Here is a 56036-nt window from a genome sequence, read left to right as displayed (position 1 = left end):
CCCCGTAACACAGAGCTGCCGTAACGGCAGCTTTTTTTTGCGATGTCGCAAAACGAATATGCGGATGGATTGTCCTACATATGCCGGATCAAGATGATAAGTACGTGGATGGAGTGAATAGGATGCTACCGGAAAATAATTTCAACAGTAATTGCAACATATACTTCTTATAACAACATTATGGAATTCCAGACTTTGGTAGACGACCCATATCGCGGTCTACGTTTTCGTATACACCTAGAGAATAACGATTTTATCGTCAGGCTCCTAAAGACCGAAATAACGAAAGAAACAAAGGAGATCAAGATCCTGTTAGACGGCATGCCGAAAACACTACGCAAAGACGATCTGGGAACCTGGCAGGTGGAGGGCATTGCAACGGAACAACATTTCGCAAGAGCCATTTGGAATTGTATTAGCTTACGCTACCGGATATAAGTACCCTGATACCCGGTAGTACTTTTATCAAAGCTTCTCCTACCCCACATGTAAGCTATCCTGCTCATTCTTTTCTTTCCGATCTTGCTTTTTGATGTAGAGATTTTCAACCATCACCATAACAATAACTAATATCGGCGTTGCCAAAACAACACCCCAACCGCCTAACCATACACCCATAAATACTTGTGTGATGATTAGCAATGCTGGAGGTGTCTCAATGAGCTTTTGCTGCACGAGAGGCATAACGAAACTACTTTCTATAAGTTGCACCAAGCAATAAAGTAGAATCACCCATAGTGCGGTTTCTGGCGATTGCGAGAGGGCGACTAGCGCTGCAGGAATGATTGCGATAACGGGGCCGAAATTAGGAATGAAGCTTAGAAGTCCTGCTATAATAGCCAATATTAACCAGAGATTGACACCAAGGCATACCAGTCCAATAGCCGTTAACACGAAAACTACCAACATAGAGAACAGCATCCCCTTTAACCAGGCTTTTAAATTCCCACTGATCAGCTCGATGATCTCGCTTCCCTCCCTCCTAGCGCCGGCAGGCAATAGCTTAACCATTCCTTTTTTATACTGTACAGGACTTGCGGTAAAGAAGACTCCAATAAAGATAACGACGTAAATATCACCCAGAAATCCAAAGGAGCTGTTAAAGAATTTTGTCAGGTAGGGTGTGACTTTTTCCATGGTTTGGCTAGACTTGACTTCCTCGAAAATCGATTTCACCTCTTTATTCTGCTGCACATAAGCGGATGCATCATCTATAAACTTCGGAAGCTGTTCGGCAAATGAGGTTGCTTCCTCAGCAATTCTCGCGCCTACCAAAGCAAACAGCCCTCCTAAAAATAGTACAGTGATTCCTACAGATAGTGATAGGGAAAACTTTTTGGGAACTGATAAGCGTCTTCTAAGCAACCCGGCCAATCCGTGGAAATAAACAGATAGTATCGCGCCTGCTAGAATCAAGAATAGCACGTTTACCGCCTTCCAAAGAAGAAGCAGTACAACAATGACGGATGCCGCAATGGCGACAGCAGTCCAAACTTTGGTCGTGAAACCATTTTTCGGGGAATCTGGGTTTTCGTATGTGTTCAAATTAAATAGTGTTAATTGAGCGTTTAATGTGTGTCTACCATTAACAATGATCCACTAAAAAAGTTTATATAGCGAAATAATCGAAAAAAACAACCCTTTTGGCACGCATATTGCACGGGTGTGGATAGGTTAATAATTGGTTTGGTAACCCTTCACGCCGCCCGGTTGTGGAGGGTTCCGTTTTTTATATCGTTTCGTGATTCCTGATTATGACATCGCTGACGACATAGGTCATAACTCGAATCGCTCCACTTCCACGCGTTTCCAGAGCGTCCGCGCTTTAGCATATCATCATGAGATGGAACTGTTCAATTGCTATACACAATAACGTATTGAAGTCGATAGCTAAGCTTAAAAGAAATCCCCACTTCAGCGGTTGAAGCAGGGATTATCTATCATTTTTACTAAGAGTCAATATTCCTGTAAAACATATCACTGGTTTTTTTGTAATTGACTCAACAATTTCCTCCGCAATCTTTTCTTTACGAATAGATAAAACTGGATTACATTGATGCCTACAATAAGGCCATATAGTATATGCAAAACGATCATGTCTCTAATTTAAGTAAAAAGAATATCAAAATGAATTCCTTTGCAGCTGAAGCATTTTGGAATTTATTCTAGTTGATCAACCATACAAAGTTAATTCTCCCCGCTCTACAAAAACAGTAGTGAGCGTTTTTTTTATTTATAAAGAGTGCAGCGAAATTTAAGTCGAATGACGGATTTGCCTAGCTAGAAAAAACCTGAAAATAAAAAAAACGGAATGTTCCTACAAGTTGTTCAATAGATAGAAGTACTAATAACACATTAAAATTCAAGACTATGAACAATCAAGGAAAGAACATAGACGACAAAACCATCTATTCTGACAAAGAGAAGGACAAGTCTAACGAACAAAAGAAGGAAGATCAAAAGCACGATAAAGACGAAAAAGGAATTGATTATATTCCACCTACGCCAGAACCTGCTACAGATTCTTCAAGACGGCATGATGATCCAATCCGTGATCACAACCCAAGTGTACTATAATAGGTACCAGTAGATAAACAAAAGGTAGCAGCGCCAGCGCGTGCTGCCTTTTTTCATAATTGACCAAAAAGGAATAGCAGCATTCCATATTGTATCGGCTGATTGTATTCCTGTAATGAAAAAACATATGAACGCTTCAAGACGAGATTTCATTCAAAAGTTTGCCCTATCGGCAACGGTACTGCCTATGTTATCCAGTGTTTCTGCTGCACCCGCGCTACAATATTTGGAACAAAAAGACGGGCCTGTGCTCCGCGTAGCATTGATGGGTTTAGGTGGTTACGCCCAACGGGTAGCTGAGGCAATGCAGTCTTGTAAGCGCGCTAAAATAACAGGCTTAATAAGTGGAACCCCTTCTAAACTCAAGGAGTGGGGAGATAAATATAAGGTGCCTGAAACATCTCGATATAACTACGACAACTTCGACAAGATCAAAGATAATCCGGAGATAGATGCCGTGTACGTAATCACGCCCAATGCCTTGCACCATGACCAAGTAATTCGCGTAGCAGCAGCCGGGAAGCATGCTATCTGTGAAAAGCCATTAGCCATCTCGGCTAAGGAAGGACAGGAAATGGTTGATGCCTGTGCAAAAGCTAATGTGAAGCTTTTGATTGGCTATAGAATGCGGTTTGAGCCTAATACGCTGGAAGTCGTTCGGTTACGTGAAACGGGTGAAATGGGGAAAATAAAATTCTTTCAGGGACAGACGGGCTTTGTCGCGGGCGACCCATCACAATGGCGATTGAACAAAGCGCTGGCTGGCGGTGGATCGATGATGGATATAGGCATCTATGCTATTAATGGAGCACGCTACATGATAGGCGAAGACCCGATCTGGGTGTCTGCGCAGGAAACCAAAACAGATCCCGTGAAATTTAAAGAAGGTGTAGATGAAACGATTCAATTCGAAATGGGCTTCCCAAGTGGCGCGGTAGCATCATGCCTTTCCTCCTACAACATCAACCATTTAGATCGATTTTTTCTGAGCGGTGATAAGGGTTTTGCTGAAATGTGGCCCTCGACAGGATACGGCCCCATCAAAGGGCGCACGCACAAAGGAGATATTGGAAAGCCGCACACCATTCATCAAACTACGCAAATGGATGCGATGGCATCGATCATCTTGGATGGCACGAAGCCGCATTTACCGGTAGACGGCATAGTGGGTGTGCAGGATCTGAAAATTATTGAAGCTATTTACGCGTCGTGCAAAACAGGTAAACGTCAAACATTAGATCTGGGCTAAAGGGCAACACAATCAGTCTTCAGGCTTGGTTTATTAACTTTCAGGCGACTACCGATAGAAGAATTGATCGATCAAGGACATAAACGCGTCTTCGTCGGTTTCATATCGTCGCGTTAGCGTGCGCCAGGTCTTTTCATTAAATTGCAACTCATTGCCGAAACTATCGCTATACAGATATTTATCAAAGATATCTTTCTTCAACGATGCTTTATCTTTTCCAGAGCTGTATTCCAATGTACCATTAATGGTTTTATTGAAGCTGGTTTTAACGCCATCCATTTGCTCTGCGATCTGCTCATGACCAAAGATGTCTTTCCCCTTTTCAAGCTTATACCCTTCATTATCCTCGATAATTAATTTGTTAAAAATATCGATGCTGTATTTAGCGACGTAACCTTCCCCGCGCCGATTTTCCTGTATTAACTGATAAAAAAGCTCTCGCTTCCTTTTCTCATTTCCCAGTATGCCTGGATAAGTGGCATTGAGGTATTTTTTCTCTAACGTTACTTTGTTGTTTCTACTGTCGGTAAAAGTGAGATCGTCGAACACATTCTTTTTGAAGCTCGATTGATAGTTGCCGTCTCTAGATTGATAATCTAAATCGCCAAAAATATCGCGTTGTATGGCTGCCAACTGAGCAAACATGCTGAAGGCATGCAGAAGAAAGATACTGAGGAGAATGATCTTTTTCATAATGATCGATGAGTTTGTGTTCGTGTAAACTGGGATATTACCTATTTTCTTTACGAGATTTGATAGACAATATACCTCAAAGGTTTAAAAAAATCATAAAAAATGCACCATTCAATTTCTCGAATGGTGCATATTGAACTTCATTTCACTTTGTTCATCAAAAACAAACACAGTAAAATATTACTTTTAAAGCGTCCCTAGTTTCATGATGTAATCTACCGTTTCTTTATTTAACCAACTTTTCAAGGTGCTCGAAAACTGATCAATCATTTGTTGTCTGGTCATCACCTTCACCTTTTTGGAGTCAAACACTTTCTTATCTAGTGGCACGTTGGCACTTAACTCTACCTTACTTGCGAAATACGAAACGTGTTGGCTAGGCACAACTAATCCTAAAATAATGCCTGGCAAACCGCTAATGGATTCTGGGCCGCCACTTACGGGCATCTCGGTGTTGTAATACGCCACAACGTAAACTGAATCTGGCGTTATCCCGTTGGCACGCCTGCAGGAATAGCCTGCTATTTCTCTATATTCATTGGTAATCCGCCACTTCACCTTCTTTACGGTGTCTTGGATAATTACCTTTTCGCCCATCAAGTCGTTATACCGCTTGTATTCTTTCGTTTTCAAATTGGATAGCGTTACCGCGTCAAAATCCAACGCAAACATCATGATCAGCTGCTGCGTCATTTGATCGAGGTCTACTTTCTGGGGCTCGAAAAGGGTCTCCGTATCATTAAATTTAAGCGTCTTTTTAAGGACAACTTGTTGGGGAATCCTAGGCAGCATGTTTTGAAATTGACTGCGCGAACGGTCATCTGCCTTATCGATGAATTGCTTCGTTACAATGTTTTTCATGTACATGGTCTTGTCGTAGGTAATGGTCCCCGACTTCGAAAACATGCTGTATTGCGCCTGTGCAGTATGCATGGCAAACACGGCAATACAAAAGGAAATATATAGTTTAATTTTCATAATAGATCTAGTTAACAAACATTTTTGCGAAATCCCAAGATACCTTGAGCATGTAGTAGCGGCGGATGGTATCAAATCTTCGTTGTGTAAATACCGAATTTACGGCCGACCGGCTGAAGCCGCGGTTTTGGTTAAGCACATCGTTGATCATAAAGTCCACGACTAACGATTCGTTTTTCAAAAACTTCTTGCTTACGCCCGGGTGAATAAGAAACTGTTCAAATTTCTGATCGAAAGCCTGTGTAGGGGCTTCATATGTGTAATTATAATTAGCGTATACTTTCAACGTTTTAGTGAAAAAATATTCCACACTACCATCAGACCCGAAGACGAAACCATTACTATTAATATCCGTTTGCAGGCTCGACTTCATCAATCGGTATTGCGGACTTAAGCTCACATTGAAATTTAAACCTGTTTTTGTATCCCGAATAATGTTGTAAGTAAAATTAAAATTCGTTGTGTTCACCTGATTTAAATCGCCATTGAAAAAGTTGTAATTTTTGTTCCAATTGAACGAAAGTTGCGGTGAGTTTCCTAATCCTAAATCTTTATCGATCTTAAAATAGTGTCCGGCCCAGGCGTTAGCATTGACGTTAGTCTCGCCCTCGATATTGTTCCATTCGTAGAAATTGACACCTCTATCGATATTAATGTTTTGTGAAATCGGGTCTTTTTGTAACACAACGTTACCACCAAGGTAAATATAACTTCCTGTGAGGAGTTTGAAGGAATTGTAACCAGCATTGAACGAGTTGCTGAACGACGGCTTCAACGCCTCATTACCAATATATTGATTTAAAGGATCGCTGTTGTCCAAAATCGGTTGAATCTGGCTTAATGAAGGCAACTGATTTCGTCCATTGTAATTAAACCATAATACTTTGCTCTTCGTAAAGGAATAGCTTCCGTTTAACGACGGATTATAGGTGAAAAACGTTCTCGACAGTTCATCCTGGGTGTTATTATTAAATTGGTTTAGCTTGTCGTTGTTCAAGCTGTTGCTCAAGTTAGCACGAAATTTATCAGTCGTGTAATTTAATGCTACTTTATAATTGCTACTCAAACGGTCAAATTCGTAATCGTTACTGAAGCGTTCATCGAGCTCGTTATACTCCCCGCTGGCCGATTTATTGAAAGACTGTACTAAAGAAGAATTTTTATTACGTTCGATACCGCCGCCAAGGGACAAGTTCAATACTTTTGAAAGAGGCTCTGTATACGTTAAGGACGCGCGCTGATTTTGCGATGTTTGTAATCTGTTTTTCACTTGATCTGTTATAGAATCCGTATTGGTGAAACTATTTTCCACACGGCTAAACAGTGTACCGCCCCCGTCATTTTCATCACGGCTCACTTGCCCGTTAAACGTAAAGGACCGCCCCTTCTTCATAAATTTATGCGTATATAAGGCGTTGATTCGGAATGAGCTCACATCTGCCTCAGTCATTTCCCTACTGTTATTGGTAATAACGGGTTGCATATTCGCATCCAGCTGTTGGGATTGCAGATCGTTAACCGTCCATAGATTTTTCTTTGTTGCATTTCCGGCTATCGTTAAGCTATTTAGGGAATCCAAGTTCAGATCATATTTCAAATTTACTCGGTGCTGGTCGTTCTCCGTATCAACATTCTTAGACATGTTGTTATTGATGATACCGCTCATGATAGTCTCTTCCCGACCATCACTGCTGATACGCCCGTATTTATAATTTAGATTTACTTTATGCTTATCCTCATTAAAACGATCGGAATAGGTAACACCCGTGTTGATTGCATTCGGAACACCGACAACACCTTGCCCAGAGAAAGGATCTTGCACATTGGTAAACCAAGTGCTCCCATCATCACCGTAGGTAACCCCACTGTCGCCACCAAATTTTTCCGCGTCTTCCCGGCCCAAGCTTGTCGTTGCGTTATTACCAAAAAGACTATAGGCAGATATTTTTTGGCTGCCTTTGAACTTGTTGATCATTAATTGCCCCATGTAGAATTCGTCGGTTCCACCGCCTAGCAAGGCTTTTCCAAACAATCCATTTTTGGCATCCTCTTTCAGTTTCACATTGATGGTTTGCTCGCGCTGGCCATCGTCTACACCGGTCCGTTCAGCCTGTTCAGACTTCTTCTCGTATACCTGCACTTTATCTACCATATCCGAACGCAGATTGCGGGTAACCAGCGTGGGGTCGTCACCAAAAAATTCTTCGCCATCGACCAACACCCGCTTCACTGTTTTTCCTTGCGCGGTAATATTTCCAGCGGCGTCCACCGTGATACCGGGCAATACCTTTAACAAATCTTCCACCTTTGCATTTTTCTCCACCGTAAAGCTTCCGGCGTCATATTCCGTTGTGTCGCCATTGATTTTGATTGGGATGCGCCCAGTTACGACAACTTCCTCCAGCAATTGAGCTGTGCTGGTTAGGCCTATGGAAAGATTTTGATAGGCTGTTTTAGGGACAATCTCCGTATAGAAATCGCCGTATTTAGGGTAGCTCGCGATCAGCAGATAGGTGCCTGTATCTGGTTGAGCCATCGAAAATGATCCGGCTTCGTCCGAATACGTAAAATCAACGAGGATCGAGTCCTTTGCCGTAATTAGCATCAGCGTCGCGTTAGTTAGTTTTTGGTTGTCAATCGCATCGGTCACTTTTCCCGATAGCTTGCTTTGCGCATGGAGCGAAAAACTAAGCACGCTCAAGAGCAAAAAGACAAGATGTCTCTTCATAAGGTTAAACATTCAATTATTTTATAATACACACTATTTACGGGTATATGTCGATGAAATAGAGAGAATGTTACAGGTTTACAAAAAAAGATAAAAAATAGTAGAGCGTCCGCTTAAACAGCACATAACTGCATAAGCAATGTCCCTATAAAACAAAATTCGCCAGATATTAATCTAGCGAATGTGTTTTATATGGTTAAACGTATCTAGCCGTTATTTTTGATTTCGTCTAATTGCGCCACCTCTTTTAGATCAAAAGGTGTTTCTTGATAGACGAAATAATTTAGCCAGTTATTGAATAACAGGTTGGCGTGTCCCGTCCAACGCACGACGGGCGGATTCTGTGGATTGTCCTGCGCGTAGTAATTGTGCGGAACATCAATTTCGAGCCCCTTCTCCACATCGCGCTGATATTCCTCGTGCAATGTAAGAGGCGCATATTCAGAATGTCCAGTCAGATAAAATTCACGACCACCCCGTGTTGACACGATAGCCACACCCGCTTCTTCGGATTCCGATAGTATACTAACCGCATCCTTACCCTTTAGATCTTCTTTTAAAATCGTCGTATGCCGGCTATGTGGAATGTAAAATTCATCATCAAAACCGCGGAATAGCGGGTTTTTCTTTTCCGTGGCGTTATGCTTAAAAACACCGAAAAGCTTTTCTCGTAGAGGCACTTTTTCTACAGCATGAAAATGGTATAAGGCAGCTTGTGCAGCCCAGCAGATGTACAAAGTAGATGTTACGTGGCTTTTCGCCCAGTCGAAAATCCGGGTAATTTCCGCCCAATAACTCACTTCTTCAAATTTCATCATCTCTACCGGCGCGCCGGTAATAATCATACCGTCATAGTAATTATTCTCGATCTCACTAAAACCTTTATAAAACATTTCTAAATGTTCCTGCGGTGTATTTTTAGGCGTATGGGTGTCTAAGCGTAAGAATTCCACCTCCACCTGTAGCGGCGTGTTGGATAACAAGCGTACAAAATCTGTCTCCGTAGAAATCTTCAAAGGCATCAGGTTCAGAATCAACATACGCATTGCTCTAATATCTTGCGCATTGGCACGGAGATCCGTCATCACAAATATATTTTCTTCCTTTAAAAGCTCTATGGCCGGTAAATTGCTAGGTATCTTGACAGGCATATCTTCTTCTCTTTCTAGTAGATTTAGGCAAATCTAAAAAGAATATACCAAATGTTACCATACAAACCTGACATTATAAAGGCATTACAAAAAAAATCAAACTTATATGACCTTATTTACATTGTGAAAGTGGCGATCTGGCTTTTAGCGATGGGGTTCGCACCTGTCTAAGAAAATTGTTTGCATTCAACATTTGTCCGTTTCGTGGAATAACAAGGTGCGCATTCGCCAGCTGAATCGAGAGATCCAGTCAAGCGGAATGCACACCTGATCTTTTATACTAGTCCTCTAATTCATCTGCCAGCACCAGGCGGCAGAATTTCATGATCGGGCTGTCTTCATCCACTATCGACATCGGACGTTCTTCATCGGTGGAAGTGAAGGTTGGATGTTCGGCTTCTGCCGGACGTTCCACCCGGATATCCGGAATATGCTCCCCCTCTTTATCAATGCTGGTGATAACGAAGCTGTCCGTATCCTTTTCAGCGATCTCATAATGGAATAATATTTCTTTACCTGTATCTGTGTATACTACTTGTGATTTCTTTTCCATGTTTCGCTTTTTTGGTTTATCTTCAAAAGAACAGTAAAATGGTCACCATAGTTCAATTAGGTACAAAAAAGATGAATTAACCCTATCCGAATTTTAAACAATTTAAAAGCCTTTAATCTTTCTTAAACTCGGGAATCTTTTTGATTTTCGGTTTTTGGAGGTCGCATCTGCTGTACGTAGATTAGCATCATATAAAGACAGAGAACTAACACTATATTTAGTTATTGTAAACAAATTATTAAATATTATCATCTTCATAACTTAATTGGCGCTTTAGCTAGGAAATATGCAGGTTTGCGACAATCCAAGGACAATCTGTAATTTATAAATACTAAACATTGTTTATATTTGCGCTACTATAAAAACATACGATGGAAACAACAGAAAGCAATAGCATACAAATGGTGGTTTGCGATATGGCAGGCACAACAATAGACGAAGATAATATAGTTTATAAAACTTTGCATCAAGCCATTAATCAATTCGGATACAATTTTTCGCTGGAGCACGTGCTAACATACGGAGCTGGTAAAGAGAAAAAGCAGGCGATTGAAAGTATCATCGGCACGATCGAGCAACATCCTGACGAGGACCGCATCACTGAGATTTTCGATTTATTCCTAGCACTATTGGAGGAAAAGTACGACAATGCGTTGATCACTCCACAAAAAAATGCGCCTGAGTTTTTCACGGCGCTCAGAAACAAAGGTGTCCGCGTGGTATTGAACACGGGTTATAATAGACGAACAGCGGAAAAATTAATCAATAAGTTGGGTTGGAAAGTAGGTGTTGATATTGATGCGCTTGTCACTGCTGATGATGTGCCCAGAAACCGCCCGCATCCTGACATGATTCTCCATGCCATGCAGCTATATAATATCCCATCGGGAGAGCAGGTAGCCAAAGTTGGTGATTCTAAAATTGATATTGCCGAAGGGCAAAATGCCGGCTGTCGCTTAAGCATAGGCATCACCACGGGCGCGCATACAAAGGAACAATTACAATCCGCAAATCCAACATTCATCGTTGACAATTTGATGAGCATCTTACCGCTATTAGACTAACAACTATTATGGCAAACGAAAAATACGACCTTATCGTGATTGGCGGCGGCATCTTAGGCACCTTTCATGCATATCATGCTCTTCAGCGCGGCCTTAACGTCTTGCAATTAGAGAAAGACAATTTTCCGGTGGGATCTACGGTACGCAATTTCGGTCAAGTGGTTCCTTCGGGCATGGCCGATCGTTGGTTTGGCTATGGCGTTCGGGGTTTAGAAATCTACAACAGTATTCAGCGCGATTTCGATATTTCAGTACGGAATAACGGTAGTTATTATATCGCCTCGGACGAGCAGGAGCTACAAGTTATGCACGAACTTGCACAGCATTACGCGCACGTTGGTTACGATCATCAACTATGGAGTAAAGAGCAAGTATTGGCGAGGTTTCCAGATTTACGGGCAGACTATGTGAAAGAAGCGCTCGTGTTCCCGCAAGAACTCAGCGTGGAGCCTGATTTGATGATACAACGTCTGCATCAGTACCTGAAACAGAAATTTCCAACATACACCCTGCATTATAATCATACAGCGTTGCATTGCGAAACTACACAGCAATCTGCCGTTGTAGCATGTACAAATAACAAGCGTTTCGAGGCTAACAAAGTCGTGATCTGTAACGGTTATGAGTTTAAATTGCTATATCGCGATTTATTCAATGATAGCGGACTGGAGATAAGCAAATTGCAGATGCTCAAAACGCAACCAATGTCTCAGGTTCGGCTGCCGGGCAATATTTTGACCGGATTAACCATAAGACGCTATGAAAGCTTCGAAGCCTATGCGCCGTCCTTCCGAGAAATGGAAACCCCTTCACATTACGAGGAACTTAAAAAATGGGGTATCCACATCCTTTTCAAGCAAGCGGTGGATGGCAGTATTATTATTGGTGACTCGCATGAATATGCTGCAGGAAACAGGTTGGAAGAGTTAGGATATGGCGTTAATTCTGCTATTAATGCGTTGATGATTAAAGAGGCAAATCGTATTCTCCCGATTTCCGCACAGCAGATCGCTAGCACTTGGGCAGGTTTTTATGCACAGCATAAAAACCATATTGTAGAACATGATATTGATAGCCGGATACACATACGTACAGGTATCGGTGGGAAAGGCATGACAGCAAGTGCCGGCTATGCTGAATACAGTATTGAAAAGTTAATTCATGGGTAAAGGTTGCGCAGACGTTTTTCTATTTACGCGCTAACCTAGTGGGCGCGCGGCATGATCACAGCAATGCAGACTGCGCGCCAATGCGGGGGCATGACAGAGGTTAAACTGCAACTCCTTTTATGGCGTTGTATAGCTTCTTCTACCCTCCTCGCAATCCCTTTTTTTTCCTGCAACAAATCCAAACTTCCCACCAAATTGGAACCGTCACTGCAGTATCTATATCTCCTGCCGGATCATTTTGCTAGTTCCACTCGAGACAATTCGGTAGTACCATGTAGACGCTTTCTCCTGAAATAGATAGCAGACAGTAGCACCCCAACGGCCCCCGCCCCGGCGCCAAGCAAAATCATCGTTTGAAAAAAAATGCCCCAGCTTGCCTGAAATAGACCAAGCTCGCGAATAAGCAACACAAACACGCTGCCTAAGTAGCCTACTGAGTCTGCAACATACATCAAAAAGCCGATATTGCCCTTTACTTTGAACGTCGCCAAAAAACGTTCAAAAAATATGGCGTTAAACGGAATATAAACCATATACAAGCCTAAGCCCGTCAACAGCATCCAAGTGACGCTATCCACCAGTTGCTTTTGAAAGCAATAGGTAACTCCGGCAGCAAGCGCACAGCCAAAAAACAGCGTCATATGTATGTAGGAAAATGCCCGCACATTGCCTTTCACGCAAATCATCAAGCTCATCAGGGCTAGTACGAGTAAAGCTATTAAGGTATCGGTTCTAAAATAGATACCACCATCCGTCACGCCTACATCTGCCCATATCTCCACCTCGAAATTATCTCGAACATCACGAAGGATGGTAAACAAGAGGTAAACAAACACAACCACCAGCAACCCCGGCCAAAAATTCTTTAGAAAGCTGATCCGCTCGTTATGCGTCATAGGCTTCCGCTCTGTCCGCAAAGCTATATCTTCCGCATCGGGTGCTGGAACGCGCTCTAAAATAATAGTGAAGAGCATGAGCGGCAACGCAAATAAAAAGCCCATTACGAAAGGCATCCAAGTTTCAGTTACATGTAGCTGCTCCATGACAAAGCGAGCTAAAGACTTCACGAAGCCGGAAGCAAACACTAAGCTGACGCTCATGACGGCGGCAAGGAACTCTGTTGCGCGTCGACCTTCCAGGTAGGAAAAAACAATTCCCCAAATCATTCCAAGCGGCAAGCCATTGATAAACATGAACAGGATATTGTAAGGTGCAGGTGTAATAGCAAAGCCTAGCAAGGCCATCCAAGCCAGGCCAATCAGCATAAGCAGCTTAAACCCTCGTCTTCGATTGCCCAGCTCAGCGACAAATTTGATACCGTAGAACTTACTAAGCATATAGCCAAGTACTTGCGCAACCACAAGCCAAACTTTGTAGTCTACTCCCAGTAAGGGAAGCTCGGCAAACATCGCTGCAGTAAAAGCCTTTCTATAGGCATACATGCTTGTATAGCAACCAAAGGCGGCAAAGGCTAGCAATAGCATCTGCAGCACATATGGTGCGCGACTTAATTCGATTTTCCGTGAACTGGAATTTTTCATTGTTAGCTTACCATGTTCTTAAGCGCATGCTTACATGCAATCTTCGAAATCCCAAAAGCCCTATTCCAAATTTCCCTCCTCGTGATGTTTCGACGATAGCGCTTTCCTTCTCCCTTTTCTACGACAATATTATCGTTTGATACTATTAAATGCAAATATTCTGATGATAGCACCTCATTCACAAATCTTTCGCCATCATTCACAAGCCGTGTAAACGTCTTTCCAAATAGACGCTTAGCAACCCATCCTAAGTTATTAGCGCGTCGGTTCACCCCTTTGCTTATTAAATGTGTATCGTCAATCATGATTGTCATCAAAAGTTTAACAATACTAAACAATGTATATTAATAAATGCTGCTTCCTATGTTAATAAATCATTAAAAACATATCCTTAAATTTGGTAATGGATCATTTGTTTGGAAGGATCCACAACTTCCTATTTTCACCTATCGAAAGTCTATACGGCGGTGAGGGGATCAAGTTAATGGAATAAAATCATTCCATCCTTTGTGGTCCATCGTTCGGACATTTACTAAAAACTTCTCCAAAATGTCTTTAGGCATGCCTCGGCCTATCTTTAGTAGTTTTCTTTGGTCTACTAAGCTGTACTTTTCAAGCAAAGCGGCTACTATGTCCGGTTGGAGTTCCAGTTGGTTTGCTTTTTTATTCAACGGATAAATAACCAGTAGCATATTTACATAAATATTGGCCGAAATTTTAAGCATCCACTTGTCCAGCTCCCGCTTTTTAAGTTGACCGAGCACAGCATCAGCTTGAAGCTTCTCGCCATTTCGCAAAATCACATATCGCCACCTAGAGGCAGAATTAATAAAGACGATGTCTAGAAATCGTGGTGCAGCGCCGAGCATAGATAGCTTGGCCCCTCCCTTTTCGATAAGGTAATAGTAGAGATTTTGGGGATAGCTTTCGTTGTCGAAACGCGAGCGGTCTGTTTTGTCGAAAGGTAGCACTTGTGATTCCTGCATCTCTTCCAAATCAACCAATTTATGAAGCCCTTGCTCAACTGTGGCAGGTCCTTGATCCGGATAGGTATCTACTGGCCGTTGTTCCAAAGGTCGCGGCAACAAATCGGCAACACGTTCTGCTTGCATATTCATACGCTGTTGTTTTGAAGCAAAATTTTCGACCCTATGCTCTGAGGTACTGCTATTTTCGCCCTTAAGTAGAGGCACATGGTAAAGGAGACCAAGCTTATGTCGGTGCAAAAGTGTAAATGCATAGAAAACAGTAACCACTACAATGGTAGGCATATAATACAGCAGATAGTGCAAAACTATGTCTTGGACAATATCGAGTGCCTCGCCTATTATAGCGATCATCGTGAGATGCACGACGTATATAGGTGTGAGGGCGAATAAGAAATAAAGGGGAGAGGCATTCCATTTTTTAAAACGTGTAAATTTACCGTTCGAGTGAGGTGAGAAATGGATTCTGATATAAGAAATCCAGAGTGCGTACCCGGTGAGTGCACCCGTAGTGAGCACGGTAGCCAGCCAAAATCGAAAGCTTCGAAGCGGTTGCGCCAAGGTGCCTGCGGAAGCGGTTAGGTTGATCAACAATGCCAATAAGAAAGCTAACAAAAAAACATAACTGAACTTCATAAAATAATCCGTGCAATACTTGGTTAACACTTAAAATCTTAGCGATTTTATTCAATACTCTACCTGCCTAATATATACAAAATAACGAATAACGACAAAGAATCTAAACAAGTTCATAAAAAAAACAAACACCCAAGAACATCTATCGACTACCACCAAAAGAATACAAAAATATTAAGCGGTTCCATAAACTGTAAAGAAACTGCATATCAATCATTTTTTAAGAGCCTACTATGGATCAAACTTACCATATTAGCCATCTTTTGACAAAACATCTTCGTAGAACTGAGAAAAAAGCGAGTCTTTTATAGATACGTTAATGAGGACTAATAGGGCTTGAATCTAGTTAAGAGCGGAATAGCCTGCACATAGCTAATGATAAAACAGCTATAGAACGAGCTTACCATAATTGCATGAATTTATAATGGTTGCTATACTTGGCGCCAAAGAACTATACCCTATCCATTTATTTAGCAAATCTGCTTATGGAAAAAAGCTTTTATCATGTACTCTCAATACACTTCAAGGAAGTGCCATATATTAAGCAACGGGAACCGTTTAAACCGACTATACGTATGAAACATGCAAAGACTAGCTTTTGGTTAGGAACTAATAATCAGCAAGCCATCTTGCAAGAGTTTGATGGACAGCATGCTTACTTACAGCTGCTTGAAACCAACATTCGATCTCCATTATCCTTATCAATTGCAATAACACGTCCCGATCTACATGCGCTGTATCTGCTGACGGCAGATGAGCCCATCAGTCTGTTTCCTGCCATCCTACCCGATCCTGGCATCCTATCTGTCGGGGAAGCGTGCTTCTTGTATCTTCCGAAAGGTGATTTCAGCGTATACCTTGGATCTGGGCAAAGCCAGCTATTTATTTTTGCCTTTCGCGCTACACTTTTCCGAAAAGAGAGTGATCACCCCTATGCTTTTATAAGGCCTTTAGTCCATGCCTACCGCACACAAGCTACAGCCGCTGAAGCAACATCCCCCTACCGCATTGATAAGCGTAGTGAGGATCTTATTACCCGACTATGTAGTTCGCTGCATTCCCGTCGTCTCGGCAACGATCAGTACATCCTGGGTAAAGTGATCGAGCTGATTCAGTTTGCCCATGAAGCGATCTCCGCAGCGCGAGGCACGCAACAACATGAAAAACGTTTGGCTAAAGAAGCCTATACCCTTTTGCGGCACTATGTAAATGAAGAAGGGCAACAAGTACGCATCACTCGACTCGCAAAAGAATTAGGATTAAGCGGCCGATACATTCATCAATTGCTACGTACCTACTACGGACAGAGCGGACAAAAGCTAAAGGAACAGCTCTTGTTAGAAAAAAGCAAAGCACTACTTTCCGATGGTTATACGGTAAAGGAATGTGCCTATAGTTGCGGTTACAGCTCTATGGAGGCTTTTCATCATTTCTTCAAAAAACATATGCAAGAAACTCCCAGCAACTACCGCGCGCGGCGCCTTAGAAAGTGTAACTAATCTGCTTTTCGCAAAGCCTTGACGGTATCTTGCAGCTGCTTTAAATGGCGCTGCGTATGGTAGATATTAAACCACAACCACTCCAACCGTGTAAAGGCGCCGTATTCCGGAATTTCGTAATCGGTGCAAGTATGTGTTAGATCATGGTTATCAATCACATCAATACTTTGCCGAATCCGGAGCTCTAGCGCACCGAGAAGTTTCTCCTTGTCTATTCTTTTCTCCGTAGGGAGCACGCCCTCGGGCGATTCCATCTTTATATCGAAATTTAGGAAGGTAGATTTGATTTCAGGAATACGGGCATCAGGCTCCCGCTCGGTTTCGCGGCTGTTGCCGTTCATCGTATCTACAGAGGCATACGATTTCCGGATATGATCGCCTATTTGCCCTGGAGACCAGCCGCCATCGGCAGGCTTTGTGTTTAAAACCTCTTCATCCAAGTTTTTAATAATGTCGACAAAAGCATCGCTCACCTCTTCAAAAGCCTCTGCTGTTTTATATTCCATCATAGCCATATGTTTTAAGACAAAAACAATGCTGTCCACGCTTTGTTTGCATATCGCACTATCCGCGCGAAAACTTCTTTCCAAACTATCATTACCCAGCTTCCAATCTAATCAGCAATACAGCCTGCTACCTTCCTAATTTTGTAAAGGCCATTGAGTCAACAGATTCATCCAGCCCTATGAAAACGAAAACAGGAATAGCATGAAAAGGTATCGTAAGAAATTTGCGTTATTCCGGCGCCGCGCGCCGGACAATGGGTTAACCAAACAGTGGGTTAGCAGCTAATGCGCTGTGCGATGTAACACATCGCTGGATATTAAACAAGAATGGTAACTTAAGTTCGCACTGACCTAAAAGTGCATATTTAGTTTATGGCAACAATAAAAACAAGCTGGCTACGGGCCAGCATACTTTTCAGTATCTTAGTATTTGGTGTATTTTTCGCAGTGAAAGCGTTAGAGGTGGCAGCAAGCGAATCGCAAACACAAAATTGGTTTATTTATACGGGTGCAGACCAAAGCTTGGGAGAAATAGAAAACCCTGATAACTACCAGCTAGCGGATGAGCAGCCGCCATGTGAAGGTGGTACCGAACTGTGTTCGATAGCAGCAGCAAACGATGGCAACGACAGACCCGTACTAAGCAGCCCCTTGGTTAATCACATTTTAAGCACCATACAAACTCGAGAACCTTCTGAAAGCGTTAAGCTACAAAATTAGGTGCTATTAAGCGGAGGGCCCATACGGGGCCCTTCCTATTTACCGCAGATTCTGTTCAATTCCACTATACCTAATGGCCTCCAACGGTATAGGTAACGCATAGCCCGAGCTATTAGGCTCCAGGCTGTAAAGCTGCCCATTGAGCCTACGTTGCAGCACAATATTTTCCCCATCCAAATTACGCCTGCGAATATCGCTCCATCGGCGGTTTCTATAGATCAATTCCTTTCTACGCTCGCTTTGTACAAGCGACAAAAGCTCCGTAGCGGAAACTGCCGTGTTTGGGATGCCTGTAGGCATATACCGCATCCGCAAATAGGGATTCAGCCATTCCCGACTTGCTTCCTCCCGGTTTGTTCGTAGCGCAGACTCTATGCAGGTAAGATATATTTCGCTCGTGCTTAGTCCTGTGAATTGTGAGTTATTTGCTTGAGTGAAGCTTCCCTTAAAAACCACATCCGCATCTGCATTAAATTGAAAATAGCAGCGCTTTCGGTAATCCGCATCGGTGTAAGACGTGTAAAGCACAGAGTCTACGATAGAACGCTGGGGTGCAAGAAAATCGCTAAATCGATAGGTGTAGTGAATCACTTCAATATTATACCTATCAAAGGGGAGCGCCGCCGTATGATCTATCGTCGCAAAATCTAACAACGTACTTTCCTCCTGTAATACAAGTTGAGAAAACGCAAATGCCCTTTCATAATCGCCAATATCAAAGGCTACCCTAGCCTGCAGCCCCCTGGCCGCGCGTTTCGATGGTCGGGACTGCACAGCGGTGGTCGATGGCAACAGATCGACAGACATAGCTAAATCTTCAAAAATCTTGCGGTAGGATGCCCCTACTGTCGCTCGTGGAAATGAGATATTTACATCAGCCGTGGTGCGTAAGGGAACGCCTAACGCATCCTCATTTCCACCCACCCGATAGGGCATGGCAAATAGCGTTAAGGCTTCAAAAAAAGCTAGGCTCCGGTAAAACAAGGCAGTTCCTTTGATCTCATTATATTCAGTTGGGGTTAAATTTTCACGAAGTTCTTCCACCCTTTCCAATACAACATTCGCATAATAAACTTCCGTGTATATGCCCGACCAGCCAACCTCGTCGTTTTCCGTAGTGCTGTAAATGTATTTATTTCGCACCATTTCTGAGGTTGAGGCGTTCCAGGTTTGATCCAGCACATAGTAGTTATCTGCCAAATCCTCTCCAGTTATAATCTGCTGATGCATCACAAACTCATTATCCATTAAGGCATATAGTTCCGAAGCTCGGTCAATGGTTGCCAAACTGGCGTCAGGTTTCACATCCAAGTAATTGCTACAACTCGAAAGGAGCCCTAGTAGCGCGAGATAAGTTCGTATATTATTCATATGTATATATTTTTAAGGCTGTTAAAACAGCTTGTATAGATGTTCATATCATGTTTGGTATTGTGCGGCACTAGTATAATATTATGCTGTATTACAAACCCATAGTAAATCCAATCGAAACCGTGCGGGGTAGGCCAATTTCATTTCGCGGCGTCGCCGGGTCTATCCCTATATCATTTGCTCTCCATAATATCCCCACATTGGAGACCAAGGCAAAACACTCTATGTTTTGAAAAAAGCGCGATTTCCCCCATCGGTACGCCACGCGCACATCGTTCAAGCGCAGCACATCTCCACGTTGCACATTTACCTCCGCACCGTTATAAAAGTTATCTCTAAACGAATTCGTTGGGTAGATAAAGGATGGGACGTTCGTATACTGTTCATCCCCGGAAGCCTGCCAACGTGTAGACCAGTCGGCATGTATAGGTCTCCACGTTCCTAGACCGCCCTGCTCCAAGCCAGCACGCCTAAAGAAGTATTGAAATCGAAACCCAATATTCATCGACAGCGAGATATTTTTGTAACGCAGGTCATTGCGGAGTGAGCCAAACCATAGTGGGCGTGCGTTGCCATGCAAAATCAGGTCATCAATAGTCGAATTGTTAATGATATTCCGATAATCCTCGCTAGCCTCTCCATTCAAAAAGCCTATTGGGTTACCCGTTTCGGGGTTTAGCCCGCCCCACGGATAACTGAAAACTGCATACGCCGGGTAGCCTTCTATGGGAGCAACATTCTGTATCGCAGACATCACTGGATTCCGCTCGACCATATACCGTGTTACCATCACTTTATTATAGCTAAGCATCAATGTGCTGGACCATTGGAGGGCACCTTGCAGATTCTGACTTGTCAACGTAAAATCCATCCCCCGCCCCATCAGATCTGCACTGTTCATATTCATCTGCGTAATGCCCGTTGTCGGATCCATCGGTGTGCTACCTATTAAGTCCACCGATTTTTTTTGATACAGATCGATGGAGCCTTTCAGGCGGCTTTTCAATAGTGCAAAGTCCAGCCCTAGGTTGGTCGTTTGCACATTTTCCCAGCGTAACGACGGGTTGGGCGGATTGACAAGGGTTGCAAACCGCAAGCGTCCATATCCGGAAACAGCAGCCCCATACTGCACAGTGCTGAGCGCCGGCACGGTATTGTTCACATTGCCGCTGTGGCCATATGAAATGCGAAGCTTGAGCGTGCTAAATAGTTCATTGTTAAAAAAACTTTCCTTATGCAGGCTCCATGCGCCGCCTATGGACCATAGAGGCGTCCACTTGTTATTGGTTTCGACACCAAATATATTTGATGCATCTCGCCGGGCACTGAGATACAGGTCATACCGATCTGCATAGGTATAGGCCATATTTCCATACAGCGATACGAAGCGATTCGTAAACGACTGTGTGTAAAAACCAGTGGTGCCAATGGAAACCGATCCACCTACGTTTTCATATGTGGGAAAGTTCGAAAGTAAATCAACAGGTATAAAGGTGAGATTTTTCGGGTTATAACCAAATAGTCGGTTCCCATTACCCGTTTGGGTAGATTCCCGCACTTCGGCACCGACCAGCATGCTAATGTTGTGTTTTTTTGCAAATCGCTTCTGGTAATCCAGTTGATTACGCAGCGAGAGGCTTCGGCTGTCGCTAAAGGTTTGTGCGAGAATTCCTCCCATGGGCACGCCATACCGGTAACTACCTTGGGTGCCCGAAGTGTAGCGGTTGATCAGATTTCGCGCCAAGTAGCTGTCCAGATCAGACAACTGATTTCCCTTTCCGTTATTATAGCCCAGTTGACCACTTGTACTGAAGCTGAGTCCGGGCAAAATCTTTACCGTGGCGCCCAGGTTAATGAGCAGGTCATTCGCCAAAGTCCAGTTTTCGCTGCCCCGCAGTTCGTCATAGGGCCGGTAACGCCAGTCCAGCAAGCCCCGCCCTTCCAAGCCATCTAAATAGCGGGCACTGTAGCCGTGGTTTACAGCTAAAGCCTCCCCATTTTCCAGCAATTGCGCATAGGGGTAGATGGGTTGCATGGGGTCGTACCCAAAATTAGATCGTTCGTTGCGCAGCCTGCTAAACATGATTTTACTCTGCACATCAACCCTTTTGCCTAAGGAGATATTGTATGAGCTGTTGAGCGTGATTCGCTCCGTACCATTGTAGCGCAGCGTATGATCTTGCTGATCAAAGCCTGCAGAAAGGTAATAGCCACTGCGCTCGGTGCCGCCACTGATGTTGAGCGCATAGCGCCGATCGACAGAATTACGGTAAAAATAATCCATGTAGTCTTGCCGGATATCGATATCGCGGTAGCGATCAATTTGGGCACGCATAGCATCTTCGGGCAATAGCCCGTCCCTGTTCAGCCGCAGCAACTCAACCACAGGCGAAAGCACCGGCCGCCGCAAATTATTGATCTGGGCATTGTAAAAGCCCTGTTGAAACAGATACATCTCCATATCGATAAATTCGCTGCTCCCGGTTTGCTGGAGTCGAAAAAGATCTGGCTTTGCTTCTACGGAGAAGTTGCTGCTCAGGCTGATGCGGGGAACCTCGCGGACACTTCCTTTCTTTGTCGTAACGACGATAACGCCGTTGCCCGCCCGTGCACCCCAAATGGAGGAGGCCGCCGCATCTTTCAAGATCGAAATGCTCTCCACATCGTTGGGGTTGATGTTTTCTATACTACCTTCATAAGGGAAGTTGTCTAAAATAATCAGCGGTGCCTGTGCGCTTTCGATCGTGCTGATGCCCCGAACGCTGATATTCTCATCTGTACTGTGTGGAAAGTTGTAATTATAGGTGCGACGGTCGAAGGCTACCGCCGTCGTCATATCTTCCAGCCGGTTTAGAATATTAGAACTTGGCGATCGCTCCAGCACTTCTTTTCCCACCACTTCTACCGAACCTGTTAGGCGCTCCCGGCTGATGCTTTGGTAGCCGGTGTTTACCTCCACCTCATCCAATACGTTTTCGCCTTTCAGCAAAAGCACCAACAACTGCGCGGGCAACGTATCAAAGCTACGCGCATAGGGGGCATAGCCGATGTGGGTGACTCGTAGGTGATAAGGTTTTTTAAAAGCCGCAAGGTTATAGCGTCCATTCTCAGGCTTTAGCCAGCGCCCGTTTACCGTGAAACTATAGTCCGCCACGGTTTCCTGCGTTGCGCTATCACGCACGATTAACGTCAAGCTAGTTTGTGCTTGAACCCCTAGCGGTAGGCACAGCCCAAGCCAGACGATGATCCACAGACTACAGCGTACCATGATCCCTCCCTTTTATAACCAATACCTGCATCACATCCTCGGCCGGTACTACGCGCAGCCCTGCCTCTTCTAGCAGCGTTAACAGCTGTTTTGTGCTTAGCTCGGCAGTGTTTTGTTTTGGGTAGTATAGCCCATTTATTAAGGAGTCTGGGTCGATAAGTGGCAGCGATGAAGGAAGCCGGTTGTAGGTATCAAAGACATGGTACATTGGGCTTCGTTCTTCCGCCGCTGCCGCAGTCAGCTTGCCGCCGGGCTGCAAGCGCAAAACGGGTATACGGCGTTCTTCGAGTGCAAAGCTAATGCCCAATAGCTGCTTTATCCCATCCGCCATACTTTCCCATAGTAGAGGCTCATCAGCGTCTAGCGGCGCCACGCTTTCATAGCAGAAGCTGTGTTTGGCCAGCCATTGCAGCTTATTGCCTATGAGCCTATGGTAAGCGATGCGTTCCAGCGTATAATCTGTATTTTCAAAGACAATGCGGTTTAGCGGAATATCATCCAATTGCATGGCGCGCATCATCAACGTCAGGAGGGGTTGATTGTAGTAATATAAGCGTTTTGTGCCTTGCGCAGAGTCGGCAAGCAGTCCTTCTACCGGCGCCGAATCTTGCCGATAACCGCTCAGCAAATTGTAGCGCTTCGGGCCATTTGCCGCTATATTGTCCAGCCCGATCAGCGGTTCGTTAAAGGCATAATCATCTTTGTAATAGTTGACCTCAGGCGTCTTCCCTTGCAGCGCAGTGGCAAACAGCGCGTCATTCATCGATTCGCTGCCGCCTATATGCAGCACTTTGTTATTACGGATAAACACCATATGCGGCAGAGTTTTATGCCGAAAGAACATACGCAGCGCCTCGTCATTGATCACCAGTGGTAGGGATGTATTGGCCACGATATCATTTTTTTTGGAGAAGCTAACGACCTCATTGGCTGTTTGCGTAGTTACTAGCAACAGATTAAGGCGATCGCCATAGGTATTACGCAGGGCTTCGCCATGCTTCATCGAACTGATGCAGCTGCCACACCAGGTACTCCAAAAATCAAGTACTAGCAAGTCACTCCCGGCATAGTCACGCATGGATCGCGTCGTGAGCTTTTGGCCGGGATCTAACATCGCTAAGCTCAGGTTCCAGAACTCCTCCGGAATCTCATCGCCAATGCGTAGCCCGCCGTTTCCCGGAAACCCATCGGCCCCACGATCGCGGGGCTCTTGGGCGACAGCAGCCAATAGGCTACAAAACAACGAAACGAAAAACAGCCCGATGGGCAGGAAAAAACTATGGTCCTTGCTATTCTCCGCACGGCAAATTCTTTGATTGGAGACTGTCTGTCTGCTCGCTTGTTTCACAAGTAGATTGAAGCTGATAGGGTTTAAACGTGCTGCGGTACCGCTTGATGGAGCCACATCATTGGCTTCATAGGGCATGTTGTATGGTTTCTTCTGCGTAAAACGGTTTTCACGCTGGTAGAGAAGCGACTTGTTCACACCGGCGGATCGGCGCCGCTCAGGCGCGGCAGGACGCATGCCCAGTAATAGGTTAAACATTGTTTTCATGATTAGGAAGTTTAAACATGCTATGGTGAGGGCATGAGGCTATAGCCCACGCTGATCAACCTGATAGCATGCAGATAAATAAAAATTCCGAAGTCATTGTAAAAAAGCGGAGTTCATAAGGGTTATAACGGTTTATACTGCAGCTTCTTCGGAAGGATAAAAAACAAAAACCGGCGCCTCCCTATATCAAGTGTATTGGAAATGTTTGCTCAACTCTTGCCGATCAATAAAAAAACTGTTAGATTTATGCTGAAGAAATAATAAACCGTTTGCTTTTATTGACCTATCGACATGAACATATTCTTGTTGTTGAAGTTTATGAAGGCGGCCGGAGACAGACAATCGTCATAGCGGAAGCTTGCTCGAGGGTATTTTGTAGAATATCGAATACGCAGCGCTATCGCAAAGCGTATGGAGCCTTCCCTTTCCTATTGCCTGTTTTTATTGTTCTACCGATCAGTTCGGCGGGCACTTCACGTTCTTATACATAGATTTTGGGTAGTGGGCCTCGGAATATTCCGTGACCAAGTGCGCATGTCTTGTTCCTGTGGTCATCATGTTTAGTATTATAATCTTACGCTATATATATGATCATAAAACGATGTGTACTCGGAAAGCTGAAAAGGATGGCGGTATTGGTGGAAAACCAATAGGGCGAGCCTCAATGCTTTGAACGTGGTACCGTCAAGAACCACCACAACCGAAGCTGTGGCTCCCCAAAGACTAACATGAGACTCGCCCTACTGAACTAGTGTACGAAGATACAAAAATCCAATAGACAGCGAGCTCACGATCGACTCATAGGGAAAATTGACGGTTTTCGTTTATGAGTGACATCGTTAAAGTGGAGACTTTACGCCCCTACTCTATTGGTCGCTTATGTAACTGAAACAAAGATAATAATAAAATCGATATGTGGCAATAAAACCACAATATTTTTCTGCAATGGAGAAAAAATACGCGGAGATCTATTCTAGAATAGGCAATAATCTAAAAAAAGCTCGAACTGAATTAAAGCTGAGCCAAGAGCAACTGGCTAAGAGAACATCTAAGATCGACAGGTCAAAAATTAGTGATATTGAAAATGCGAAGGAAGATTTTATGTTTTCTACATTGCTGGAGCTAGCCAATGCTTTGGACGTAGATGTGGAGGAATTGACGAGGAGGTAAACGTCCAACACATTTATTTAATACAATATCGCTTTTTATCGAGTTGATTTCCGTAAGTTCTGGCTTAGAATAACAGTTCTTCAAATGATAAAAATAAATCGTATTGCGGAGGTTTTTAACGAGCACAGTGTTTACAATCGAAGGATTGCTGAACTACTCGATGTTTCTGAAAGCACGGTCTCGAGATGGGTGCATAATAAACAACAGCCGGATGTTCATAAACTTTACAAGATAGCTGAATATTTAAAGATCGACATCAGGGATCTGTTTTACCCGACGAAGTGGTCTGATGGAAAATGAGGCAACTCTTCGTACGCTTTACATTCTACGATAAGATCATTTAATGACTGCCTATGTTATAGTTGCTGATTGTGGTTGCAAAAAGTTGATTATACATGGAAAATTATTAGTAAAACTAATAAGAGCGCCATCACATCTATACTCCCAGACGATGTCCTTCTGAAAAAGATTTACGAGTTTAGAGGTCAAAAGGTTATGCTTGACCGCGACTTAGCAGAATTATATGGTGTAGAGACTAAGCGTCTTAACGAGCAGGTTCGCAGAAATATTGAAAGATTTCCGGAGGATTTCATGTTTGAAATGCCTTCCAAAGAATTTAAAGATTAGAGATCACAGATTGTGATCTCTAATGCTGATAGCAAAGGATTGAGATATGCTACTTTGTGTTTTACCGAACAAGGGGTCGCTATGTTATCATCTGTGCTAAATAGCAAACTTGCTATTCAAATCAATATCCAAATCATGCGGATATTTACACGTATGAGACAGCTAATAACAGACAACGCAGAAGTCAAACTCGAAATAGCAGAAATCAAATACATCGTAGAACAGATAAGTAGAAAACAGAAGGGCCAAGACCGGAATATAGAGCTGCTGTTCGAATATATTGACCGCCTACAAGAGAACCAAGGCAATAACGTTTCTTCACCACCGACCGAAAGAACAAAAATCGGATATGAGATTGGAGAGAAGGATCAGAAAAATAGGCATAAATAGCCAGAACATAAGGAAAAATAACCGCCGACCGGTTTGAACTGCTCACCAGAACTCTCCTACTTGATTCATGAATGGAGCCATGCCAAAAACTTTTTAACGAAAAACGAAACGAAATGAGACTTATCGCATTTTTTGTAGTAGTAACACTGCTGACTCTACAAACAAGTAATGCACAAGAAGCAGCTAAACTAAATGCTAGCCTGGATAAAATGGTTTCAGCGTCGATATCAGGGAATATTCAGCATATGTTGGAGAGTACCACGCCCCGACTAATAAAAGCTATAAGAGGAAGAGAGCGCGCAATGTTATTACTCCGCGAAACATACTCCTCCTTGGCAACTCAAGGCATAAAATCGACAGTGTTGTAAACTATCATGAGCGGCGTATCCTATCACTTGACGGAATACAATATTGCATTATTCCCCAATTGAATATTATGCGTATACCGGATACAACGAAGAGAATGATTGGTCTTACTACTATCATGGCCATAAAAGAAAGTGATGAGTCCACATGGATCTTTCTTGACTGCAACCAACTGAATGATGAAAAGGCTGCAATTTTAATTCCTGAATTTAATGGCAAAGCCTACCCAAAAGGCTTTAATATCAAGCCGATTGTTGTTGCTAAAGAGGAAGTAGAGAAGGTTATTGAACGATTTTTTAATGAATTTGATCAATACACACCAAGCACACTAAAGAGGTAACTGAAAAAATAAGTGTTTATTTATAAGCATAAAGAATTTTTTAGAGCTACCTACTGATAAAAACAATTGGTGAAACGGAGCATTACTTTCTGATCGACGACGGCTTTGCCTAACAACGTTCTAAATCATTTGCTGAATATAGCAAAAATAGATTGTCATATTGACTCTACTAGAAGTTTATATGGTAAAATCGCACATTTTGTTGACTAATCTTCTTGATAGATATTACAGGCCGTGAATATACCCATACAATAAAGATGAAGGCCTTTCGGACTTATGTTCCGAATACAATTCTTTACATCCAAACACTACTACAGAATCTTTAGCTCTCGAAATTGCCACATTCAACATATTAGGACCTCTGTCGAAAAAGAAACTGGAACCTTTCATATTCCCGCCATAGACTGTTGAGAAAAGTACAATGGATCGTTCTGCACCTTGTAAGGCATGAACTGTTCCTATTGTCAGATTTTTCATATCTATACCCTTATCTCGGATGATACGCTTCAAGACACTGTTTTGCAATGCAAATGGTGTGACAATAGCGAGCACATCTCCGATAACAAGTTTTTTGGCATCTCTATTCTCTTTCCTTGCAGATCTGTTTTCCAAACTTTGATAGTAAGATAATATAGCTGGATGATTACTAATAATCCAATTAGCTATTAACGTCGCCTCCGCAACATTTGACTTACTTACTTTGGTAGCATCTGTTTGTGATGTATGATGAATAAAGATCATCGGCGGTACAACGAGATCTTTCGGAGCATGCCCTTTTTTGGGCTCAAGCAGTCCCTTATACGCTAAAAGATTACAATAGCCTATAACCTCGTCATAGCATCGACGATGCTCCGTAAGCCAAAGTCCCTTTGCAAGGTCTTTTTTTAGTCGAAAGGGCGACGTTTTCTGTGCAAGTTTCATTATTGACCCCGTGCTGCATAAAAATCCCATATCATCGTATTCTAGATAGCTATCGTGATCTTTCATCAGCTTGTGCTTTTTAAGGTTGGCCTTATCGACCGGTTTAGAAACACTCCAGACAGGATCAATCTGTAGTGTGTCGCCAACGACCACTGCCTTTTTAGCAAGCCCAAAAGTTGCCGCACCAACCTCTGGTGTAACCTGCCCTGCCTCATCTACAATTAACCAGTCAATCGAGGACAAGAGAGGTATTTTCTCCCATTTACGACGCCCTGCCTGGTTTTTTCCAGCAGACACCAACTTATTGAAAAATTTTGGAGCCATGTAGAAAGTAGACACAAAGCATGGAAACAGCATACTGTAGCGTTTCCATCGCGCTATTCCATACCCACCGACTGTTTTCCAAAGCGTATCATTTTGTAGACCTTCGTCAACCTCCATTAACCAGCGCGCCTCCCAATAATGACTTGCCAAGAAATACATTTCATTTTTCTGGTTCATTTCAAGTTCATTAAGAAAATATTTTTGGGGTGTATTTCCAATTTGTTTATAAATCTTTTGATCTGTGGGAGGATTGCCCAGGATATGCTGCTGGTTTTTCCAGCTTTCCCAGTTCCGAAGAGCGACCTGCACCTTCTCAATTGCCTCAAATAAATGTTCGAAATGGTTGTTAAGATCTTGCATTTTTGATAGGTTCAGTCCGCTAAGGTCAAAATTAAAATCGCGGAACAAGCCTCGTAGATACTGTTCACGGTAGCGAGCAACAAAAGGTAGAAAGCAGAATAGCTTAACCCACCATGCTTCCTGATGGAAATAGGCAATCTTCTTTTGCTCGAATTCTACTAGATGGGCACGAGCTACATCTAGATTTTGCGCTATCCGATCGTCGTCCAATTTGAGGCTATACTTATATTTTAGTGATGATATACGTGACGCCGTTGTCCTGAAATCCTTCCACAATGTGACACCTTCATTAATCTGGCTCTGTTTACCACACAGCTCAGACCGAAGAAAATCGGCTATCTCATTAATGCTGGAGACGTCACCCTTCTCCGGAAAACATTCTTGAAATTTTACTATAAAGTTGCGTACAGATATTGAGTGATTATCACGAGTTTCCAGTATGTTCATAATACCATCAGTCAATTTTTGGAAGGGAATGTTTTCGGACACTAATTTACTACCGCTAGGTAGGTAAAGTGCATAACTATGTACATCAGGAATCCAACGCTCATATAGGGGCTGCTGCTTTACCTTCACATTCAAAAAGCTGTCAACAATGTTGGTCACCGCTTGGTTATTTGTCGAGCAGGCCAAAATAACGGCCGGATCTTCGCCTTTGATGGCAGATTTCACAACCTCGTTAGCCACGACACTTTGCAAGAGAGTCGTCTTCCCCGTCCCAGGGGGGCCGTTAACAGCGTAGATATCTCCTGTTTCCATACGATTGATCTCATACAGACTTTGCCGTTGCGATATAGAGAGGGGAAACTCATAACCCATCTGGCCTTGATGGGCAAGACTTGCTTCCGGAAATTGTTCCAGCTTAATAAAATCCTTCGACACTTCTACAGCAGGCCTTGCTAAACGAGATAATAACGGTTCTTCGTTATCATTAACATGGATGAGGTAGTCATAGAGCGCGATAATACTGTCCGAAGCTGCTGGAATAGATTCATCGATAAAGACGATACTTTCCTCCACTTTCAAATATCCATTGAAAGTGTAAGTCTCAAAAGTTTCGCCCGTCATAACCGAAAACTGCTTATGTATATGCTCTACATACCTTGTCCATGAATGATCAACTAGGACATCGGATAGCGCATGATCCACAAGTTCTACCGTAGAAAATAGATAGGCAACACTTTGTGGGGGAAGTGGGTCTAAATAGTCTCTGGCGACATATGGCAGCGTATCTTCAGGAACGCCTAAATTTCCATTCCTATTTAATGTTGCACGGATGAGAAATGGCATCATCTTATCGTTATCATCAATGCTATTACCGTGTTCAACATTACTATTTATATAAAATGGCGTGAATAAAACTGGAATCGTCGACAATTGCTGCCATTGCGGATCTTCCATATTTCGAACTCCCCTTGTCTCATTCACTCGTTTTTCTTCCTCAAATACTAACCACTCAGCAACTGATGATTCAACTCGACCACTCACTAAGTTTAGATCAAACTTACTCTTATTTCTAGTTTTTGATAAATTGATCGCCGGCCGAGATGCATCTGCCAGCGAATTACGCCAATATCGTATAGTATCTAAATAACTCATGAGATTGATTTACAATTCGATAATTTGAGTTCCCACTCCATTCAAAATGCTTTTGGGTCTGAGAATGCGTATTTTCCCTTGGAATTAAGCAATTTGTAGATTTTCCATCATCTTACGTGCAAATAATGAGGTCAACAAATACAACTTTAACTCCATACATATCTCTCGCCCAATCGGAAGGATCCTCACATTTTTATAAGATCAGAAAAAAGAGGAAATTCTTCGTCTAGACTCCATACCTTGTTTTTACGTCTTGGTTTCTTAAATATCTCCAATATAAACAATAATTAAATCTAACACCTAAAACAAAAATAAAAAAGTGATAATTTCACCACCTTGTGCAAAAAACCTTTTTAATAGATTGGCCTCCTTCTGTTTCCCAAAGACAAAACAGGTTAACCTAAGTTAACATGTATTTACACGCGAGATCCCTAGGATGTTGAAGCTATCCTTAATCAAGATGGACGAGCATCACAGTGCCTTTCTATGCGATCTACCTGAAGTCGATAATTTTCAGCATCAATAATGCCCTTGATTTACCCTGAAAATATAACTTTTTTTATGATATGCTAAAATAGAAAACAGAAAGATTGCGCAATCAGTTAGATAACTGAAATATCTTCTATATTTAGAATGCTATTGACTATTAAACCATGACAGAGAAAAGATGTGCACTACAACAAGCGTTTCAAAACTAGCCTCAAATTGTCTCCATCAATCAAGCTAATAATTCAAATATATTGCCGCGGAATAATTTAAACTTGGTAAAACTACCGAAAGATGTTTTGCAATTAGAACGGACAAATCATTTATCATTAGTTCTGTCGGATCAGATCAATAAAGTTTTGCAAGGTTAAGATACGTTCCCGAAATTCTTTAGGAAAACTACTGAGATAAGATTGCGGGACGACCAAAGTTACGTTGCATCGGTACTTTTCTTCCAGTTGATTGCGGGAAATGCCCTGTTGGAGCGTAAAAAGATGTTTGCTGTTGATACGGTGGGCATCTAAATACTACTCGCCATAAGCACCATTAAACAAAGAAGTTAATAAGCCTACTTCTCCATCAGCGAACTTTTTACCTGTGATATCGGCAATCACTTGAGGCATGACACTAAATAGGTCTCGTAGTGCATTAAGATCCCCCGTAACAAGTTCGTAAAAGGACGCTCCATCGATAACACGTATATTTTCGTCAGCGGCACGCTTCTGGCCTTTTTTATTATCTGATGGTGTAAAGGGTTTATTTATACGCACAGCTTTGCTAGGTATAATGGTAACGTAGTAAGATGTATACCCATTGTAAACGCTAACCTTTTGATTTACGGCGTTTCCAAGGGTATCATATAGACCGACTAAATCAGAACCTTTTACCGTATTATGTTTATTCTTAACCTCTGCCACTATTTTCCGATCAGCATTCACCAGATCAATTACATTTCCGGTACGTTTATTTTCCCAGCCTGCAACAGAGCCTAAAATATTTTGGTGAAAATCGCCGACATGGTTTTGCAGAGATTTCTGCGTCTGACGCGTAATCTCACTGATGCGCCACTCCTCATAATTTAAACCAAAGCCGCCCATTTGAAACAGCGAGGAAAATGGGTCTAATACATTTTTATTCATATTCTTTTCAGCTTGGTCTTTGATGGCAACTGCTTTTTCAAGCAGGCCCTGTGTTGCTAAAATAAGTGATTCATCATTGATCCAATATAAATATGGCATAAAAATAACTTTGTAGGTCAATTATATAAAAAATAATTGAAATAACGCGTCTCGTATAGATGTTAATAACGAAAAAATGTGGAAAACTAATTTTATTAGCAATGTTTTTTATTCTATATTTGTAACCATGTATAAGGTTGTCCCATGTGGTTATTCTTTATAATAACAAACCTTTAACCCATAAAACTTTAGTAATGAAAGCATATTTAAGTATTGCAGAGTTTGCTGAAAAGATAGGTAAAAGTACCGAAACGCTACGCCGCTGGGACAGGGAAGGAAAGTTGCAGGCCATGCGTGAACCGATCAGCAATTACAGGGTTTACAAAAAAGAACAGTTAGCCCTATTTGAAAACGTACAGATGACGACAGATAACAAAGAATTAAGTTTAAATGAGATTATCCCTGACCGCCCATACCGTGTATTAGAGCTGTTCGCGGGAGCGGGGGGCTTGGCCATTGGCCTGGAGAAAGCAGGATTGAAATGTGTTGCTCTCAATGAAATTGACCATTGGGCAGCGGAGACCTTGCGCAAGAATAGACCGCACTGGGAGGTTATAGAAGATGATATCAAAAACATTTCTTTTGAGAAATACAAGGGCGAAGTGGACGTGGTAACAGGAGGCTTTCCTTGTCAAGCCTTTAGCTACGCAGGAAAGAAACTGGGTCTTCAAGACGCGCGGGGAACTTTATTTTACGAATTTGCACGTGCCGTGCAGGAAACACAACCTGCGATATGCATTGGTGAGAATGTGCGCGGCCTGCTTAACCACGATGGCGGAAAAACCTTGCAGGGGATGATTTCTATATTGGATGAAATAGGCTATAAGGTGCTGGAACCAAGGGTGCTGAAAGCGATATACTATGAGGTGCCGCAGAAACGGGAACGCCTGATCTTGGTGGGAATACGCAAAGATCTGGACATTACCTTTAAATACCCTACGCCATCGAAAACGATTTTCACCTTGCGGGATGCCCTAAAAAAGGGAGAACTGTTTGACAGCGATGTACCTGCATCGGCAGGGACACATTATCCCGAGAAAAAGAAGATGTTTTTGGACCTAATCCCTCCGGGAGGCTATTGGCGCGATCTGCCAATTGACCTACAACAAGAATACATGCAAAAGAGCTTTTTTCTGGGCGGTGGAAAGACGGGTATGGCGCGACGTATCAGCTGGGATGAACCCTGCCTTACGCTGACCTGCAGTCCAGCGCAGAAGCAAACGGAGCGCTGTCACCCCGATGAAACAAGACCCTTTACCGTGCGTGAATATGCACGCATACAGACATTCCCTGACGATTGGATCTTTCAAGGTCCGGTATCGGCACAATATAAGCAAATAGGGAATGCCGTGCCTGTTAATCTTGCGCGTGCAATGGGCAAAGAAATAGTTAGGGCGCTTAATCAAATGGAAAATTTAATTTTACTGAAGAAACAGGCGTAAGATAAAAAGAGGTAGCCTTGCAAACGTTGGGCTACCTTTTGTGTATTCAGAAAACGTTTGAGATAATCACGTCATCTATCACTGCTTCGGGAATATCGACAAATCGTTTGTCAGATGGCAAATTAAACTGCTTTACTAATTGCCATAAATCAACACCGTCTTACATAAAACCTTTCCACCCCTCCGGCCGTCATATAGACAAAACGATCTATTTAGCGACATGAAAAGCTACGAAGACAAGCAAGACATCATAAAAGTTCCGCGATTCGAAGAATCTGCCGGCTTTTACACGAGCAAGCAGCGTAGCCGCATGATGGCAGGAATAAAGGGAAAAAACTCGAAACCCGAGATTATGCTGCGCAAAGCACTATGGGCGAAAAACATTCGCTTTAGATTGCACGACAAATCCCTGCCCGGCCGCCCTGATATCTTGATCAAGAAATACAAGCTCGCCATCTTTGTAGACGGCGAATTTTGGCACGGCTTCGATTGGAAACACAATAAAGACCGCATCAAAACAAACCGCCTATTTTGGATTCCGAAGATTGAGCGTAACATGCAAAAGGATGAGCGGGTAAATCGCGTATTGCGCGACATGGGTTACACTGTTTTCCGCTTTTGGTCGCAAGACGTATTGAAAAGGCTGCCTGTAGTTGTCAATCAGATCGAGCTATTTTTGGAAACAAGACGCCTGTGGCGGTAAAATGTAAACTTTTTTGACACAACTCATCACTCCCCCTTATACACAAACTCCTGAAGCAAACGCCTCAGGAGTACAAAATTTTACGTGAAAGGCTAATCCATGAGGGCATATTACATTGTGAAGAATTAAGATTCAAGCCGCTGTCCATTCCAGAAGATGTGTTACTGTATTGTAGGGGAACTTGCTCCATCTAGAACGTCCAGCGACTTTTAGCCTTAATAAGAAAACTTTGTTATCGATCTATTCTCTTGTCCCGTAATTCAACACGGTCTCCAAGATCTGCTCGGAATAGTTGTAGACGTCATCCAGCCGATCCAAATCATGCTTTGTTTCTTTTTTGTCTTTATCAAAAAGCCCGATGCGTAGACGGTTTGGGGTAAAGTAAAATCGGCATATAGGCTTCCGATTATTATCGTCTAGTAAAATTCCGCAATATGATTGGTTGTCACGCATAAAGATTCGTCCGATCTCCAAGTCTTTACGAAGAATAGACTTAACGATTAAAAACCCGTCGATTTCTTCTTGCGTGGTGACGATCAGCGACTCTGGCTCAAGTTGGGGCGCAACAGTATTTTCCTCCGTTTCCGTCTCCTTCTTTAGTGCACTTTTGAGGCGTTCAGCAATTTGGTCGTTGACAATCTGTGTAAAGACACGTTTTACTAAGGGCGTGAATTGCTCTAAGATCTTAGCCGTAACGACACTGGGATAAACTTGTTTCGTAAAATAACGCACAAATTCGTCGCTGGGACTATGCATTTCAGCACTTAATAAGATCGTAAGCTCATTTGCGTACTTTAAATCGCTGGCCGCCGTAGAAATACTATCCAGATCAAAAACCGTTTTATGAAACTTGCGCAATTCGGCAATTTCATTGTCTTTAATATCCGAAATTTTAAATTCGAAGAACGGCTTTTCATCCATCTTGTTGGCCGTCACCAAATCGGTATAAAAGCGATATTCCACACCATTGGTCAATAAGCCAAACTTCGCTTCTGTGGTGTGAAAATATCGAAAGAGCTGGGAGTTATGTGGGTCTAAACCATCCGCATAATGCTTACACTCAATCAGGATCACTGGTTTGTCGTCCCGCAAAATAGCATAGTCCACCTTCTCTCCTTTTTTAATCCCAATATCAGCGATAAATTCAGGATGAACTTCAAATGGATCGAAAACATCATAGCCTAATATCTTCAAAAAAGGCATCACCAAGGATGTTTTTGTGGCTTCTTCCGTTTTAATCTGTGGTAATAGGCGATCGACGCGTTTGGCGAACTGCCTTATTTCATCTTTAAAATCCATAATAGTTTGTTACGATTAATTAACATGCTTGTTTTATATAGCCTTCTCTCATCCCCTTTTTCGTATACTGAAAAGGTAAAATGATCTTCTGACATGCCAAATGTAGTGGCTTTAGCCAAGCGCCATTTACGGGAAACCATAAAATACCAGCGATTGTTAACCATATTTTTGGTATTTATTATTAACTTAATTTATCATCTAAATAATAATATAAAGTATGTGTGTGCTTGGTTTGGAAAAGCCAAAAAAACTGGGAAAGGAAAAAACTAGATGGTAAATCTTCGTAACGAACGTATTGAGCGCTTTTTCACTCAAATCACGTTGCGATGAACGTTACCCTAACAAGTCAGAGCTATTAACAAAAAAGATTTACAACCAAACCATTACAGCAAATGAAATTCAAGTACAGTCTATTCTACGAAAAATGGGGCTATCTGTTCGGTCCCGTTTTGTTTGTTTTTTTGATGGCATGCAACCAAAAAAAAGAAACATCAATGGATAATAGAATGGCGTTTTCGAACAACAAAATAGTGAATGAAAAGGTTACCTCCGCTGAAAGCTACAAAATAGTGAAAGTTTCCGATGGCGACACTTTTTGGTGCGAAGATACAGCGGGCGAACGTATTAAAGTTAGACTGATTGGCATTGACGCACCCGAGCCTCGTAATTACTTCAAGAAGAAAAAACAACCGTTTGGGAAAGAGGCGTCAGCATATGCTACAAAACTGCTATTGAACAAGTCGGTGAAATTGGAAATGGATCTCAATCCGCTGGATCAATATGGGAGAACACTTGCCTATGCATACCTGTCGGACGGTACCTTTATCAATGAGAAAATCGTAAAAGATGGGTATGCCGTATTAATGACCATCCAACCTAATGTCAAACATGTAGAACGTCTGGTCGCCGCGCAGCGATATGCAAAAGAGAGGCAGTTGGGGCTATGGAATAAAACAAACAATTAACGATTTCACTATGTTAAAATTTATTGGCCTTGTCATAGTAAATGCTCTTTCGACGCATTTCGCCTTTTCCCAAACAGCCGCTATTACCTATATAGATATTGATAACTTGCACGTATTGGGAACGTGCACAGGTTCGGCGAATTGCACAGTTTGCCGCAATTGCAGCAGATGCGCGCACTGTAACGCCGGCGGATCATGTGGCGTGTGTGACCACACTATGCACCAGAAAAAAGCGACTAAGCTTGTGGAAAAACCAAGACCCGTCAAAAATCGATCTAATCCTAGCAACGAAAAAACATCTAAGCATCAAGACTACCACTTAAAAAAAGTGGAAATCAATGTTGAAAAGGCAAATTTACGTAAGGGACCTGCAGTAGATTTTCCAATTATTACAACCATCTATCAAAAACAAAAATTAACCTGCATTTCTAATATTGGAAACTGGGCAAAAGTGCAGACCGATAACGGTCTAGTTGGATTTATAAGGAGTGATGCCATAAGAATAAGCAGCAAACCATAAAACTGCTGTTCGTGGATAAGAAAAGGCGTTCCAAAATTACGGGACGCCTTTTCTTATGTGTGGAACACTTTGGGAATTAATTGGGATAAAAGCTTGTAACTGAACCATAGGTGGTACCATAGGCATTTGTTGCATATGCACGCACATAATAGGTCGTATATCTCGTCAATCCTGTAACGGATATAGAGAATGATCCTATTGAATTTCCGCTTGCTGCGGCTTTTGTGCCTGCGGTCAAGGTCGGGACCGAGGTATTAGCGCTGTAGACAAATCCGCGTTCAGTAATTGTGCTTCCGCCGTTGGTTGTGACATACCCGTTGAAAGTAGCGTAGGTACTGCCGATTGCACTTACTGAAGAGGTAGATACTCCGGTAGGCGCTGTGTAAGGTGTAGGCGTTGTGAAAGAAATAACGCTGCCATAGGCTGTACCTGCCTCGTTTGTCGCAAAAATCCTGGCGTAATAGGTTGTACCGGCATTCAACCCGGTCAAGGTTGCACTTACGCTTCCAGTACCAGCCCCCGAAGTGGTGAATGTTCCACTACCAATGGTTGGCGATGAATTTGTACTGCTATACAAAATGCCTCTCGATGAAATAGTTCCGCCGCCCGCAGAACTGATATATCCAGATACGTAGGCCGAATTTTGTCTAATATCTGTGGCATTATACGTCGTTAGATTAGCAGGCAAACTCGGCAACGTTGTCTTGAACGAGTAGATGTTACCATACGTGGTACCCGCTTGATTTGTTGCAAAGGATCTGATGTAATAGGTTGTGTTGTATTGCAATCCAGATAAGGTAATCGAAAAGCTGCCTGTCCCAGATCCCCCGGATACGACGGTGCCATTACTTAACGAAGGTGCCGAATTACTGCTACTGTACACTACGCCACGCGCGCTGATCGTTCCTCCTCCCGCACTTCCGATGCTCCCTCCTGTATATGCCGAGTTCATCGTTATAACTGACGGACTGATCGTAGAAACGCTACTTGGCAGATCAGGCAATAAGGTCTTAAATACGACGACCGGCCCGTAGGCCGTACCAGCAGCATTTGTTGCAAAAGCTCTCCCGTAGTACGTGGTATTAACAGCCAAACTTGTCAATTGGCTAGAGAAGGTTCCCGTCCCTGAACCGATATTTATTACCGCTGCGTTGTTGATTGTAGGGACGTTGCTCGAACTGCTATAACATACGCCCCGAACAGTCACTGCCGATCCATTATCTTCCAGAACGGCACCACCTACTAAGGCGGAAACAGAAGTAATTGAGGTTACTGTTGTTGTCGATAACGCTGAAGCCAAGATGGGTGCTGCAGTTGTGAAACTGACCACCTGACCATACCCTGTTCCAACGGAAGATGTAGCATAAGCACGCGCATAATATTTCGTACCAGCCTTGAGCTTCGTTAACGTTCCTTTAAATGATGTTTCTTCGCTTGAGATTGTAAGATTATTATCCAAAATCGTTGGAAGAGACTTGATATCGCTATAACATACACCTTTACCAGTGACAGAATAACCACCATTATCGGTGATTTTCCCACCAAGTTCTGCAGACACGCGGGTAATAGCTGTCGCGGACTCCGTTTCCAACTTTGAAACATAACCACTCTCAGTCGTGAAACTCAACACATCGCCGTATGCTGTTCCTGATGCATTAGTAGCGAACGCGCTATAGTAGTAAGTTGTCGAGGGTTTCAAATTTTGGATATACAACGTAAATGCCCCCGTGTCCAAGCCTTCTGATTTGAGTACATGTTCATTAGAAATGGTAGGCTTTGATTGAGTAGCGTAACAGATGCCAATCTGCGTTAATACTTTTCCGTTCGTTGTATTCACTTTTCCACTTAAGGTAGCTTCGTTCTTGGTTACACTTGCCATCGATTGTGTTGTAACGGCAACTATATTATGTTGATTAAAGTCGAATTGATCTTTATCATCACAGGATGTTCCCAGTAGAGTTAAAATAGATAGAAAATAGAATTTTTGTAGGATAGATTTGCAAGGATTCATCGTTATCGGAGGTTAAAAGTAATACCAGTAGTGAATTCGGGTTTGGTAATGTTTTTTTCGATGCCCATCAGCGAAGCCCCGCCAATGAAATTTACAAACTTACCTAGACGCAAAGTGACTCCGCCGTATCCGGCCAGGTAACCGGTTCGTGCGTACCCCTTCTCTTGGAGATAATCGTTTCTGTATAAATGACCGTACACACCGTATCCAGTGCCAATATTCAGGAACAACCAACGGATTAATCTGAGGTTAGGACCAAGAACAACCTCTGCCTTATTGGGCTGCGAAGCATTGTGCATAGTGTTATATTCTTTAAGCTGTTGACTTGTTTTGAGTCCAAAGCGCAAGATGGTAAAAAAGCCGACGACTCCGCCGCCCGTCTCGAAGCGTACGCCATAGGGAGCTAGCTTTCCATACTCGTAACCAATATTGGAAAACATCGAACGACTTTGCCGGCGAATGGCTGCCTGCTGTTTTTTTTCTTGTTTTTTTAAAAGAGCTTCATAAGCATATTGTGAATTCGGGTAGTTTTTTTGCACATCATCCAAGGCTGAAGTCACATCGTTTCTTTGCGTCTTATCTTCATCGGCATATGTTTTTAACCAGCTTTGCAGATTAAACCGTACGCTCATCAATTCCGAAAATTCGTAGTTAGCATTACTTTGTAATTGTCGATAACGACTCATTACTTGATAATAACTCACCTTCATTTTTTCTCTGGAATCATCTGGAAAATCATTTGCGACTAAAATCACGCGCGCATAATCGTGGACCTCGTAGTCAGCCGATATAGCGGCAAATTTGTTCTGTTGTTGCAAGGCATGAGCTGCGGCTTTCTTTTCCTCTTCCTGCTTTCGAAATTCGTTGAGCGATTTAGGCAACCCGTTTAAGATATTTTTGATCTGCTGTACTTCTGCTGTACTTAATTTTGCTAACGAAGACTCGCCGCTGGAAACAATAGCTTCCCCCAACTGCGTTATCAGCAATATTTCATTGAAGTTTTGTGATTTGCTATGATCAAACTGTTGATATTTGATCATAAATTCATAGTATTGAACAGGGCTTTCCGCATAACCGGCCTTTTTTGCAGCTTGTATTGCAGCTAAACTTTGCTCATAATCTTTTCGCTCATAGCTTTTACGGATATCAGCCAATAAAGCAACCTGTCTTTGGCGTTTTTTTTCTTGCAATATTTGGGTCTTAACCGTTTCGTATTCCGACTGTGTTTTTGGATAGGACGTCATATCGTCAAGTATTCGTTTGACATCATTCACGTTTCTGGATTTAGGATAATTTGTAAAAAACCTATTCCCGTCGTCTCTTACTCTTTTGATAAGCGCGTAAGACGGGTAGTCTCCGACCGTCAATAACTTAGCATAGTTTAAGATTAAAAGATAGTCGACAAGTTCTTTCGTCTTCGACTTCCCATCGATGCTATTCAAGATATCAATGGATGCTTGATAAAAGCCATCATCCATTTCTGATTTAGCTCTGGCCAATAACTTATCGTTGGTCGCTTGAGCAAAGCAAGAAGAGGCCATGCCCAATAAAAAAAGGGTTAAAAAATATTTCATATATACAGATTAATCTAGGTTGGTTTTTATGCGTTTATAAGTTTCTTAGACGTTATAAGTATTATATTACTCATATCTAAGTTCCAATTTTCGTAGTTTCTATAAAATTGCTGAAGCTTGCTTATGCAGGAGTTTCGAACGGAAATGACGGATTTCTTTCTTTTAAGACTCCCCTCCAGATTGGGCATGTTTTTTAGTTCGTTCACCAACTGTGTATACTCTCTGTTTTCGAACTCCGCGAAGCCTTGATTGATTAGAGCATTTACTTTTTGCGGTAAAACTTGGGTATAATAATTTAATGCTTTCACTTTATTTTTGATAGTAGCAATTTCCCGAGTCGTTCCGAACGTGCTTTCCATGTGTGCAATTAAACTATTGATTTCCTCTTGTTTTACAGAATCTGCACGAAGTAACACATTGATGCGCGCTGCACACAATTCGGTATACTTATCATTCAGTTGCTGCAAAAGCATATCTTGAATAGCCTTATTGAAGAGCTTCTGCGAGGCGGCATTATCGATCTCGATCAGCAGGTTGTTGTATTGCGCCGGACTGATATTGTCCACAGATAGCTCGTTAATTTTATTTTCCAAGACCTTGTGTCCGCTTGCTATAGCAACGGACTGCTGCCGGGAGGAACTCGGCAAAACAGTGCTGGAACTCATTAATTTCATCAGACCGACAATCAGCAAACCAACCCCAAGGGTAGCGCCTAAAAAATAAAGTCCTCTATATTTTTGATTCATGGCATGTCGTTTTAACTTAGTAATGCAAACACTGTTGCTATTTCTTTTCAGCAGACCTGGCAGTATCATCGGCTGTTGACCTACTGGAGTTCCGTACTGTAGTTAACTTAGTTTTTGTTCTTAAAGCGATGTTATCGATGTTTGTGGCAGGGCGTGAGTCCGGCTGTGTTTTCTGGGTTGGCTCGTTTGGAATTTCGCTCGGTACCCATCCGATAAGATGGTCGCGAAAGCGTTCAACACGAGTAGAATCTTCTTTAAAAATCGCTCTTAGTTTAGTTCTGGTTAATTGTTCCGCATTTTTTTCACCACCGCTTTTGTAGAACTTCCACCCTTCTGCCTTTCCATTGTAAATGAAAATATACTCGCTTACAAGAGAATCTACGAAGAATAGCTGAAGCATGTTATTTTTTGAGGTATCGATTTTGAAAGAAAAATTATCGGCTTGCTCGACCTCTAATACCAGATCATCTTGTTGTTGCTTGTTTTCTATTCCAAACCAATCCACGGCAAAATCGATACCCCAAAAGCCGATTGCGATACCCAGTAGCGGGCCTATAATCCACGCCCATATTACGGCAGTTGAATTTCGCTTGGGCTCCTTTGCAGAACGGTGCGGCAATATAATCTCTTCGGGACGGACTTCTACTTCGCCCTCAAAAATGGAAACTTCTTTATAGCGCGTGTCGAATGTTAGTTTGTATTGAATCCGATCATCTGCTCGACAAAGAACAAATTGATCTTTTGATAAGCTAATTTCCTGCTCATTGATCTTGACGCGCAATCCATTTGTTGTGGTATTGTTAAACGTAATTTTCCGAATCTTAGCAAATAGATCTTCTACGGATTGAAACCCGAATTGTTTCGCTACGACTTCATTATGTATAGACTGCTCGTCAAGGAAGTAGACCTTCGTAGCATACGCCAATTTGGGATTATTGAAAGCTTCGCTTTGATCCAAGGTGAGATTTAGAAACTGATAGAAAATGGTTTTATCTGGTGCAATGGCCGGATTAATACCATCGTTCTGTTTAATACTCCGTGCAGCCTCCTCCAAAATAAGATCGTAATCCTGGTTATTTAAGCTGTTGTCTTTTATATGATTGATATATTGCGTGGTAATCCGCAGTAAGTATTGCATTACGCTAGATATATACTCATTGTGCTTAACGATGAGGCGAACAGCCAAAAAGCCCTTTCGGTTCGCACTATCTTTCATACTTGTATTGATAACAGAGTATATCACATGCTGGTTGGTCCGCTTTACCGAGTAACAATATCCCTCATTAAACTGACCTACTTGATTTCTCTCATCAAATGAAAGTTGCAATTTCTCCAGTTCATTCCTGTTTAAACCTGCCGAGACATAGTCGTAGTCTAACCCATTGAGCGTACGCTCGATCACAAGATTTACCTTGTTTCTATATTGTGTGGTATCCATAATATTTCTTAAAAAAATCTTTTCCAAAATGCGCCGCCTTTCACGACAAAACTATCTTCTAACATGTTTTTCACCAGTTCTTCGGGATACTTATCTTCAATCCTAGTCACAATCTTCTCGTAAACGAGACTACCGATGGAAAAAGGCAATATTTTGATCTTAAACTGGTTTCTGGAATTTACTCGCGCGGTTTTACAATTTTCGATCAGCGAAAGAAACTCTTGGTTCATATAATCCAGTGCTAATTCGCTTTCGGCGCGATCATCATGCACATACCTAGTCTGCTTGATATAGTCGAACTTATTGACAACGAAATATACGGCGTCTGTGTTTTCCAAGACTTTAGCGTGCTTAAAAATGGAAATGATATTGGTATAAGCAATGCTTTGATCTAAGGCGCTGAACAAATTCTGATCTTCAAAGCGTCTATCATGTGACAATGCGTCAATAACAAAAATCAGGATTTTTTTATTGTTACTCTTGACGTAGTCGATAAAGTCCGGAATCTCTGAATTATCAACTCCTTGGTTGAAAATTTTGACATAATTCTCTCCTGGCACCTCCACAATATTGAATGGATGCGTTGTGCCGGCGGGATCTTTAAGTGAAGTCGCAATATAGTTGTAACTCGATTTCTCTGTAGCAATAGGAAGTATACCATAATCTAAATTTCGCTTTAAGGTTTCCAAATACTTATTGCCATCGGGATTATAGCTATCGTGCATAAGAATCCCTTGCTTATTGGCATGTTTGATCAAGCTTGCTAATATCGTTGACTTACCGGAGAACGGCATACCGACCATATAGAGATCCGTCCGTCCGCTCTCCATAGGCGGCAGATCTTCAATTTTCTTAAATATGGTAATGCCTGAGGCACTGCTATAAAATTTTAATGCCTGAACAACTCTTTTTTCGACGCCAATTTCTTCCAGATAATCAAAAGTGAGCTTCTTGTCGGCAATAAGCTTTTTGATATCGTCGGCAGATACCTCATTATTCTTAATTTTCTCCAACAGCGACTCGCTAGTTGGCATCGGCGCCGTTGCAGCAGTCATCGAAGGCAGCGGCGGCATGCCAGGAATTACGGGCATGGCTGGCATGGCTGGCAACTCAAAATCCATTATTGGTGCACCCGGAATTGGCGGCGGCAATACAATTTTTCCGTTCCGGCTATCATCCAGAAGCTGTAGTTCTTTCAACTTATCTCTTTTCAAACCATGTTGTTCCAGCTCTTCAAATGCAATGAATCCCTGCACAAGTGCCTGATCCAAAGCAAGCAATGGAACGCTATTACAGTTCGATAAAATGTGTTGCTTTTTATGTTTATTCATCTTTTTAGGTATTAAAGTTCTATCGTTCCGCCCCGGTTAATAACTTCGACTTCCGCATCTTTCTGCCGAGGGCTATTATACTTGCGGACCCGATATGTAAAATAAGGTATCAAGATAAAGGCATGCATGATAAGTATGATTAGCAGGGGCAACAGATAATCTGGTGAATAGATCTTCGCTAATGCAATTGGGCTATTCAACGGTAGTTCCTCATCATCGATCGATATTTTTATCGGTTCATTATCCAGCGGTAATTCCTTAATTTTCGCATTTACCAAATCCGCGCTATTTTTCACAAAATCATGCAACGCCAAATAATTTACAGCCAAATTAAGCCTGTCCCATTGCTGAAAAGTTTGATTGTAGCGTTCCGCCTTTTTTAAGACCATGCTATCCAACAACTTACGATTATTGCCATGCTGTACTTGGTAGACATGTAATATCGCATTCGTACTGGATGCTACATCAATGCTGGTTGACGGGCTATTTAAAATAGCCTCTGGCAGGTTAAATGGTTCATTACTCAGTTCATTGCGCAGGATATTGCTTCTTTGGTTTTTATAAGCTTGTAATTTGCCTTTAAATTGAGCTTCAAAAGTTTGTAACGATTCATTCGCACGTGCATCATATTGCGTGACTAGCTTTTCAAGAAGCGCCTGTTTTTCATTCGCATCTTTTTGAAGCACCTTTTTAGCGTTCTTTTCGATGTTTACTAAATGAACCATGAAGACATAGCTAACGAGACCGAATACAATAAAAACTATAAAAAAGGCACTGGCTGGAGTCTTGCGGTATCCCTGATTGAGCATGCGCTCTTTGTTGCGTTTGAGCAACTGCAACACGAAATAGTAAAAGATAACTATGATCAAACTGACAGCTAAGCTCGGTAGTATGCTGCCATCTGCTATGTAATACAATCCGAAGAAATTGGACAGTAACAGGATGAGCAAAAATAGGGATGAAATCACATCCACAAACAGAAAATTTTCTTGTTTCATAAAGGTTTAATTTTCGTTATATAAGGATTTAATTGAATGGTATATTTGTAATTGATGTCACGTTAAAGTGGGCAATTGACAATGTACTCCCACACGGTTTCTTGCGTCGGTGCAGACACTTCCACATAGCAAAAGTTTGGCTTATTCTGTGCCGCATCGTATTTCCATTCTAGTTGTCCCGCCCCAGAAACAAGCCCCTTCGTGTCCGCTATTAATCTCCCATCATAGAAGACTTTAATCTCATCAGGAATTTCCTTCGTGTCATACTGCAGGATGATACGTCCCGATTCATCGCCAATAATATGTTTGGTCTTTGTAATTCCATGTCCGCCAGATTGAACTTGCGCATCGCAGTTAACGGTAGCAGCTTTCTGGTTTTCATCCAGTTCAAGTGACTCCTGATTTTGCTGCGTTTCTTCCGGAAGCATTTTTTCAATACTGTCCAGCTGCTCACGGTATGCGATAGTGTGCTGCTCACGGCAATCACGCAATTCTTGTCGTAATATATCCAAAGAGCCATCGGGGCTCCATAATAAGGCATAGATGAGCATACCAACGAGCAAAAACAATATGGGGTAAAATAGCCACCACCACTTGTTGGCGAATGATTGGCTTTTAACGTGTTCCATTACGATTTGATTGTTAAAGATTTGAAAAAGAAAACCAAGCAGATGAGTACAAGAAGGAGGATGAGTACCCACCAATAGGTAACCGCGATATATTTCAGGAAGGTCAATAACCTCGCTTTTTTAGTCGCTGCTACCGCTATGTCCTGTTGCTCGATAGTTGGGGAAAAATACGCGTGTCGAGGTGCTGCATCAGTATTACTCTCATCGCTCACCATCTTCTCCGTTTGCGTCTTTGCTGTCATTGGCTGTTTTTCGATATCGAGCTTCGGTTCCTCTATTGGAATCTGCGGCGGCAACAGTGCATCGGGAACATTGTCTATCAAAAGGTTAGGCTTACTATTTTGATTGTTTTCGAATTTCCATCCCCACACAATACTGATATCCTTTCCATTGGTAAAAATGAGATTGTCCTCCGGATTAAGGACCGTCTTAAGGATCGCTCCCCAATATTGCACATTGGAGTCATTACTTCGCAAGAGCTCTTCAACCTGCTTTTGAAGCTCTTCAAAAACCAGCCAGTACTGCTTCAATCCAAACTCGCGATGGTCCGATTGTTCTATAGGCTGGAGATCCGTATGCACACTGTACCAATCAATTTCATAATTGCTTTTGACCGGCTTGGCCAAAAAATTTCGATAGGTTTTATCCAGATTAAAAACCAAAAAATTGCTGATCCGGTCATATTGACTAAACAGATACGCATTGTCAAAAGATAAGGGGATATACCTATCGGTTGCTATGGAGTGAAATTTTTGCATTTCTTAGACCAATTCAAAAGGTGAATATTGTTCGACCAAGAGTTTGAGCTCTTGATTTGCCTGTTCATCGTAATCGATATAGCCCGCATTGACCAACAGTGAAAGGCGCAGGTATTCGATCCATTTGTTATATTTCTGCAGTGCTGTTGTACGTACATCAAGCTGTCCGGCATCAAACAATGCGGAGATTGCATGGCTAGATGTATCAAGTTTACGTTCAAAAAACCGGTTGGGATTAGATGCCAAGATGCTTCGCGCCTCTTCTTTCTCTTCCTCCGTGAAATAGTTGACATCAAAATTGAAGATCAGTTCATTGATTACTAAGGCGAATGTTTCTGTCAAGAAGATTTCATAACCATGGTTTACATCAATTTCTGAAATAATGTCATTTAATAACCGAACGATCCGGTCGACAACTTTGCGCTTTTTTAGCAGTTCTTTGAAATAACTCACCAAAAAGGTTAGGCTATTTCGATGGAGTCCATGGTCAATAAAAACGTTATATTGATCCAAATTGTCTATCTTCGCCAGCCAAGAATCTATAATTAATTGCACATAATAATCAGATTTTGAAGAGCTACTATCTTCCTGATGAAAGAGTTCATTAATGAATATGCCGCTATCGGTTAAAAAATCTTCAACCGCTTTATGGGAAGAAAGCCAAAGGTGTTTTTGAAGAATAGTCAACATCTCTTCCTTTGTTTTGGCCTGCTTCAGTTCGGGATATTGAACCAACAAAATAGATTCTTGTGTAGTTTCATTCAATATCTTACTGCTCGTATCCACCACCATATGCTCGTTCAAAAGTTGAAAAATATCGGATGTATTGATGGATAGACAATGGATAAAGGCATTGAACAATCCTAGATCTTTTACTAACGCACCATTAAACGCTAACTGAAATTGATTGACCTGGCGCATTTGCGTTTCCCGCATAAGGGTCACATCATGTTTATAGACAAAACGTTCCAGTTCCTCCTGGATCTTGGTTAAAATTCCATTTAACTTTTGAAGGTTATGATTGATTTTCGTCTTATTACCCGCTACCTTTGCTAATGATTCTATAATCAGGGCCGAACCGTCACGATTAACGGAGGCGACCTGATCCCATGCTCTTTCTGCATCTGAAAAGTGGTTTTGCACAAAACCATAACGTGTAAACGAGTGCCTCATCACTTTCAAGAAGTTCTCCCTTTCTGGATGAATTCCTTCTTCATAGCCGGCCTTTTCAAATCCAGTAAACGTATCGTTTGAGTATTTATAATCCCGCAACAGATAAAAATTCTTAAAAAGATCTTCTTCTGATGTCCACTTGGTATGCCAATTACGAGATTGGGTAACGATCTCCTGTTCGAAAAAACGTTCAAACCGGGTATGCCACTTATAATTCAGCTTTTCGGTAGATTCCAGATATTCCCCGTCATTTGTCGTGTCAAACTTTATTTGATTATTGAAAAAAGTAAAGATGACAAACAGGGTTGGTAAACTTGCTCCTTGAAGAGATTTTGCTCGCTCTTCCATGCTACCGCCAACATTATTCTCAATCCAATTGTATAACAAAGATGGAATTTCATTCACGTTTAATTGCGTGTCATTTGTACAGAACAGTAAATTATTGATATTGAAATCCAGAGAGTATTTGTTGAATAGATATGATACTTTGCCACGGAGTAACAGCGCGTCAATATTTTTTGCCATAATATCGTCTTGCTCCAATGCTAGCCGACTACGTGCCCCCGGAAAATCCAATAGATCATTGTACTTTAAAAACTCTTTGGATTCAACTAGTTCTCGAGGAATGGAGAATACAAGTTCAGCAATCAAAGCCGATAATGCAGGAACGTGGATCTGAATCTCTGCACCATTTCGCAGCTTAAAGATGGTTATTTTATCATTTGAATCATCTTGGAGCTCCCCCAACCGTTTAACGTCCAAAATTGCCCCACCCTCACGCAGGACGTTATCAAACTTAATAAAGCCGTAAGCTGCAAATTGCACCCGTTCTAGTTTTTTGATCAGGTTAATAAAAAGCTCAGTCAGCAATGTTTCCTTATTCCAAAGAATGTCAAATACCCTAAACCACTCTTCCGCAGCATAATGGCGAATAATACGGCCAATTCGTTCAAAGAACCTGGTTTCATAAAGTCCTTCAAACAAGATGGTGTGCTGGGAAAGGTTCTTCTCAAAATATCCCTTAATTTCCAGCACCTCAAATTCGCTCAAAAATTCCTGTTGAAATTCAGTCACCTCCAGTTCGAGTTTTTTGAGGTGTGATTCAAATTCTCCCTTCGAAGGGAAGGATGTGATTTTCTTTAGATCCAGAAAAAATGCGTCGAACAAAACCAACAAAATATCTTTAGGCGTCAACAAATTCACCTTAATCGGAAAATCTGGAAACAAGCGGTCTTGGTCGATCGTAAATCGCGTTACCAATCCTGTACTTTCGGCTCCGGTACCAGGAGGATTGATTTGCTTTAAGAAGTCGTAATACGCACCATCATGTTCAATTTCGAAAGGTTTACCAGTTTCGCTTAGCAAATTTTTGATTAGGTATGATTTCCCCACCTGACTGGCACCAAATACTGCAATCACCGGTTTATTACCAATATTACTTTGGACCTTTTTGATGGTATTCAGGCTGTTTTTTAATGTGAGAAGCGCTTTATTGCGTTCTTCATATTTCAGGTTTCTGTCTGCCCATTGAATCGACCCCTGTATCAGGTCGATCTTACCGGAAATAAATTCCTTAATAAGTTTGATTTCTAAATCAGAATAATTATTCGACATTTCTTTACTATAAAACAAATTCACAAGTATCTAACCAATATCCCTGTACACTATCCAAGGTTTGATAGTGCAGCTGGAAGAAACGCCCAGGTTTTTCATTGCCCTCACTATCCTCGATGTGTTCAATTTTTAATATTTCCTTACTTTCCTCCCAGTCTCTAGAGATCGTGATTTTCAGTGGCAAATGGCGTAAAATCTCACCACGTTCTCTGTCAAGCTGTTCTTCATAAAACTGAGCATCGCGGCCAACAAACCTGTTCCTGATGACTTCTTCCATCTGTTTAGGATCTATAGTCAATCTATACATGCCTGAGTAGGTATAATTACGGGACAGATACTTGGCATAACCGAATTCAAAAGGAATGGATTTAATTAGGAATGTCTGTTCATTTTTTTGTGGTGTCAAAATGACCTCCTTTACATTCTCCGCTTTAGAAATAATGTAGTCAGCTGTCGAATTTAGTTGTTTGGTCAATTCGACGGTATTTAAATTGAAGTCTTGGATTTTTTTGAGTCTAGCAGACATTAACGCGATAATTGCGCCCACGGCCACAATGGTCTTAGGATCATCAACATTACCTAAATTGTCTGCAAAGGGATACCATTTTCCAATCCAATACGTATTAAGATTGATGACATTAGTAGGCGAAACAAATAGATATTTTTTGAACAGTTCCTCGTAACTTAATAAAGAGGCAGGCTTTCCAGAAAGCACAACAAAATCGCACTCGAATTGGTTAATTACAAGACACATCTGACGAACCAGTCCTTCAAATACGCTCGAGACAATCTCATTGACAGCCAGGGAAGATATTTTCCATCGGATTTCCAAAAAGCTGAATCCAAACACTTTTTCGAAATATTTTACGAGGGCTATGTTGTCAAATTTGCCTCCTATCATTTCTTCGAAAGACATTTCTAGCACTTCTTGCTGATTAGCCTGCTCTAAATACTTCAGGACAATTGGCTGAGCGACTTGGTGAACAAAAGATTTACGCATCATCTTTGCGACATAGCCCATATTATTTGAATTTTCCCCGAAAAATCCATTGATACGATTGTGTATGTCTACAATACCCTTTGATCTTCCATAATTTTCTATGCCTCCCAATGTCACATCTTCGGAGTCTTTATATGAATTGCGAATAATGATTTTTTGAATAAGTTCCTTCTGAAGATCATCGCCAGCCAGTTTAAAGCTGTCCCAAAATAGCGGCTGTGGAATCAATTCCTGTATTTTATGCGTTGTTTTGAGTTGGTACTGATTGATAATAATATCTGTTGTGCCTGCGCCGATATCTATGGATGCAATCTTTAACGTACTCTTGTTGTTGAATAAAAAATGATCGATGACATAATTGTTGCTTCTCAATTTTTTTGAAAATAGACTGTAGACAAAGACCAGCTGACTGCAAGTTGCCTCATCATACATCCAGTCTTTTTTATCGTCCAGTTCACTGCGCTTTTTGGCGATATCCTCGATAGAGGGGATAATCTCCGGCTTTTTAAACCAGTTTGTATTTTCGTCTTGATCAAAATAAAAACGTTGATAACCATCCAGCAGATCACAAGCTTCTGCTGCCGCTTTTCGAAGTGCAATTTGCTCGTGCTGAATCATCCCTGTCGGGCACGATATGGTAATCCGTTTAATCGTTCGAGGCATGGTCATTTCACCATGTTCTTCCCTAAACTTATAGGAGTTGATCTGTACGTGCGCATGCATCAATACTTCCAAGAACACAAACTTCATCAAGGAAGCCCTAGAAAACATAGACTTCGCTCCAAATGCTCCCTTCGCATTCTTTAAACTTCCGTCAAGACTTAGCTGTTCAGAAATGCCATTCAGATAAACTTTCTTTACCCGACTGGATTTCGCCGGTTGAAATTCCCACTCGCGGTCGCTCATCTGATCGTCCCAGAGGTAACGCTTCGGGCTTGAATTATAGGTTTTCAGCTCATAGCCAAGGTCCAAATTTGTGCTTGCAGAATTGATCAGCTTCTCGGCTTCAAAACCGATACGGGTCAAACTAGGAACAATAAATTTATTGTTGTGATAATGGTCTTTATCGATGTTGCCAAAGCTCGATTCGCTAAACACCATGTTCATGGGAAATGAATTATTGTACTCCAAATGCGGATTGGTATAATCCTGTATAATAAGCTTTTTGACACTATCAAAATCAAAGCTCTCATCATCTTTGTTTTCGAACAATAAGGCACATGTTGCCGAATTACCAATATCAATGACAAGGTCGACGGTTTTCTTCTTGATGTTGTCGGTAAAAAGCTGAATCTCGGGCGACTCAGTTTGCGCTGCCAGCCACTTGACCAAAAGCATATATTTGGCTACATATTTCTTGATGGGGTGCGTGTACCGTTCTTCCTCATTTTTATCGTAAAACAAATCGGCCAAATATCGATCTATCCATCCGATCGAATTGTCTTGGGTAAACAAAAAATTGCTGAGATTAATTTCGTCGGATTGGATACGGAAAACATTCTCATCGGGATTGTTGCTTAGCTGCGGGCCTGTTTTATCATTCTCACTTCTAGCAAGCGACGTATCCACGGCAATCACGATTTTTGCCATCGAGAAGTCTTCACTACATGTAAAAAACACACGGACCCAATCTGTAGGGTATAACAGATCCCTGTTGATAGCATTATCCTTAAAAACTGGTAATGGAATCCATTTATTTTGATATTGTTTAAGCGTCTGCTTGAGGTTACTTTCTTCGTAAACTTCTGTGAGCATATCACTACAAGCACTTAAGTCGGCGTCGTCTTTTAAACGTTTATTGATCACGAAACCTTTGTCAATAAGCTCCTGCAAACGGTAATAATCTTCGTTTCCGTCCTTTCGAACTTTAAAAACTGGATCGAGGATAAAATCAAAAAAGTTGGTATCAAATGGTTGGTGATAGTAAAGCCTGTTTTCCTTACCAAACTCGAGATCGATATTAACCTCATATTTGTAGTATTGAATACTAGAATTAGCAATCAAAGAAATCCTTTTCATGTATTAAAATAATATTGTTAAAATCTTGGTTGTAGATTAACGCCCTTGGGATTAGGGCCATATTGATTTACAAATCGATCGCTGGATCCGAAAGCCATCCAAAGACCGTACAATGGAATAATTTGGAACCATCCGGAGTTACCGCGATCATGGCAGCGTTTTGTATTTTGTGCAAACACAAACCAATAAAATGGAATCAAAAATAGTAGATAAGCGATGCCTCCACCTTCAGAGGCCTCATTATCCTGAGCTAAAAATGCAGCAACTAAAGCTAAGTATGCATACGCAATAATCAAACTAAGCCAGTATTCGGTTCTCCTAATCCTACCCTTAAAGCTAAAGGGGGCGGAAAACATTGCTTGTGCAGGATAAATAGACTCATAACTTCCGTTTCGGAATGGATCATCAATACCGTGTGGTTGCTCCGTGTAATAAGCTTCGGGTTCGCGTTCTTCGTTATTTTTTATCAGCGGTAAATTGTTGACTGCGGTCTGAAAATGATCTTCTGTTGGAGCAGGTTGAGCGAAAATTTGTTCTTTTTCAGCAATTAGTTCTAAATCATCAATAGGAGAACTGCTTTCTTCAACCTTTGTCTCCAGTCCTTTAATAGGATGAAAAAACTGTCGGAACTCGTCTAGCTCTCCGGCAGATTGCCAATCTGTTAATCCATCATACCAAACCAATGTCTCTTCCGAAATTGGGACAGCTGTGATTTCATCAAAGGAGAGCGGCCCGACCCTTCTGCCCTCAAGTATGTAAAAGTAATTTTTCATCGAAGCATTCAATTAATAATCGTTAATTCCTAGCAGTTGATGACAAAAGTAGCGGATGGATATCGTGCTTCTTTACGGGTTCCCGTAAATGAAAAAAATGATAATATGAGCTAGTTGACTGGTTGTCAAACAAAAAAAGGGGCTGCCCGACGACAGCCCCACACCATGCGCACTATTAGGTTAACAACGGAACACTAAGACCTTTTTTAGCGGGAATGGCACTCTCGGGTGCAGGTCTTGCACCCATCCACGCTTGTATAATATTTTTCAGCTGCACGAATGGCATCTCGGCACGATGCAAAACTCCCGATACTGATCCTGTTCTGCTCTTTCGGCAAATAGATGCAGTATTCATGATGAATTTCATGCTGTCCGTCAAGCTGTGCATTTGTATGTATGTAGTATTGCTTCATGACTTATCCTGCCAACGCAGCAAAGGTAGCCAACGGCACAGATCTTTCCTTACGGGAAACCGTAATGCACTTACACCTTTATTACAGGAGACCGATATCCTTGCAATAGGCTACCAACTGTTCGTTTTTCGAAAAGTCGAGGACGTCTCGCATCAGGTTTAATCGTTTCTCTACGCTACTAAGGCCGGAAGGCTTGATGTTTTTCTGCTGTAAATAGTAGGGAATATTTTTTTGCGGCACCCCCTGCGCCAGTAAGGATATGATATGGATATCGAATGTTGTGAACTCATGGCTGTTCTTTACAAGAGCGCCATCTGCAGAGTCTGGGGATTTATATATTTTATTGGCGTATACAGTTTTCAATGCTTCATTAAGATACTGCGCATCACGACGAGCCTTGCGGACATACCCGTCAATCTGATTATTGCTGAAAAGATCATCGATAACCCGCGACCGACTTTCGGCAGAAAAAACAATGGTTTTAATATCAGGCTGAACTTGTTTCACCGCTTGCACGAGCTCTATACCACTGGTGATCTGCTGTGGCGTATTATCGTCTTCAAAAATAAGGTCGGTTATTAAAAGGTCATAAGGCTCGCCATCGCGCTGCGCTTTCTTTATCCAGGTCAAAGCATGGTCGCAATAGTAGACATATTTCGCCTCCTGTATACCAAAATCCTGTAGCGTTTTTTGAATGGAGATGTTAGCGATCTCGTGATCTTCCGCAATGAGTACTTTTCTAAACATATGTTTTGTCGTGTTAAAGTGTAGGGATGATGACTTCTACCCGAAGTCCTTTTCCTGGTTCACTGGCAAATGTAATGTCGCCGCATATGTTTTTTATACGGTTTCCCGTACTGGCTAGACCATTTCCCTGCTTCATATCCCGGGGAAGCCCCACACCATCATCTTTATAATGCATATGTAAATAATGATCTACCATGGAAAAGCGTATGACTACATTTTCCGCTTGGCTGTGCTTCTTCATATTGACCATCAGTTCTTGCAGAATATGCTTTACCTCCTGCTGTACTATCGTCTTGACAGCTTCCCAGAGCTCCGGTTCGTTACCGGCAATAATGATTTTTTGTTGGCTACTGGCGAATGATTGAAGCAGGTTAGTCACCTCCTGATTGAAGGGCTGATCTACGCGTTCAATTTTTTCAGCCTCATAAGATATATCGCGCGACTTATGATACATATCTTCCAACCGGTCGAGAATACCATTTCGATCAATATCTTCTTTATGCTCAATTTCAGTCATTACGCGGTATATGCCATTGGCCACCACATCATGCACCTTGCGCGATGTCTTCAAATGGCTCGCTTTAATCTTATTTTGCGTTTCCAATTCCAAGCGTTGCCTCCGTTTTTTATACCACAGGACGCTGCCCGCTCCCACAAGTATAAAGGTTATGGAAAGGCCGATAAGACGGTTCGTTGTTTCCGCATTATCTTTTTGTAGTCTTAAGTTCTCGGACTTATTTTTCTCGACTTCGTAGCGGATCAAGGCGAATTGATTTTTAGCAGCGGCACGCGCCTGTTGAATGCTGTCAGTTAATGTTTGATAGGTGGCAAAATAAGCTGGAATTGAATCTACGGGGTTCAAACGGATGAGTCTTTTTAATGCCTTAACTTGATCTTCTGGGCTCTTGAGTCGTTTGGCCATTGCATACTGCTGGCGCGCGTAGTAAAGCGAAGAATCTCGGTTCACTTTCTCATAGTAATCGGCAAAATGCGCATAACTGGAGTTTTGCCCCCATAGATCCATTTTCTGCTTTCGAATATCCAGCGCATGGGAAAACTCCGCTACAGGGTTATAGTTTTTCCGAGACTCCCAGGTAGCTGTCGCATAGTTGGTCAAAGCGCGCGCAAACTCTATGGAGTCTAAATTTGAGCTTTTCAGTACTGATCCATAAGTAGAAATGGCTCGTGGATAATCTTCCTTATCTTGATAGAGCCTGCCTATATTATTTAAATATGTTCTCACATTATTCGAATCTGCCGAAAATTCGATCGCCTCGTAATAAAAAGTAATCGCCTTTTCCTTTTCGCCAAGTTGACTAGTGGCCAAACCCAAACTATTATAATTCGTACTTAGTAAATTGAAATGTTCAGGTTCTTCCGTATTCAAGTAAAGAAGAGCCTCCAAAGCGGTTTCCTGTGCCCCGAAATAATCCCCTTGTCGGTTTTGAATGATGCCCATCATCACCAAACAGTTGGCAACGCCCGTACTGTCATTACTTTCTTTAAATACCTCCTCGGCACGACTGAAGTTTAAAAATGCGCTATCTCTGACGTGTTCAGCGTAATAATCGTAAGCCTGGTAGTAGTAGGGATTTTCATTTTTCGAAGATTCTTCCGTTTTTTTCTTAGAACAGGAAAATAACAGGATGATAACGAGGTATATGTATCGGGGCTTCAAGTTGGTCTGTTTTTTTCAAAATTACTTAAAATGTAAAGTTAAATCAAGATATTAATAAAAAGAGGCCGTCTAAAAAGGTCTTTTAGAAAAGAACCCCGTCATAAAAAAATGGCGGGGTTTTTCTGTTTTTTGTCCTTAAG

47 protein-coding genes are annotated in these 56036 nt (G+C 42.0%); 16 read left to right on the top strand and 31 right to left on the bottom strand.

Going from position 1 to position 56036, the window contains the following annotated elements:
- The first annotated feature begins 180 nt into the window (after positions 1–180).
- Entirely contained in the window at positions 181–438 is a 258-nt protein-coding gene (locus tag DI53_RS13330; RefSeq protein ID WP_037500401.1) for a hypothetical protein, read from the top strand.
- A gap of 39 nt (positions 439–477) precedes the next feature.
- Here the strand turns inward: DI53_RS13330 and DI53_RS13325 are convergent, their stop codons facing one another.
- Positions 478–1545: an AI-2E family transporter gene (locus DI53_RS13325; protein WP_052072403.1), complete on the bottom strand. Its 1068-nt coding sequence runs from the start codon at positions 1543–1545 to the stop codon at positions 478–480.
- 825 nt (positions 1546–2370) lie between these two features.
- Here DI53_RS13325 and DI53_RS13320 point away from each other — a divergent pair.
- Both DI53_RS13320 and DI53_RS13315 read left to right on the top strand, forming a co-directional pair.
- The gene (locus DI53_RS13320) at positions 2371–2577 is read left to right on the top strand and encodes a hypothetical protein (protein WP_037500397.1); all 207 of its coding nucleotides are present in this window, start codon (positions 2371–2373) and stop codon (positions 2575–2577) included.
- Positions 2578–2704: 127 nt separating this feature from the next.
- Positions 2705–3826: a Gfo/Idh/MocA family protein gene (locus DI53_RS13315; protein ID WP_037500422.1), complete on the top strand. Its 1122-nt coding sequence runs from the start codon at positions 2705–2707 to the stop codon at positions 3824–3826.
- Positions 3827–3874: 48 nt separating this feature from the next.
- Here the strand turns inward: DI53_RS13315 and DI53_RS13310 are convergent, their stop codons facing one another.
- The 5 genes from DI53_RS13310 to DI53_RS13290 form a co-directional block, all read right to left on the bottom strand.
- A complete protein-coding gene (locus DI53_RS13310) occupies positions 3875–4519 on the bottom strand; it encodes a hypothetical protein (RefSeq protein WP_052072402.1) in 645 nt (214 codons plus the stop codon).
- 186 nt (positions 4520–4705) lie between these two features.
- Positions 4706–5497: a GLPGLI family protein gene (locus tag DI53_RS13305; RefSeq protein ID WP_037500394.1), complete on the bottom strand. Its 792-nt coding sequence runs from the start codon at positions 5495–5497 to the stop codon at positions 4706–4708.
- Between the two features lie 7 nt (positions 5498–5504).
- Positions 5505–8225, bottom strand: a complete 2721-nt coding sequence (locus DI53_RS13300; protein WP_241462426.1) for an outer membrane beta-barrel protein — start codon at positions 8223–8225, stop codon at positions 5505–5507.
- A gap of 206 nt (positions 8226–8431) precedes the next feature.
- Positions 8432–9376 carry a homoserine O-acetyltransferase MetA gene (gene metA / locus DI53_RS13295; RefSeq protein ID WP_037500389.1) on the bottom strand — a complete coding sequence of 315 codons (945 nt, stop codon included), beginning with the start codon at positions 9374–9376 and terminating at the stop codon, positions 8432–8434.
- 280 nt (positions 9377–9656) lie between these two features.
- Positions 9657–9929 carry a hypothetical protein gene (locus DI53_RS13290; protein WP_037500386.1) on the bottom strand — a complete coding sequence of 91 codons (273 nt, stop codon included), beginning with the start codon at positions 9927–9929 and terminating at the stop codon, positions 9657–9659.
- Positions 9930–10300: 371 nt separating this feature from the next.
- Here DI53_RS13290 and DI53_RS13285 point away from each other — a divergent pair, with 371 nt between their 5' ends.
- Positions 10301–10993 carry a phosphonatase-like hydrolase gene (locus DI53_RS13285; protein WP_037500383.1) on the top strand — a complete coding sequence of 231 codons (693 nt, stop codon included), beginning with the start codon at positions 10301–10303 and terminating at the stop codon, positions 10991–10993.
- 8 nt (positions 10994–11001) lie between these two features.
- On the top strand, positions 11002–12162 hold the full coding sequence (locus DI53_RS13280; protein WP_037500380.1) for a TIGR03364 family FAD-dependent oxidoreductase: 1161 nt from the start codon (positions 11002–11004) through the stop codon (positions 12160–12162).
- A 233-nt stretch (positions 12163–12395) separates the two neighbouring features.
- Here the strand turns inward: DI53_RS13280 and DI53_RS13275 are convergent, their stop codons facing one another.
- From DI53_RS13275 to DI53_RS13265, 3 genes are all read right to left on the bottom strand, one after another.
- Positions 12396–13703: a DUF5690 family protein gene (locus DI53_RS13275; RefSeq protein WP_052072401.1), complete on the bottom strand. Its 1308-nt coding sequence runs from the start codon at positions 13701–13703 to the stop codon at positions 12396–12398.
- A gap of 2 nt (positions 13704–13705) precedes the next feature.
- The gene (locus tag DI53_RS13270) at positions 13706–14008 is read right to left on the bottom strand and encodes a hypothetical protein (protein ID WP_131555276.1); all 303 of its coding nucleotides are present in this window, start codon (positions 14006–14008) and stop codon (positions 13706–13708) included.
- Positions 14009–14179: 171 nt separating this feature from the next.
- On the bottom strand, positions 14180–15325 hold the full coding sequence (locus tag DI53_RS13265; protein WP_037500375.1) for a hypothetical protein: 1146 nt from the start codon (positions 15323–15325) through the stop codon (positions 14180–14182).
- Between the two features lie 575 nt (positions 15326–15900).
- On the opposite strand from DI53_RS13265, the gene DI53_RS13260 reads away from it, so the two are divergent.
- Entirely contained in the window at positions 15901–16824 is a 924-nt protein-coding gene (locus tag DI53_RS13260) for an AraC family transcriptional regulator (protein WP_157836782.1), read from the top strand.
- Here DI53_RS13260 and DI53_RS13255 read toward each other — a convergent pair.
- The gene (locus DI53_RS13255) at positions 16821–17333 is read right to left on the bottom strand and encodes a DinB family protein (RefSeq protein WP_037500415.1); all 513 of its coding nucleotides are present in this window, start codon (positions 17331–17333) and stop codon (positions 16821–16823) included. The two genes, DI53_RS13260 and DI53_RS13255, sit on opposite strands and share 4 nt — an antisense overlap.
- Before the next feature lie 369 nt (positions 17334–17702).
- Between DI53_RS13255 and DI53_RS13250 the strand changes: the two genes are divergently transcribed.
- Entirely contained in the window at positions 17703–18050 is a 348-nt protein-coding gene (locus DI53_RS13250; protein ID WP_037500370.1) for a hypothetical protein, read from the top strand.
- Positions 18051–18089: 39 nt separating this feature from the next.
- On the opposite strand, the gene DI53_RS13245 is transcribed toward DI53_RS13250, so the two are convergent.
- The 3 genes from DI53_RS13245 to DI53_RS13235 form a co-directional block, all read right to left on the bottom strand.
- Positions 18090–19421, bottom strand: coding sequence for a RagB/SusD family nutrient uptake outer membrane protein (locus DI53_RS13245; RefSeq protein WP_037500367.1), 1332 nt, complete (start codon positions 19419–19421; stop codon positions 18090–18092).
- Between the two features lie 91 nt (positions 19422–19512).
- Positions 19513–22689 carry a SusC/RagA family TonB-linked outer membrane protein gene (locus tag DI53_RS13240; RefSeq protein WP_037500364.1) on the bottom strand — a complete coding sequence of 1059 codons (3177 nt, stop codon included), beginning with the start codon at positions 22687–22689 and terminating at the stop codon, positions 19513–19515.
- Positions 22676–24244 (bottom strand): TlpA disulfide reductase family protein, encoded by a 1569-nt coding sequence (locus DI53_RS13235; RefSeq protein WP_037500361.1) that lies wholly within the window; start codon positions 24242–24244, stop codon positions 22676–22678. Before DI53_RS13235 ends, DI53_RS13240 begins: the two co-directional genes overlap by 14 nt.
- Before the next feature lie 915 nt (positions 24245–25159).
- On the opposite strand from DI53_RS13235, the gene DI53_RS13230 reads away from it, so the two are divergent.
- From DI53_RS13230 to DI53_RS13210, 5 genes are all read left to right on the top strand, one after another.
- Positions 25160–25414, top strand: coding sequence for a helix-turn-helix domain-containing protein (locus tag DI53_RS13230; RefSeq protein WP_206538035.1), 255 nt, complete (start codon positions 25160–25162; stop codon positions 25412–25414).
- Between the two features lie 84 nt (positions 25415–25498).
- On the top strand, positions 25499–25714 hold the full coding sequence (locus DI53_RS13225) for a helix-turn-helix transcriptional regulator (RefSeq protein ID WP_037500356.1): 216 nt from the start codon (positions 25499–25501) through the stop codon (positions 25712–25714).
- A 69-nt stretch (positions 25715–25783) separates the two neighbouring features.
- Positions 25784–26041, top strand: coding sequence for an ORF6N domain-containing protein (locus DI53_RS20785; RefSeq protein WP_338056452.1), 258 nt, complete (start codon positions 25784–25786; stop codon positions 26039–26041).
- A 153-nt stretch (positions 26042–26194) separates the two neighbouring features.
- Entirely contained in the window at positions 26195–26431 is a 237-nt protein-coding gene (locus DI53_RS20635; protein ID WP_241462425.1) for a hypothetical protein, read from the top strand.
- Between the two features lie 436 nt (positions 26432–26867).
- Complete coding sequence (locus DI53_RS13210; RefSeq protein ID WP_037500350.1) at positions 26868–27137, top strand: hypothetical protein; 270 nt, start codon at positions 26868–26870, stop codon at positions 27135–27137.
- 225 nt (positions 27138–27362) lie between these two features.
- Here DI53_RS13210 and DI53_RS13205 read toward each other — a convergent pair whose 3' ends face one another.
- The 3 genes from DI53_RS13205 to DI53_RS13200 form a co-directional block, all read right to left on the bottom strand.
- Positions 27363–30341, bottom strand: a complete 2979-nt coding sequence (locus DI53_RS13205; protein WP_037500347.1) for an AAA domain-containing protein — start codon at positions 30339–30341, stop codon at positions 27363–27365.
- Between the two features lie 815 nt (positions 30342–31156).
- The gene (locus DI53_RS20750; RefSeq protein ID WP_081939457.1) at positions 31157–31336 is read right to left on the bottom strand and encodes a type II restriction endonuclease; all 180 of its coding nucleotides are present in this window, start codon (positions 31334–31336) and stop codon (positions 31157–31159) included.
- A gap of 18 nt (positions 31337–31354) precedes the next feature.
- Complete coding sequence (locus DI53_RS13200) at positions 31355–32065, bottom strand: Eco47II family restriction endonuclease (RefSeq protein ID WP_037500344.1); 711 nt, start codon at positions 32063–32065, stop codon at positions 31355–31357.
- Between the two features lie 194 nt (positions 32066–32259).
- On the opposite strand from DI53_RS13200, the gene DI53_RS13195 reads away from it, so the two are divergent.
- On the top strand, positions 32260–33507 hold the full coding sequence (locus DI53_RS13195) for a DNA cytosine methyltransferase (protein ID WP_037500341.1): 1248 nt from the start codon (positions 32260–32262) through the stop codon (positions 33505–33507).
- Positions 33508–33727: 220 nt separating this feature from the next.
- A complete protein-coding gene (locus DI53_RS13190) occupies positions 33728–34210 on the top strand; it encodes a very short patch repair endonuclease (RefSeq protein ID WP_037500338.1) in 483 nt (160 codons plus the stop codon).
- Positions 34211–34450: 240 nt separating this feature from the next.
- On the opposite strand, the gene DI53_RS13185 is transcribed toward DI53_RS13190, so the two are convergent.
- The gene (locus DI53_RS13185; protein WP_037500335.1) at positions 34451–35509 is read right to left on the bottom strand and encodes a type I restriction endonuclease; all 1059 of its coding nucleotides are present in this window, start codon (positions 35507–35509) and stop codon (positions 34451–34453) included.
- Positions 35510–36003: 494 nt separating this feature from the next.
- Here DI53_RS13185 and DI53_RS13180 point away from each other — a divergent pair, with 494 nt between their 5' ends.
- Positions 36004–36474 (top strand): thermonuclease family protein, encoded by a 471-nt coding sequence (locus tag DI53_RS13180; protein ID WP_037500412.1) that lies wholly within the window; start codon positions 36004–36006, stop codon positions 36472–36474.
- A 244-nt stretch (positions 36475–36718) separates the two neighbouring features.
- Complete coding sequence (locus DI53_RS20360; protein ID WP_169741997.1) at positions 36719–36994, top strand: SH3 domain-containing protein; 276 nt, start codon at positions 36719–36721, stop codon at positions 36992–36994.
- Between the two features lie 76 nt (positions 36995–37070).
- Here DI53_RS20360 and DI53_RS13170 read toward each other — a convergent pair whose 3' ends face one another.
- The 14 genes from DI53_RS13170 to DI53_RS13110 form a co-directional block, all read right to left on the bottom strand.
- The gene (locus DI53_RS13170; RefSeq protein ID WP_157836780.1) at positions 37071–38873 is read right to left on the bottom strand and encodes a fibronectin type III domain-containing protein; all 1803 of its coding nucleotides are present in this window, start codon (positions 38871–38873) and stop codon (positions 37071–37073) included.
- A gap of 134 nt (positions 38874–39007) precedes the next feature.
- Positions 39008–40579, bottom strand: a complete 1572-nt coding sequence (locus DI53_RS13165) for a hypothetical protein (RefSeq protein WP_037500326.1) — start codon at positions 40577–40579, stop codon at positions 39008–39010.
- 26 nt (positions 40580–40605) lie between these two features.
- Positions 40606–41325 carry a hypothetical protein gene (locus DI53_RS13160; RefSeq protein WP_037500324.1) on the bottom strand — a complete coding sequence of 240 codons (720 nt, stop codon included), beginning with the start codon at positions 41323–41325 and terminating at the stop codon, positions 40606–40608.
- A 37-nt stretch (positions 41326–41362) separates the two neighbouring features.
- On the bottom strand, positions 41363–42763 hold the full coding sequence (locus DI53_RS13155) for a hypothetical protein (RefSeq protein ID WP_131555272.1): 1401 nt from the start codon (positions 42761–42763) through the stop codon (positions 41363–41365).
- Positions 42764–42771: 8 nt separating this feature from the next.
- The gene (locus tag DI53_RS13150; protein WP_037500318.1) at positions 42772–44094 is read right to left on the bottom strand and encodes a TRAFAC clade GTPase domain-containing protein; all 1323 of its coding nucleotides are present in this window, start codon (positions 44092–44094) and stop codon (positions 42772–42774) included.
- A gap of 11 nt (positions 44095–44105) precedes the next feature.
- Positions 44106–45092, bottom strand: coding sequence for a hypothetical protein (locus DI53_RS13145; protein ID WP_037500315.1), 987 nt, complete (start codon positions 45090–45092; stop codon positions 44106–44108).
- Positions 45093–45154: 62 nt separating this feature from the next.
- A complete protein-coding gene (locus tag DI53_RS19675; RefSeq protein WP_052072399.1) occupies positions 45155–45721 on the bottom strand; it encodes a hypothetical protein in 567 nt (188 codons plus the stop codon).
- On the bottom strand, positions 45721–46479 hold the full coding sequence (locus tag DI53_RS13135; RefSeq protein WP_037500313.1) for a hypothetical protein: 759 nt from the start codon (positions 46477–46479) through the stop codon (positions 45721–45723). Before DI53_RS13135 ends, DI53_RS19675 begins: the two co-directional genes overlap by 1 nt.
- Before the next feature lie 3 nt (positions 46480–46482).
- A complete protein-coding gene (locus DI53_RS13130; RefSeq protein WP_037500310.1) occupies positions 46483–49266 on the bottom strand; it encodes a virulence factor SrfC family protein in 2784 nt (927 codons plus the stop codon).
- A gap of 7 nt (positions 49267–49273) precedes the next feature.
- The gene (locus DI53_RS13125; protein WP_037500308.1) at positions 49274–52285 is read right to left on the bottom strand and encodes a virulence factor SrfB; all 3012 of its coding nucleotides are present in this window, start codon (positions 52283–52285) and stop codon (positions 49274–49276) included.
- A gap of 17 nt (positions 52286–52302) precedes the next feature.
- The gene (locus tag DI53_RS19980) at positions 52303–53058 is read right to left on the bottom strand and encodes a DUF805 domain-containing protein (protein ID WP_081939455.1); all 756 of its coding nucleotides are present in this window, start codon (positions 53056–53058) and stop codon (positions 52303–52305) included.
- 175 nt (positions 53059–53233) lie between these two features.
- Positions 53234–53413, bottom strand: coding sequence for a hypothetical protein (locus tag DI53_RS19870; protein WP_157836779.1), 180 nt, complete (start codon positions 53411–53413; stop codon positions 53234–53236).
- Positions 53414–53552: 139 nt separating this feature from the next.
- The gene (locus DI53_RS13115; RefSeq protein WP_037500304.1) at positions 53553–54218 is read right to left on the bottom strand and encodes a response regulator; all 666 of its coding nucleotides are present in this window, start codon (positions 54216–54218) and stop codon (positions 53553–53555) included.
- Positions 54219–54231: 13 nt separating this feature from the next.
- The gene (locus tag DI53_RS13110) at positions 54232–55896 is read right to left on the bottom strand and encodes a tetratricopeptide repeat-containing sensor histidine kinase (RefSeq protein WP_052072398.1); all 1665 of its coding nucleotides are present in this window, start codon (positions 55894–55896) and stop codon (positions 54232–54234) included.
- Positions 55897–56036: the final 140 nt, after the last annotated feature.

It is taken from the genome of Sphingobacterium deserti (assembly GCF_000757725.1).
Lineage (GTDB): Bacteria > Bacteroidota > Bacteroidia > Sphingobacteriales > Sphingobacteriaceae > Sphingobacterium > Sphingobacterium deserti.
The sequence above is the reverse complement of the archived record's forward strand: the minus strand, read 5'-3'. Positions and strand labels throughout refer to the sequence as shown.

What these genes read in the sequence shown, in the direction of transcription:
- DI53_RS13330 (WP_037500401.1), top strand. Translation starts at nt 181, where the DNA reads ATGGAATTCCAGACTTTGGTAGACGACCCATATCGCGGTCTACGTTTT.
- DI53_RS13320 (WP_037500397.1), top strand. Translation starts at nt 2,371, where the DNA reads ATGAACAATCAAGGAAAGAACATAGACGACAAAACCATCTATTCTGAC.
- DI53_RS13315 (WP_037500422.1), top strand. Translation starts at nt 2,705, where the DNA reads ATGAACGCTTCAAGACGAGATTTCATTCAAAAGTTTGCCCTATCGGCA.
- DI53_RS13310 (WP_052072402.1), bottom strand. Translation starts at nt 4,519, where the DNA reads ATGAAAAAGATCATTCTCCTCAGTATCTTTCTTCTGCATGCCTTCAGC.
- DI53_RS13305 (WP_037500394.1), bottom strand. Translation starts at nt 5,497, where the DNA reads ATGAAAATTAAACTATATATTTCCTTTTGTATTGCCGTGTTTGCCATG.
- DI53_RS13300 (WP_241462426.1), bottom strand. Translation starts at nt 8,225, where the DNA reads ATGAAGAGACATCTTGTCTTTTTGCTCTTGAGCGTGCTTAGTTTTTCG.
- metA (WP_037500389.1), bottom strand. Translation starts at nt 9,376, where the DNA reads ATGCCTGTCAAGATACCTAGCAATTTACCGGCCATAGAGCTTTTAAAG.
- DI53_RS13290 (WP_037500386.1), bottom strand. Translation starts at nt 9,929, where the DNA reads ATGGAAAAGAAATCACAAGTAGTATACACAGATACAGGTAAAGAAATA.
- DI53_RS13285 (WP_037500383.1), top strand. Translation starts at nt 10,301, where the DNA reads ATGGAAACAACAGAAAGCAATAGCATACAAATGGTGGTTTGCGATATG.
- DI53_RS13280 (WP_037500380.1), top strand. Translation starts at nt 11,002, where the DNA reads ATGGCAAACGAAAAATACGACCTTATCGTGATTGGCGGCGGCATCTTA.
- DI53_RS13275 (WP_052072401.1), bottom strand. Translation starts at nt 13,703, where the DNA reads ATGAAAAATTCCAGTTCACGGAAAATCGAATTAAGTCGCGCACCATAT.
- DI53_RS13270 (WP_131555276.1), bottom strand. Translation starts at nt 14,008, where the DNA reads ATGATTGACGATACACATTTAATAAGCAAAGGGGTGAACCGACGCGCT.
- DI53_RS13265 (WP_037500375.1), bottom strand. Translation starts at nt 15,325, where the DNA reads ATGAAGTTCAGTTATGTTTTTTTGTTAGCTTTCTTATTGGCATTGTTG.
- DI53_RS13260 (WP_157836782.1), top strand. Translation starts at nt 15,901, where the DNA reads ATGAAACATGCAAAGACTAGCTTTTGGTTAGGAACTAATAATCAGCAA.
- DI53_RS13255 (WP_037500415.1), bottom strand. Translation starts at nt 17,333, where the DNA reads ATGATGGAATATAAAACAGCAGAGGCTTTTGAAGAGGTGAGCGATGCT.
- DI53_RS13250 (WP_037500370.1), top strand. Translation starts at nt 17,703, where the DNA reads ATGGCAACAATAAAAACAAGCTGGCTACGGGCCAGCATACTTTTCAGT.
- DI53_RS13245 (WP_037500367.1), bottom strand. Translation starts at nt 19,421, where the DNA reads ATGAATAATATACGAACTTATCTCGCGCTACTAGGGCTCCTTTCGAGT.
- DI53_RS13240 (WP_037500364.1), bottom strand. Translation starts at nt 22,689, where the DNA reads ATGGTACGCTGTAGTCTGTGGATCATCGTCTGGCTTGGGCTGTGCCTA.
- DI53_RS13235 (WP_037500361.1), bottom strand. Translation starts at nt 24,244, where the DNA reads ATGAAAACAATGTTTAACCTATTACTGGGCATGCGTCCTGCCGCGCCT.
- DI53_RS13225 (WP_037500356.1), top strand. Translation starts at nt 25,499, where the DNA reads ATGATAAAAATAAATCGTATTGCGGAGGTTTTTAACGAGCACAGTGTT.
- DI53_RS20635 (WP_241462425.1), top strand. Translation starts at nt 26,195, where the DNA reads ATGAGACAGCTAATAACAGACAACGCAGAAGTCAAACTCGAAATAGCA.
- DI53_RS13210 (WP_037500350.1), top strand. Translation starts at nt 26,868, where the DNA reads ATGCGTATACCGGATACAACGAAGAGAATGATTGGTCTTACTACTATC.
- DI53_RS13205 (WP_037500347.1), bottom strand. Translation starts at nt 30,341, where the DNA reads ATGAGTTATTTAGATACTATACGATATTGGCGTAATTCGCTGGCAGAT.
- DI53_RS13200 (WP_037500344.1), bottom strand. Translation starts at nt 32,065, where the DNA reads ATGCCATATTTATATTGGATCAATGATGAATCACTTATTTTAGCAACA.
- DI53_RS13195 (WP_037500341.1), top strand. Translation starts at nt 32,260, where the DNA reads ATGAAAGCATATTTAAGTATTGCAGAGTTTGCTGAAAAGATAGGTAAA.
- DI53_RS13190 (WP_037500338.1), top strand. Translation starts at nt 33,728, where the DNA reads ATGAAAAGCTACGAAGACAAGCAAGACATCATAAAAGTTCCGCGATTC.
- DI53_RS13185 (WP_037500335.1), bottom strand. Translation starts at nt 35,509, where the DNA reads ATGGATTTTAAAGATGAAATAAGGCAGTTCGCCAAACGCGTCGATCGC.
- DI53_RS13180 (WP_037500412.1), top strand. Translation starts at nt 36,004, where the DNA reads ATGGATAATAGAATGGCGTTTTCGAACAACAAAATAGTGAATGAAAAG.
- DI53_RS13170 (WP_157836780.1), bottom strand. Translation starts at nt 38,873, where the DNA reads ATGGCAAGTGTAACCAAGAACGAAGCTACCTTAAGTGGAAAAGTGAAT.
- DI53_RS13165 (WP_037500326.1), bottom strand. Translation starts at nt 40,579, where the DNA reads ATGAAATATTTTTTAACCCTTTTTTTATTGGGCATGGCCTCTTCTTGC.
- DI53_RS13160 (WP_037500324.1), bottom strand. Translation starts at nt 41,325, where the DNA reads ATGAATCAAAAATATAGAGGACTTTATTTTTTAGGCGCTACCCTTGGG.
- DI53_RS13155 (WP_131555272.1), bottom strand. Translation starts at nt 42,763, where the DNA reads ATGGATACCACACAATATAGAAACAAGGTAAATCTTGTGATCGAGCGT.
- DI53_RS13150 (WP_037500318.1), bottom strand. Translation starts at nt 44,094, where the DNA reads ATGAATAAACATAAAAAGCAACACATTTTATCGAACTGTAATAGCGTT.
- DI53_RS13145 (WP_037500315.1), bottom strand. Translation starts at nt 45,092, where the DNA reads ATGAAACAAGAAAATTTTCTGTTTGTGGATGTGATTTCATCCCTATTT.
- DI53_RS19675 (WP_052072399.1), bottom strand. Translation starts at nt 45,721, where the DNA reads ATGGAACACGTTAAAAGCCAATCATTCGCCAACAAGTGGTGGTGGCTA.
- DI53_RS13135 (WP_037500313.1), bottom strand. Translation starts at nt 46,479, where the DNA reads ATGCAAAAATTTCACTCCATAGCAACCGATAGGTATATCCCCTTATCT.
- DI53_RS13130 (WP_037500310.1), bottom strand. Translation starts at nt 49,266, where the DNA reads ATGTCGAATAATTATTCTGATTTAGAAATCAAACTTATTAAGGAATTT.
- DI53_RS13125 (WP_037500308.1), bottom strand. Translation starts at nt 52,285, where the DNA reads ATGAAAAGGATTTCTTTGATTGCTAATTCTAGTATTCAATACTACAAA.
- DI53_RS19980 (WP_081939455.1), bottom strand. Translation starts at nt 53,058, where the DNA reads ATGAAAAATTACTTTTACATACTTGAGGGCAGAAGGGTCGGGCCGCTC.
- DI53_RS19870 (WP_157836779.1), bottom strand. Translation starts at nt 53,413, where the DNA reads ATGAATACTGCATCTATTTGCCGAAAGAGCAGAACAGGATCAGTATCG.
- DI53_RS13115 (WP_037500304.1), bottom strand. Translation starts at nt 54,218, where the DNA reads ATGTTTAGAAAAGTACTCATTGCGGAAGATCACGAGATCGCTAACATC.